The following is a 46536-nucleotide window of genomic DNA, read 5'->3' as shown; positions in this document are numbered from 1 at the left end:
CCTCGTCACGGCATCAAGTGTCGTCATCACGGCACCTTCCCGCTGAACATCGCTCAGCGAATCAGGCCGGAAACACCCTTAAATCCACAGTCCCCACTTCTTCTTCTGTCCGTTCCGGACGATCCTTGCGGTACTCGAATCGCTGACCTGCGGCCCGAAATCTATTCAGTGTCTGCGCTTCTCCGTTTCGTCCGGACCTAGGTTGCGGATTGTTGGGGGGTTCATGGCTATATCCAGTGGATCCCGCTGGATGGGAGGAAACGAGATAGGACGCCGGCCTCGCCTTACTTCGAACGGTTCTGAGCCGGTGGCCCTCCGGTCGTCGAGGTGAGGTCTGGATTCACCGAGGCGATGGCCGGTCGCCTTTCACGCCTGTTCATCGAAATCAGAACTGCCGTCGCCGTCGAAGCCGGCGTGGCCTGGGTGTGAAGTAGGGCTTTTCGCTTACTGACCATGGCCGCGGTTTGGGATCTTGTCGTGGCTGTGCCGCTGGCCAAGGTGCAGGTTCGGTGGCGTCGGCGAGATAATCCGTCGGTGCGGGTTCAGGCCGGATGAATGCGAATCTTGCTGCTGTGCTTTGGTTCTCGCGTGTGGCGGATTGCGCCCGGGTGATTGGCGCTGTTGCCGTGGCTTTGACCGCGCTTTCGAACAGGGTGTTCTGCTCGGCCCACTCGCGGGTGATGACTGGTGCGAGGCTGCGGTGGTGGAGCATGGCGTCGCCGCCGCAACGGTGCTGGGCGAACCACGCGGCGCTGGTGAAGCGGGCTTCCTCGTTGCGTGGCTGAGGTTTTCGGTAGCTGGGTCCTCCGAAGGTGCGTTGGGTCCGGTAGTCGTGGAGAGGTCGGCTCGGTGGCCGCCAGCAGTCCTGGTCGATCCAGTGCGCGATGGCGTCGCCTGTGATCTGTGGCTGGTAGTCGGGTTGGCCGAGACGCCGCCCGATCTCGGCGGCGAATCGTCGTTGCATGTCCGGGTCGCCCGCGGCCAGATGTCGCCAGTGCAGTGATCCGAGGACCTCGGCGAGGTCGACGGTTTCGGGGTAGGTGGCAGCGAACAACTTCGACGCGGTGAAGGTCGTCAGCTCGGTGCCGGTCGGAATCAGCTGCTGTGCCCGCCTGGCCCATTGACGCCGTGCGTCCCCGCGTGGAGGTTCTTCTCGTGCGCTCCATCGGTGGGCGCAGATGAGGAAGCCGGTGAGCACGGCATCGAAGGTCGCTGCCGGTCCCAGGCGACCTAACAGTCGTAGGTGTGCGCGTTGCGCGGCAACGACTTCCGGCAATTCACCCAGTCCGGGTTGCGGAAAGCCGGTCAGGTCGGGTGGTCCGATCCAGATCCGATGGCGCAGGCAGACGAATCGGTGGTGGCCCAGCAGCTGCAGGGGCTGGCCGCCGGGATGGGCGGCGGCGCAGCGTTGACAACCGTGTTGAGGTTCGTGGCGCAGCGCGAGCCAGTCCGGTTCCGGGTCGCGCAGTTCGATGATCGCGCGGGCCAGCCGTTCGCGGGGCTGGTCGACGACAGCGGCGAACCGGTCCGGGTCGAGTCGGCGGGTGCTGGTGCCGTTGCGGGGTCGGCTGACTTGGGTCCAGAGTTCGGTGAACGGCATCTCGTGCAGGCCAGCGAGCCGGGTGAGGTAGGAGACGGCGATCTCGTTGGTGGCTGGTCGGATTCGGATCGGCAGCCGCGATCCCATCAGGCGCTCACTTCCCCGCGGCCGGCACTCGGGCGTCGACGTGGTGGCTCGCTGCGTGTGGCGGCGTAGTCGACGGGGATCTCGTCGAGCAGAGCTCGGGTGATCTTCTCGCTGCCGTCGTCGATGGCGAGGATGGCCGCGCCGCGGATCAGTTGCGAGAGCGTGCCGATCATGCCGCCGGTGCGCTGGTAGAGATATTCGCTGAGATTGACCAGGGTGCCTGGTTTGTGGCGGTGCAGATGAAGCATGCCTTCGAGTGAGGCGACAAGGGCGCGCCATGCTTCGCGTTGTTCGCCTGTGCCGTAGGCAAATGCGGTCGAGCCGATGAGGGTGAACCGTCCGGCGATCTGGCGTCCTCGGACCCCGGCGAACAATCCTTGGGCTTCGACCTCGATCCCGGCGTAGGCGAAGGTCGCGGGCAGGCGTTCGGCGAAGTACTTCAGTTGGTCGGAGACCTCGGCTCCGGAGCGGGTGGCCAGGTTCAGGTTGTGTATCTCATCGACCAGCACCAGATCCACGCTCGTTCGCGCCGCGGTCGCGCAGACCGCGTTGACGATATCGGGCATGTTCGCGCGGCTGCCGAACTCGAGCCCGAAGAACCGAGCGAACTCGACCGCGAGCATTCGCGGCGTGGCCGCCGGTGGAACGGTGACATAGACCACCGGGATCCGGTTGTGTCCGGCCGGGCCGGGGTAGCGTTTGCCGATCGCGCGTTCATGGGTGCGGCCCAGCTGGGTCAGTGCTGTGGTTTTGCCCGTCCCGGAGGCTCCGGACAGGATCAACCCTCGCCGGGCCGAGACCTGCCCGCGGTTGAGCTGGACCAGCATCCGGCCGGTGCGCAGCACTTGCCGGATGGTCGGGGTATTCACCAGCGGCAGCTGCCCGTGATAGTCACGGCGAGCTTCCTCGACACCGAGGCGGTGGGCTCTCGACAACCCCTTCACCGCAACGGGATCCAGGGGTGTGGGTGGTTCGGGCTGGTAGTCGACGAACCGCCGCCAGCCCTCCTTGGTGGTCAACGGTTCGTCTGCGGGCAGCGCGTCGGCATCGTCGCCGGTCTGACCGGTCATATCCATCTTTCTGCTTCGGCGTCGGCGTCGAAGACCCCGAACGCGATCACCTCGGCTGTCTCGGACTTCGGTTGTCGTTGTGGTGCAGGCTGTTCGGTCTCGGTGGCAGATTCCGGGGTGGGTTTGCGGTGTGTCGATGTCGTGGCGCGGGTGCGGGCAGCGACCTTGTGGCTGGTGGTGTCGGGGCCGTGCTCGGCTCGGGTCAACAGGTCATCGAGGGCGCGGGCGATCTCGGTTTCGGTGACGTCGCGGCCGGATTCGGTGACAAGGCGCCGCGCGTGGCGCCAGGTGAAGTCGGCGAACGGGGCAGCGACCATCGGCAGATGCGTCCACGCGACGGTGATCCAGCCGCCGTCGTGGTGGTTGCGGACGAACACCCGAGACAGGTCGTAGGGGTCGTAGTGCACTTCCCACAACCCTCGCTTGACCGCCAGCCCGGACGGCTGGCGCCGGTAGCGACCCAACTCCGGGCTGTCATAGACGCGGTTGTCGATGCGGATGCCGTAGTCGTTGATCTGTCGCCATTTCACCGGCAACAATTCCAGATAGTCGGTGCCCGACAATGTGATCGGCAGATAACCCGCCGCCGCGACGAGCGCAGCGTATTTCTCGTTCGGTGACAACTTCCGTCGCGGCGCCGCCGGATCCCGCAAGGCGTCGTGGCCGCGGTGCTGCCAGTAGATGACCCACTCATCGAACAGGTCCTGCAGCTCGCCGATCGTCCAGACCGCCTCGACACCGCGCCCGCGCAGGGTCGGGTTCGCGCCCTTGAACCCGGCGACATGTTGGGCGAACAGGGTTTTGATCGCGGTGAAGGTTGCCTCGACGACGGCCTTGTCGGTCGGGGTGCCCTTGCGGGCGGGCTGGATGGAGATGCCCAGCCGCTCGCAGGCCCGCTCGAAGACCTCCGAGACGAACACCTTGCCGTGATCGATAACGACCTGATCCGGGACGATCACCGGCCGCGCCGCCGCCTCCCGCATCCGTGCGTCGATCGACAGCAGCCGCTCGTGCGGCAGCACCGACGACGCCATCTGCATCGAAGCGGCCCAGCCGGGTCGCATCGGCTCGGGCACCATCATTTTCGCCAGCAGTAGCGACGCGTCGACCGCTTTCGTGCCGACCGGCCGCAACACTCCCGCGCAGAGGCTGCGGGTGGCGACGTCGACCGCGATCGTGAGATCGGCGCGGACCGGGACGCCGTCTTCGGCCAGCACCATCACATCGATTGGGGTGGAGTCGATCTGGACCTGTTCGCCCGGCCGCATCGCGAAGGTGGGTGTGAACATCCCATCCGGGCGGTTGGCCATCTGCCGTCGCGTCACCGCCGACCCGAACGTGTGCCGCCCAACCGAGAGCCGATCGATCAGGACATAGAACGCGCTGCGGCCCGGCAACGGCACCACCCCCGGACCGTGGATCTCCTCCACCCTCTTGATCACGCGGCGGATCAGCCGCGAGCGGGTGCCGGTGGATTGCGTGGTCTCGGCGTCGAGCATCTCCTCGATCACCTCGACCAGCCGAGGATCGCTCTGACCAGTCAGCTCGAACGTCCGCGTCACGCGCTGGTCGACCAGCCCCCACAACCCCTGCGCGGCATAGCGGGCCCGCTTGCCTTCGATCGTGCGCAGCGACACCCCCAACTCAGCGGCCTTGGCCCGCTGCCGCTGCGCCAGCGACGTCACCGCCGGGTCGTAGCCGTCCCGCGGTCGAGCTCCCGGCGCTGGATTCGGCGGCAACCCGGTATCGACCTCGACGACATGCTCGCGCCACCGTTGCGCCGCGGCAACCACATCCGCAGGCAACATATCCAGCAGCCCGAACGGCTCGACCGCAGGCAGCGACGCAGCGTCGAGCACCGTGAAGTCCATGGCGGCCATCAAGTGCGCGGCCAGCACCACCTGGTGGGCACCCGAGTCCGCCCGCAAACGCACCGAGGTGCCCGCCAGGCCCACCACCACATGCTCGTCACCATCGAAGACAACCCGATCGCCCACCCGCAACACCGAACGCCTCACCCCCATCAGATCACCCGCCCCTCCGAGACGACCTCGGTTTCCGGCGACAGCGGTATCGACACATCCACGTGCAACCGGTGATGCCACAGAAGGTGAAACAACACCGGCAGCACCGCAATCGGGTCACCAACCGACCCGGCACCTGCCATCAACCCGCCCGGCACCTCGAACACCGCAAGCAAGGCAGCAGTGATCTCAGGTAAGTCATGACGAGGGTGCCGATAGCCCGCCAACCAGCGAAGGTTCGCCGACACAACCGGATCCGCCGCTCCGGCAACCTCATACCGCCAGCCCAGCACCTCACACGCGACACCAGTCGCGGTGAACGCCTCAGCGTCCCGCGGCTTGATCCGGTCGACGGGCCGACAGTCCATCACCAACGCTCCGCCATCCGAACAGCGGGCGAAGTAGTCCGGCGCATGCGAGCGACGCTTACCCTCCGGCGTTGTCCAGAACAACCAGAACGGCTGCGCCGCAATACCGACCACATCGGGATCGAAGTCCAGCAGCATCAACCGATCTCGTTCCAACCACGACTCGTACCCGATCAAGCCTCCGGTCGTGGCCGTCCACCAACGGCCCACATGATTGCGCTGCCCCTTGTAGGCGGGAAACCCCCGCACCGGCAAGCAATCCTCGAACAGCACTGCACACGCATCAGCCAACACGAACCGCTGCTCACCGGATTCAGCATCGACACAAGCGATCTCGAACTCCCCAACCGGCGGCGACGAACCGCCGCCGGTGACCACACTCAGGCTCGGCACGGCCACGCAGTCTGCCCGCTACAGCAGTCCTATGTCCTCAGAATCCGCAACCTATGTCCGAACTCCGCAACCACCACCGCAAACTACCCCCGGACACCGCAAACTATCTCCATACAGAACATCTTCTACTACCCCTCACCTACTCCCTCTCTTTATCTCTTTCTCACAAGCACACCTCTTTCATCGAGGGTAACGATTTGGTAACGACCTGGGGATTTGCTTGATTTGACTAAAAAATAGTCAAATCCAACCCGTTGCGGTAATCGCTTGATGCGTGCCTGATGGATATATGACCGCGACAATTCATAAAGTCGTGGCAGGCAATGGCTATCAGTATTACCTGCGTAATGTCGCCGCGAACGATGATCCCGCTCGCGGCCGCTCCAGTCTGGCCGACTACTACTCCGCCCACGGCGAGGCACCGGGGCGTTGGCGTGGCACCGGCCTGGGGTCGCTGGGCATCACCGTGGGTGCTGAAGTCACCGAAGAGCAGATGAAATCGCTGTTCGGTTTGGGGCGTCATCCCAACGCCGATGTGATCGAAACCGCGGTCTATGACGAGCAGATCCGCCTCGGCGCGAAGCATAAGGATGCCGCGCGCGCGGCCGATAAAGCCTCTCGTTTGGGTAACCCATTTCGTGTTTATGCCGAGGTTTCCGAGTTCCGGAAACGGTGCGCGCAGGCATTCGAGCAACACAATATTGCGCGCGGTTCAGACCCGCACGACGTCATTCCCGACACTGAACGGGCGCGGATTCGCACCACTGTCGCGACACAAATGTTCATCGAAACCTACGATCGCGCGCCATTGAATGAGCGTGAATTGTCGGGGTGGGTGGCACAGAACTCTCGCCCGAACACGACCGCGGTCGCCGGTTTCGACATCACGTTCTCGCCGGTGAAGTCGGTGTCGGTGCTGTGGGCTCTGGCGCCGCGCGCGGTCGCGGAGAAGATCGAGGCCGCACATCAGGCCGCGATCGGTGACGCACTGGCTTGGCTCGAGCAGCATGCGGTGTTCACCAGGTTGGGGCGCAACGGGATCCGGCAGGTCGATGTCGAGGGCATCGTGGCAGCACAGTTCACCCACCGCGACAGCCGCGCCGGAGACCCGGACCTGCACACCCACGTCCTGATCGCCAACCGGGTCCGCGCCCTGGACGGGCGTTGGCGCACCCTCTACGGTGGCGCGATCTACCAGGCGGTGGTCACGGTGTCGGAGATCTACAACACCCGCCTGGAGCATCATCTCGAAGATCTCGTCGGTGTGGAGTTCACTGAACGCGCTGGAACCGATCCCACCAAGCGGCCGATCCGCGAAATCGTCGGTATCCCGTCCCGGTTGATCGAGGCGTGGTCGCGGCGCGAAGCCGCGATCAAGGTGCGTTTGGGTGAGCTCGCCGCCGACTTCCAGCACCGGTTCGGGCGCGAACCCGTCCCCGGCGAAATCTATGACCTCGCCCAGCGCGCCACCCTGGAAACCCGCCCCGCCAAACACCAACTGCGCTCACTGGCCGAACAACGCACCAGCTGGCGGGCCGAAGCCGTCGCGCTGCTCGGCGGCCGGGAACCGCTGTCGCGGATGGTCGCGGCGGCGTTGGATCCGATTCGTGTACCGCGTGTTTCGGTGTCAGCGCAGTGGATCGCAGACACCGCCGAGCGCGTGCTGGAGGTGGTGGCGGAGCATCGAGCGACCTGGCGGCCCAACAATGTGCGCGCCGAAGTCGAGCGGCAGATCCGCGGCCGCATCCGAGGCCAGGATTGGGAACACGCCGCCGAAGCGGTACTGACCCAAGCGCTCTCGCCGACCCAGTCGATCGGACGCGGCGACCCCGATATCGCGGACGAACCCGAATTGCGTACGGTGCCCGAGTTGTTGCGTCGTCGCGATGGCTCCAGCGTCTACACCGCCGCAAGCTCGCAGCTGTTTACCTCGGCGCACACGTTGTCGGTGGAAAAGCAGCTGATCGAGCTGTCGGTGCAGTCCGGTGCCCGCCAACTCACCCCCGACACCGTGGCTGCGGCGGTGCGCAACTACAACACGTTGCACCCGGACAGACCGTTGAATGCCGGACAGGTGGGTGTCGTCGAAGGATTCGCGACCTCGGGATTACGGGTGCATACCGCCAACGCCCCCGCCGGATCAGGTAAGACCACCGCGATGGCTGTGCTCACCGACGCCTGGCACACCAGCGGCGGACAAGTCCTCGGCCTGGCACCCACCGCCTCCGCCGCCGCGGTGCTCGGGGAATCGATCGGCGCCCGGGTCGAGACCGCCGACAAGGTCCTCGACGTCCTCATCCGGCACACCCCGCGTCCTGACAACCCGGCTATGGATCGTGATGTCCCGCCGACGCTGCCGCAATGGGTGCTGCAAATCGACGCCGACACGTTGGTCATCGTCGACGAGCACGTCAAGCTCGGCAACCTCAAACGGCTTCGGCTGCTGCGGTTTCTGGCTTCTCGTGGTGCGACGGTCCGCTGTATCGGCGACGATCAGCAACTGCCCGCGATCGAAGCCGGCGGCGCGGACGCGGACATGAACGCCGCCGCCCCCGAGCACACCCTGACCCTGACCCACGTCGTGCGCTTCGCCTCGACGGCCGAAGCGACGGCCAGTTTGCAGCTACGCGAAGGCGATCCGGCCGCTTTGGGCTGGTACCTCGACAATGCTCGCGTGCACGCGGGCCATCACGGCGCGACCCACGATGACACCTACACCGCCTGGGCCGCTGACCATCTCGCGGGCCGCGACGCGATCATGCTGGCCGCAAACCACGACGTCGTCAAAGCGCTCAACGCCCGCGCCCGCACCGATCGCATCACCCGAACCAGCAGCGTCGTAGGCGCGGAATGCGTTCTCGCCGACGGTCTCGGGGCCTCGGTCGGTGACACGATCCGCACCCGCCGCAACAATCCACGCCTACGTTTGGGCGCACACGACTGGGTGCGCAACGGCTACGCCTGGACCGTCACCACCGTCCACGACGACGGCAGCCTCACCGCGACGCACCTGCATTCCGGGGGAAAACGCGGTGCGAGTGTACGGCTTCCCGCCGACTACGTGACCGCGCATGTGCGCCTCGGGTACGCCACGACGATCGATTCCGCGCAGGGAATCACCGCCGACACCTGTCATGTCGCGCTCACCGGAGGCGAATCCCGGCAGCAGCTTTACGTCGCACTCACCCGCGGTGTGTACGCCAACCACGCCTACATCCCGACCGCGTTGGACGGCAGTGAAGGCTCGTTCTGGAGTGAACCAGCGGTGTTTCCGCGCACCGCCGTCGAAGTGTTGCTGCGCATCCTCGGCCGCGACGGCGCACAAAAATCGGCACACACCCAACTACGCGACGCACTCGACCCACGCACTCGCATCGGGCGCGCACTCGATATCTACCTCGACGCCCTCGGTGTCGCCGCCGAACACGCGCTCGGCGCTGATGGTCTGGAAAGTCTCGACGCCGCCGCGGAAGCATTGCGCCCCAACCTCACCGACAGCCCCGCCTACCCCGTGTTGCGTCAGCACCTGGCGATGATCGCGCTGTCCGGGCACGACCCCATCGCTGCCCTGCTAGCCGCAGCCGGAGCGCGGGAACTCGACACCGCCGACGATGTTGCCGCGGTACTGGACTGGCGTCTGGACCCCACCGGTGCGCACTCCACCGGCACCGGACCACTGCCGTGGGCACAAGCAATCCCGCCCGGTCTGCGCGAAGACCTCGACTCCACACAAGTCACTCCGCGTGCCCGCATCGTCGGCGACCTCGCGAACCAGATCCGCCGCGACAGCCACCAGTGGACTCCGGTCACAGCGCCGCACTGGGCCCGACCTCTCGTCGGCACCGATCCAAGGCTGCTCGGCGATCTCGCGGTCTGGCGCGCCAGCCTGCACATCGACGACCGCGACATGCGCCCCACCGGAGCACCCCGCTACAGCGCGCTCGAACGCGAGCACCAACAAGCCCTCGACGAACGAGTCACCCACGCGCTCGGCGACACCCATCTACCAGTGAACAAGTGGGCCGCCACCGTGCAGCGGTTGGAGGCCCGCGTCGTGAAAGACCCGTATTGGCCCGTCCTCGCCGACAAGATCGAAGTCGCCTCCCGCGCGGGAATCGACATCCACACCCGGCTCACCGACGCCGCCGCGTCCCGGCCGCTTCCCGATCAGATGCCCGCCGCCGCGCTGTGGTCGCGCCTGGAATTGGAACCCTCCGCACTCGACACCGGTCTCGGCCAACCCAACCTGCGCCCGGACTGGATCACCGATCTGCGCACCGTCCTCGGTGACGAAGCCGCCGACCGCGTCACCGCCGACCCGGCCTGGCCGCGTGTAGTCGCCGCGATCGACCGCGCAACCGGCACCACATGGACACCCCAGCAACTACTCACCACCGCGCACGAACTGCTCCTCGCCGCCCAACCCGACGACACCCGCGGCCTGCGCCCCGACCAACTCGCCAGCGCCTTGGCCTGGCGCATCGACGCACTCCTGCACCACACACCCACCCCACGCACCGACACCCCCACCGCCGATCCGCCTCATCACGCGGATTCGCCCGAATCCACCACACCCTCCGCTGCACCATCGCAACCCGAATACAACCAGGAAGGCCACCAGACAATGACTCCCGAACCTGCGTCACCACCAGCCTCCGATGTAGACATCGGAACTGAAACCGTCGCCGCGGAATTCCCTGACCGTATTCGTGAGGTGACCGAACTGTTCCGCACCGGCCAGATCGCTGCCGCCGTAGAGGCGTTCAGCGACTTCGCCGATACCGCTACCGATGAACAACACACCGTCCTCGCCGACATCGCCGAAACCCTTTACCGCAATGCCTTTCCCGTCGCCCGCGCACGGTTGCGGTGGGCCAGCCAGCGCCTGCCCGAGCATCGCGCACTCATCGAAGCATGCACACCAGCCAACGACCCACACGTCTACCAACCCCATACCACCCCAATCGAACCCGGCTACCGCCGCGACCGCCACCGCGAAGTCGCCCGTGACCACCCCAGCCACATCGACCCCGATGCACGCCGCAACCAGCTCACCGACGCACAGATCGATGCCCTCCGAACCGAGCAGGGCTACCACGACACCCGCGCCGACGTCGACGACCAGCCCTACGACAACGTGATTCCGGACGGAGTTCCGAATCACTACTACCGTCCAGTGCTGCCCGATGCGCGCCCGAAGCACCGCCCGCTCGACTACGACCGCGCCGCCCTGCCCGACACCCGAACGCTGAGCTGCGTCGCCTGCAGTCTCGAACGCACCCGCACCGACGCCTCCCCCATATCACCGCGCCGCGCCGACGACGGGCTATGCGGTGAATGCCGCGACAGCGGCCAGCAAGGCATCCCCGACCACGACCCCGCCGACCACATCACCGCACGCTGCACCCACATCACCGCCACCAAACCCCCCGCCGCCGCACGCGCAATACTCCGTCGCGACTGGCGCGCCACACACAACCCGGCACACCGGGCCGCGATCGAAGCATGGATCCACAACCACCCGCTACCCGACACCACACCTGAAACACCCACCGCCGCAACCGTCACCGACCCAGCGATCGACAATCCGCTCTTCGCTCTCACCGACACCCAACTCGACCACCACATCGACGAACTGCACCAAGCCCTCGCCCTCGCCAACACCGACACCGTCCTGTTCAACCCGCCCCAACACACCCCAGATCATGAATCAGACACCGACGACCACATCCGCCGCCACACCGCAGCACAACAGGCGATCCGCGACGCCCGCACCGCCGACCAACAACTCCACACCGCCGCAAAAGCCTTCCACGCCACCGCCACCGAACTCGCCGATGCCCGCGCCGCACTCAACACCACCCCCAGCTATCGCCGCAGCCACCGCCGCGCCCTCCAAAACCGCATCGACACCCTCATCACCGAACAAACCACCCGCAGCCGAAACCACAACACCGCACGCGCCACCGCACGCCAAGCCAACCGCGCCGCCACCCTCCTCGCCGGCACCCCCGACAACTGGGACCACCTGCTAGACACCGACGCCGCGACCATCCCCAACCACCGCCACGACAGCACCGACCTACAAGCAAACACCGACAACGAAGTCCGGACACGCATCGCCGACATCCACCAACAGCTCGACCAATACCGCGCAGAACAACAGCGCCGCCGCACACTCAGCCCAACTCAACTCGCGCACGAACAACAACTCCGTCACACCGAAACGGCCGACGATATCGCCCCAGAGTTCATCGACTACCGCGCCGAGACATCTGATCGGCAGCCAGAGGATGACCTCGGACTGTAGGGCGCAGAGCCATCAATCGCGCCAAACCAGAACAGTATTCGGTGGTCGTCCGCCGATCCCACCCTCGGCTACCCCGACGGAGCGCGTTGGGAATTCGCTTGTATGGAACCGGTCAATGACCACTGTGCCGATGATGGCGAAGCTGTGAAATCGTAGGCGCCCTGAGGTTCACCCCGGGTAGTGGACACCGAGTTGGCAGGATCACCGGTCCTGCTGAAAGGATGTCCTCATGCCTCCTCGCAAGCGTCGGTCGTTCACGGCCGAGTACAAAGTCGAGGCTGCCCATCGTGTGATCGATACCGGGCGTGGAATCGCCGAAGTCGCCCGGGAACTCGGAATCCACGAGACCGTGTTGAGCACGTGGGTGAAAGACGAACGCCGCCGGATCGCGGCGGCCGAGGTCCACGGGGAGAAACCCTTGGACGCGGCGGAGCGGGCCGAGTTGCTGCGTTTGCGAAGGCAAGTCGGTGAGCTGGAGAAAGACAACGCTTTCTTGGTAAAAGCTTCGGCGTACTTTGCCGCGATGCAGAAGAACCGGCCCGGTTCGATCTGATGGTGAAGTACGCCGGCCCCGACGACATCGCCGAGACCGCCGGCACCACCGCCCCCGAGGGGCAACGATTCTCGATCCGGCGTATGGCGCGGCTGCTGAAGGTCTCCACGTCGGGGTACTACTCGCATGTAAAACGTTGCGCTGCAACGATTGTGACGCCAAGGCAGCAACGCCGCGCCGATCTGACGGTCAAAATCCTGGACGTGCATGCTGAATCCGACGGCACCTATGGGTCCCCACGGATCACCACCGAGCTGCGCGAACGCGGTGAGACGGTGAGCGTCAAGACCGTCGCGGCGATCATGGCCGAGATCGGGATCGAGGGCATCAGCCCGCGTACCTTCAAAGTCCGCACCACAGTGACCGATCCGGCGGCGTCGTTCCCGCCGGATCTGGTCCGGCGGAACTTCGATCAGGGCCGCCTGGATGCGGTTTGGCTGACCGATATCACCTATCTGACCTGCGGGCAGGGCGAGATGTATCTGTGCGCGATCCGCGATGGGCATTCCCGCCGTGTGCTCGCCCATGTCGTCGCCGACCACATCGGCGCCGACATGGTCTGCCAGGGCATCGACCAAGCGGTGGCGACTCGTGACCACAGCATCGCGGGCACCGTGCTGCATTCCGATCGTGGCGGTGAGTTCACCGCGGGGTTGACGGTGAAAGCCTGCCATAGGCGCAAGCTGAAACGGTCGATGGGCGGGACCGGCAGACGAAGTTATCTTTTGCGAGCAACTAGGGCTTAGCTCAGAAGCGCGTAAATCGGCCGAAGACAGGCTGGTCCGCTTTCACGGTGACTGTGGTTGCACAGTAGGGGGATTCGCCCTCACAGGAACGTTGGTGACGCTTGTGGTCGTATTCGCCGTCAGCGACATCACTCCTTCGATCCATTCCTTACTCATCGCTGTCGGCATCGCCTTCGCTGCAGCGTCGGTCGGGAAGATAGCCGGATTGGTTTCCGCCCGGTGGCGGCTCGCCAGAGAGATTCAACACATCGGCAAGTTGCTCGAACAACCTCAACATGGGTAGTCACTCCATCATGCCGGCACCGGGGCTCCACTACCCGCCGACTCACGCGAATTGTCGTCAACGGCAATCCTTCGGTCCGCGTTGACTTGGCCGCCGACGGTGGCGGGCGTCCCAGAGCAGATGCAACTGATCCGATCGGTCAACGGTCATGCATGAAACCCCATCTAAAAATTCGCCCACATTCCAGTGCCAACCCACTGATTGTCGTTCAGATGGCGCTGGCCCAGACATTGCCCCATGACTGAGCGACCAGCAATCGCCGGCGGTGCGGGTCGAGCTTCGTGTTCGAGCCGCAACTGGCCGAAGTGCGTCGATTCGTGAGCTGAATTTGTCTGAATCTGCCGCGACCATCGCGGCAGGCATCATCGAACGTCACCCGCACGCGTCACTGGCGACCTCACGTACGGCAGCGCCGAAATGGCGGTTGACCGTCCATGAGATCGACAATGCCGTCACGAGCTACCCCGACGGAGAGTCCCTCGCCCGCATCGTGCTGCGAATCATCGGATCGCTGCGGCCGTCACAGGCACGGCCCAGCGGGCGCCTTGTCGACGCCGGACACCTCAAGGGCGGCGCTGGCCTCGAGCGCGTGGCTGATCTGCTGCGCGGTCGGCCCGCTAGCGGCGATGCTGGGAGTCCCGTGCTGATCGGCGTACGGTGCGGTGGCGTCGGCGCGACGGGCGTCGGCGAAGGGACCTGTTTCGGTGATCAGTTCGGGGGAAACATCGCCGGGGTCACCGGTCATTTTCCACCGCACCTGAGCGCCGGCGGCTTCAGCGAGGTCCTGGGCATCCATAGTGGGGTTCGCCCGCGTCAGCCGCTGCTCCTCCGCGGGGATGAGATACCGATCGGCAAACTTGTGTTCGGTGGTGTGGGTCTTAGTCGCCGGTGAGAGCTCTCCATTCGCGTCGGCTCGTTCGTGCACGGTGTAGGTGGTGCCGCGATCATTGGTTCCCTCAGTGGTGAGCAGTGTGGTGGCATGCTCGTCGGAGCGCGACTGCAAGGGTGAGAGGTTGCGGTTCATGCGCTCGGTCACCATGCCGGTCCGGGCCGCCGAACGTACTTTCGTCCAGTGTTGGACCTCGGTGCCTTCGGGCATGTCGTGCTCGCGGCGGTATGCGGCCGTCTCGCGGTCGGCGGCGGCTTGGTGCGATGTTCGCGGGGTGCTTCTTCTGCTCATGGTGTCTTTCGGGTTGGTGGGTGTTGGGTTCGTGTCGGTCAGGGCAGGAAGTGCAAGGCCACCACGGCGAGGCAGACCGCCACGATCAGACTCGACACCAACTGCTGGCTCCAGCGCGTTGTACCGGTGCGCTGGTTGATGATCCGGATGACGTGGAAATCGCCGTGCACGCCGCGGCGGCCCTCTACCCGGACCAGGTCACCCATCAGCAGGTCTGTGCCGCTGGCGGACAGGAACCGCACTGTCCATGTCCGTTCGGCGGCCGTGATGCGTATTTGTTGGCCGGGGCGTCGGGTGATGATGCCGTGGCCTCGTCCTGCGCGGCGTGAGGCGTTGCTGATTACTCGCGTCCCGATCAGCTCAGTGGGTAGATGACCCGTGCCGCGTCGCCGCCCGGAGATCATGTGCACCAGCAGCGTCAGCACAAGCAACAACAGCAGAGCCGGCATCACCACCTGGTGCAGCAGCACGGACCCGAACAGCACCATGACCGTGACCACGATGAACCAAAACGGTTGCACGACAATCATGTCGACGGTTTGCGGTGCCGACGCCACGACGCCGGTGATCGTGTTGGTGTGGTCCGGCGGAGCGGAGGCGCCGCGAGCGGGGTCGGGGCCGGCGCCGTGGCAGTGGCTGACCCGCAGAAGCGGTTGACCGCAACCACGGCAGTTGCGTTCGGCGGCGGGGTTGGTCCAGCTGCAGCGGGTGCAGGTGACGCTGGCGGGGATGGTCATGAGATTCCTTTCCGGAGCGTGGTTTTCGGGTGCACCGTGGGGTGCTGTCAATCGGACAAGTGCATAGGGACGAGTGCTGATCACATCCGGCGTTGCCACCAGGGACGCAGTTCAATAACGGAAGGGCGGGCGCCTTCGAATGCCAGCGCTCGCCCGGCCGGAAGGCACGCAATCGTGCCGGCCGGGTAGCGGGGACGCCACTGCATTTGCCAGCTTTGCGAGCGCGCTTCGCCGTGTGCGGTGCGATTGCTTGTGGCCGTTTGTGTTTCGTCCTGGATGTCTCCGGCAGCGGTGGACAGCGCGTACAGCGTTTGTTGGTCCATGACTCCGGGGAGGATGAGCTTGATCCCGAACAAGGTGAGGAAGCCGTGGGCGATTTCGGCCCCCCAACGCCCGCGGACCTGGCTGAGGTCCTGAACACAGGCAAGCACCTGCAAGCCCTGACCGCCGGCTTCAGATACCAACCCAGGAAGGTCGTGGATGGGCGCGATGTTGGCGACCTCGTCTAGCGCGAAAAGGACCTGGGGCCGACGCCCCAGCCGATGCGCGGCGAAGGTCGCCAGGCGGATTTCGTGCAGCAATCCCACCACCAAAGGGGCGACTAGCTGTTGCTGGTGAGCAGCGGCGGTGATGAACACGGAGTCACCGGCCGAGGTGACGAATCCGCGGGCATCGAAGTTGGGGTTGAGTGCGGCCGCAGACGCGGCGTCGCTGTGATAAGCGGACAGTACGCCGTCGACGAAGGAGAACACCGACGCGCGCTCGCGGGGGTCGCTGTTGGCCAGGCTAAGCAATGCTTGACGGGCTTTGGCAGTGCGGTCGTCACAGTCGAGAAGCTGCGACGGTGCTTTCAGATCACCGCCCGCCCACTTGACGACCTCGTCGATACCCAGCCCGTCCCGGGCTGCGGCGAACAGCAATGGGGCAAGCAAGGTCTGGGCGCGTTGGCGCCAGAAACCTTCGTTGGTGGCGCCTTGCGTGGAGCGACTGCCCTCCACCATCGCCTGTGCCATCAGCAGCGCGCCGTCCCAAGTGGCGGCCCCAGTGATGGGTGACCACCGCAGCTGATCCACACCAGGCGGGCACCGCTCGGTTCCGGCGGGGTCGAACAGCCACACCCGGCCACCCTGTCGCCGCGCGTCGATGGTGGCTTGAAGAACATCGGCTTTCGTCGACGTGGACACCACCGGCCCGCGAGCGTCGGCGACGGCGGGCACCACGACGCAAGACGTTTTGCCTGAGCGGGGCGGCCCGATGACCAGGACCGCCAGCTCGGTGGCGACTCGGAAAGGATGACTGTCGTCGCGGTAGCCCAAGACCATTTCCGCCCCGGCTCTCGCGCTGGTCATGGCCGCCTCCCGACGATGTGTGCGGCGGCATCGAATGCCGCCGTGCGACTGCTTTGCGGCAAGAGGTGGGCGGCCACCGTGCAGCTCGCTGCGGCGATCATCGTGCACAGCAATGCCAGCAGTGCGTGCCGTCGCTTTCCGCGGCGTGAGCTCGCCGGTGTGGTTGCAGCGGCGTGGATTGCGGGTTGCCGGCTTGGGCCACGGACCGGGGTGGGTCGTGTCCCCTCCGTGGTAAGCCGGTACAGGTCATCGACGATGGCCGCTCCTTGCTCGGCGGTCATCGGAGCCTGGCGGTGTTCGCCGCACACCGGGCAGCCGGGGGTGGTGGGTACCACTGGCCACACGCTTTGGGGAGAGTGCTGGTGGGCCATGCCCGCGAATAGGGTGGGGAAGAAGTCCCAGCCCGGGGTGGTGGCGATGATGCCCAGCGTGCGGCCTTCGGTGAGTAGGGCGTGCAGCGGTTGACCTGCTGGCGACTCGGGGCCTGCCAGCAGGCCCAGCGCGATTTGGGCGGCCACTGACGTGACGATGGTGATCGGAGGGCCCAGCGCTGATTCGCCGACGAGTCGGCCACCGGTGCCGTAGTCGGTTTCGGGTCGTCGGCTTGCCGCGGCACTGCCTACACCGACCGCGCAAGACCAGCAGGCGGTGTTGGCCTGCGGGACCTGCAGAACCACTTCTCCGGCCGCGGCCTTGCGGTACAGGGCGCACGCCACCAGCGGAATGTCGGATTCGTAGGCGTGGTGTGCGAGAAGGGCCTGCTGCGCCATGTCGTCGGTGGCGGCGATGACCAGGTCGACGCCGTCCAGCTCGGCTGGCAGGTCGAGGTCGCTGATCCCCACCGGCCGAGCGGCGACGCGAACGGCGGGATTGATTGCGCCCAGGTGCCGTGTGATCGCGGCCGTTTTCGATGCGCCGAGATCGGCCGCGCGGTAGACGCTGCGGGCAAGGTTGGGTGCGGTGACGATGTCGGGGTCCACGACGGTGACCGCCGCTACCCCGGCGCGCACCAGGTCGTCGGCGATTCGGCTGCCGACCGAGCCAAGACCGGCGATGAGCACCGACTTGGCGGCAAGGGAGCCGACCAACTCTCGCACGCGATCAGTGAAGCCTTCGGCTGTTGCGGAAGGTCGGGTGCCCACGAGTTGGGCCAATTGTCTGGCGGCCGACGCGGCCGGATCCCACGCGATGTCGCTGGTCCTGACCTCGTCGTCGTCGACTTGCAGGGCCATCGGTCCAACCAGTGGGTAGCGGCCATCGAAGATCAGCGCCTGGGTCTGGTCAGCCGGCAAGGGCACGATGAGGCGGTGATTTCCGCCGACGCGGACGGTGTGAGCCAGCGCCACGTCGTTGGGCGTGCGCGCGGTATTCGCCACCACATCGACCCAGTCGTCGACGATGGTCAGCGAGCATAACTCCAGTCCGGCGGCCGCCAAGTCGGCGCGCAAGGATACGATTTCGATACAGGCCCGCGAACAGGTCGGTGCGGTCGGTCCCGACGATTTGGCCAGGACGTGCACCGACATCCGGTGGCTGGATCCGATCGCGACATCGAACTCGCGGGCAACGCCCTCGGTGACGACCGCGATGAGCAGCCGGTCCAGGTGTGGATTCATCTGCAGGGCTAGGGCGGTGGTGCGCAGATCGGTGCTGGATGGGTCGGGAATGCCGCGGGGGTGGCTGTGTACGGTTCCGGTCAGAATGCCGTGCCCGGCCGATTCCAGCGCTCCGATGGCGGTGGTCAATTCTTCGGAGATGTCCCAGCTCACCGGACTGTAGCTGCCCTGAGTGTCGGACAGGAGCAGATGGGTCATTCCTTCGATGCCCAGCAGTGCGCCGCCCCGCTCGGGTGCCACGGTGGTCAGACTGGCGGCGATCGCCGCCAGCGCGCCGTCGGTGAGCCGCACCGTTGGGACGGTGTCGCTGTGGGCGGTCGGCCCGGCGGCCATGCGTTCGGCGGGTAGCCGGCTCAGCTGGGTGGCCTGCCCGTAGGGGTCGATCAGTTCGGGTTGGCCGCCGGGGCGCAGCATTACATCGGTGCCGGGTGCGCCTACTTCGGCCTGGCGCAGTTGTCGGGTGATCTGGGCCCAGTCCGGGCCGGCCATGCGCGCTGGCGGCAGCTGTGAGGTGGGGTTAGTGGTCACGAAGGTCCTACTTTCGGTGGGTCGGTAACTTGTGGGCCGCGGTTCCACCATGTGATGGAGCGGGCGCGGCGATCACCGCCTGCGCCACAGATAGATAAGGAAGAGGCCGGCGCACACAAGCAAGATGTGGTGTGTGGCTGCACCTGCCAGCAGCGCCGCGCCCACCCAAATCCAGCGGTTGCGCCGATGCGACGAGGCCAGTGCGGTCGTGCCCGCCGAAGTCGACGCTTCGCCGACCTCGTTGCGAAACTGATTGAGCGGGTGGGAGTGTTCGGACATGGACTTGGTCCTATCGTTGGGTAGTTCGGGGTGGCTCTGTGGCTCTGTGGCTCTGTGGCTCTGAAAAGCAAAAGCGGCGGGCCAGCCGCGTTGATCACAGATTCAGCCCGGCCGCTGAGGTAAGCCGGCAGCGGGATCAGCTCGACGGCGACGGTGGATGCGAACACGACGGCCATCGCCGCGAATTCGGCGTCTCCTTCGGGAGCGTCGACGCTATCGACCCTGAAAGTAGGCGGGCAGCAAGGTCCGTACAGTGTCGTGTCGGCCGGTACGGCCCGCCTTACGGGGCGGTTCGCGTTTCGGCGATCAAAACCAGGCGCCGCGCGCGCGGTCGATGGTCATAGAGGGATTCTTGATCTCGACGACGAGCCAGTCGAGGTCGCCTCCGCTGGCGGCGTCTGCCACCAGCAGATCATCCAAATGTGCCAGGAGGCACCAATCCGATTCCCCGACCGCGCTGCCCGGGGAGCGACGAACAGCAGGTATTCGACGAGGCCGCGTCGGGCCCGGCGAGGTAGTCGCAGACGGCGCGCCGGCATTGGTATTGCCGTCCGGAGCGACGATGTGGCATCTGGTCGCGCCATGCCCTGCGGTTCCGCGCGGCCCACGGACTCCGTGTTGAGTCGTCGCGTTCGTCGGGGTCGCGGAACCCCGGGACGAACAAGTGGTGGGAGAAGCCCGTGAGTAGGGCACGGTCGCCGCGCCGCGCCCAGCTCGCGAAGTCGATCGCGGCGTCTAGGGCCGTCACAGGCTGAACCCTGGGTTATGGCCGTGGGCACGCATGTAGTGGTGATACATCCACTTTGCGGCGTGTAGGCGGGCCTCCTCAAGTGTCGCGGCGGCTCGCCCGGTGGGCCCGCAGATGACCGGGATCCGGTCGACGCCCACCACGGTGGCGATCATATGGGGCCCGTGGCCGAACTGGTCGTCCATGTTCGGTTCGATAACGAAGACGCGGAAGTTGTTGCTGTCCTGGGGGTTTCGGAAGGCGAAGAACACGTACTCGGGTGCGCCGGATTCTGGGCGAAGCCGAAATTTCCAGCCGTTGAGCAGCCCGGCGGTCGTCGGCGTCCACTGTTCGACGTTGTCGGGGTCTAGCCGGCTCAAATCGCCGATGTCGCTGCTGTGCGGGGCCTGGTTGATGGCGGCCATGCGTTCGGCGGGTAGCCGGCTCAGCTGGGTGGCCTGCCCGTAGGGGTCGATCAGTTCGGGTTGGCCGCCGGGGCGCAGCATTACATCGGTGCCGGGTGCGCCTACTTCGGCCTGGCGCAGTTGTCGGGTGATCTGGGCCCAGTCCGGGCCGGCCATGCGCGCTGGCGGCAGCTGTGAGGTGGGGTTAGTGGTCACGAAGGTCCTACTTTCGGTGGGTCGGTAACTTGTGGGCCGCGGTTCCACCATGTGATGAAGCGGGCGCGGCGGCGCGGCGATCACCGCAGCCGCGCATGCGGCTCGGGCGGACTGATTACCGACCAGTCGGGCCTTCTCGATGTGGCTGCTAGGCGGCGTAACTGATGTCGCCGTCGCCGACCGGGTGGAACCAGTCGCCGTTGTCGGGCAGGGCGGTCAGCTTCATCCGTGGTGGGGCCTGTTCGAACAGTGCGGGTATGTCGTCGATGTCGATGAACGTGATGCCGTCGATGTTCGGCAGGCAGCCGGCCCATTCGGTCATTCCGATTGCGATCACTTCGGTGCCCTGCGCGGCAAGCTCGGTGAGCGGGCGCGCGAAGCACTGGGCATCGTGGCTGACCACCACCACCGTGGTCCACGGGTGGGCCGACAGGTGGGCGAGCATGTCGGCGTCGATGTCACCATCACCGTTGTTCGCTTTCGGCTTGGCAAAGACATGCCAGCCGTCTTGGACCAGGGCTCGAACCCATCCCAGCAGCTGCGGCGGCGGATTGGCCGGGGTGTTGGTGAAAACGCACGAGTAGGCGGCGGCGCTGCGCTGTGCGGCCAGATCGTGCAGCCAGCGCTTCAGAGCGGGCCACTGGATCCGTTCATTCCGTGTGGGTTTGCGGTCCCAGCAGCGGGCCACACTTTGCTCGATGTTCGGACCGTCGACGATCAGGGTGCACTGGCGATACGAAGATTCGATGCGCGAGAAATCGGTCATGTGTCGTTCCTAAGGTTGGTGTTGGGTACAAGTGACAAGTTGTGGTGGATTTCGGGCAGCCGGGTGATCGTTTTTCGCGTGTGCCAGCCGCGGCTGATCACAGCTGCGCGGGAAGCCGATATCACACCCGTGGCTGCGAGGGGTGGTTCTGGGAGGTCTGTTCCTACCAAACCCATAGTGTCAGACATTCGATGCGAATGTCACGTGCGTTTCACAACTGTAATGCGATTTCAAACTGTTATGCTATTCTCAACTAGTTTTATAATCACATGGCGCATTGGGGCAGAATCCCTGGTGGATGAAGGGAAGGCGAGGCAGGTGGGCCACGAACAGTTTCAGTCCCTGCTCGACAAGCTCGTGGAGGTGCAAAGGTCCGCAGTGGGCCAAGAGGTCTTCGGCGAGTTGCTCGCGCGGACGTCGCTACGGGCGCCTAATGAGACTTCACGAGTCGATCTCGCCGCCCCCAACCCCACGGCTCGCCGTCCGGTCGACCAGCGAGCCATTCCGCAAGGCACCGTGAGCAAGGCAGTCAAGGCGCTTCTTCAGGTGGGCCTGCTCGATGACGGCGTGAACCTACTCAGGAACAAGGAGGGCCGGGTTCTCTCGCCGCTGCGCCTGGGACAGGGCTTTGTGATCGCTGGCGTGCACGTCGAACAGCGGCAGTGGCGGCCCACCGAGATTACTGTCGCTCTCGTCGGCCTGGATACGTCACACGAGTTCACCGCCCGCCCCAGGTGTGAAGTTCTTGGTCATGGACACGACGAGTGGGAGGAAGTAGCCGAGGTCGTCTATCGCGCGATCACTGAGCTCAAACGAGGAGTCGATCCAAGTGGAGACGCGCTGCAGCTGTTTGGAATCGGAATAGAGGTTGGCACTCCCGTGCATAACGGCAAAATCATGCCAGCGCCGACCGCATACCCTCATCGATCTGTCGACCTCGCCGGAATGGTGCGGAAGCTGTTTGCAGCCGATGATGACTTCGACCAACCGGTCTCTGTCGTGATCGAAAACGACGTCAACGCGCTCGCGGTACTGGCGTTACACGAGGCGAAAAACAGCGAACCCGACCTTGTAGTAGTCAGCGTGTTCGACGAAGGGGTAGGGGGCGGCCTGGTGATGAATGGTCGTCTACGTCGCGGAAGCAAGGGAAAGGCAATGGAGATAGGCCATCTGGAGGTGGGTTATGCCCCCGGGGAGGTGCCTCCACCCTCTCAAGCCCATTACGGAGTGGAAGCCGACTGGCCGCAGCCTGAGCGTCGGGGGGACGCTGCGCTGCCCCCCGATTTTCTGCAGCCCTGTCACTGTGGCGAATACGGTCACGTCGACACACTGGCAACTCCGAGTCGTATCGAGGGCCAGCTCCGCGCCAACACAGCAGCAGGTCACGCAGGCGCTGAAGCCACCCCAGAGCGCGCAGTATTTGCACAGGCCGGATCGGCGCTCGGCCGCGCGGTGGCACATGTGTGCAACATTGCTAATCCGAACAGGTTAATCATTTATCTGCCCGAAGCCCTGGCAGCCCCGGCCGCCGACTCCGCCGCCACCGCGTACCTCCAATCAGCAGTGTCGGAAATTAGAAGCGCGTTCGCAACGGCCGGCGACCCAGATGGCTTCCTCACAGTCAGCAGCCTTCCCGCCGATCGGGACCATCGCGCAAAGCTGGGGGCCAAAGCGGCCGCTGTGTGTGTGCTCGAAAGCTTTATCGAACATGCCTTACGGCTAGACGAATGCAACCAGGTATCGAACGACAGACCAGCGACCGACCATTCGAGCGCTGCGTGACAACGGCTTCCGCGGACGAATGATGATCGCGCGAAGACGGGCCTTGGGATCTGCGCGGTCGGGGCCGAGGGGCAGACCAGGTCGCGGCGCAGGTTGGCAGCGCCGCGGGCCGCTGTGCTGGTGACCGGTGATGGCGCCAGCGGCGAGCAGCAGGTTATGCGCGATCTGGGCACAACCTCCACGCCGCCGGTTCCGGACGCGGACAATACGTTTCGCGGACGGTGGGCAGCGCGCAATGCGACGTTCTGCGATCTGATCGCGCGCACGGGACTGCGACTGTCCGAGCAGGCGGCTCTGACGAGGTTCCTGCCGCTGGAAGTACAGGCGGGGCGGGTTCCAGTGATTCTGGCTGCCACAGAGCATCACCAAGGGCGGGTCTGCTCGGCGGGTCTATGTTCCCGCGCCCGTGCGCGGCGATCTCTGCGCTCCTATGCGGACATCGATCGGGCCGAGGTCGTGCAGGACGCTCGAACCGCAGGCGGTTATCGGAAGATGCACGCGCCCTTGGTCATCGAGGACGCGCAGCGACCGTTCGTACTCCAGCACCACACCGGGGGCCTTCGCAGACTGAGGGTCGACCAATTCGATGCGGAGCAACGACGCCACCTGCTCGTCGATGGACCGGACGGGTTGGAACCGGCGGCGTTCTGGCTGTCGGAGTACGGAATGCCGGAGATCGCGGCCGCCGCCTCCATTGTCGGTCTCGCACCGGACACCTGCTACAGAATCGGCACCACCGGCCTGCTCGACAACAAGCTGGCACCATCGCGTGCCTCTCCGGTATGAGGGACTCCGAGAAACGCGCGGAATTGCATTTGCTTCAGTTCGACCGGTTGCGATATTGGTCGAAACCGCAGTTCAGAGGGTATCAGACGGCGACTTAAGATCGATTTTCACTGAATCTGCCTGGGGCTCTTGCAAACAACGTAACCGGTACTTGCAGGCCAGATGCAGTTTGGTGGTCCACCCGGGCCAGTGAACGCCCGAGCACATGGTCGTCAGGCTCGTCGCGTAGTCAGTGTGCCCACATGCCGATGCAACCGAGCAGTCAACGGTCAGTCCTGAAACCCCATCTACAAATTCGCTTGTATACCCAACGTCAGTGACCAGTCGCAGAATTGAGATCGGGCCGCGAAGGCACAAGTCGTCGGTCTGAGTAGCTGATCGCCGTCGAGGCAGGAAGTGAGGCGGACGCGGAATCCGGATGTCCAGCATCAGCAAAGGTTGCATTGTGCAGGTCTGTGACATCGAATCCAGACGAAGGCCAACACCACCACGATCGAGCGGCAGTCCGTACAGACGAATTTCGACACACGCGCTCGGCCAGCCGACCACCGGTTCACCGCAGGTCTTCTACGTGCGGGGGGTAAGGAGCAGTAGCGAGAAGAGTCACGGGGTTGGGTGCGGTGTAGAGCGGTTCACGCCGTAGCGCAACGCATCCCGGCCCCTCGCGTGTGGCCAGCCGGAAGGGGCTACGGCTCAAACGTCACGCTCCCGGCTGAATCTCGTTCAGCGCGTTGGGCCGGAAACATCCTTGAAACCCACAGTGCGTGCGTGGATGCAGGGGTACAGTCGAATTTCCTTGCGTAACAGCCGATCTTAGGTGCGTGTTCATGCGGACGTGGCGACGTTGTCTGGATGCGGCAGGGGTACAGGGCGACACGGCGCGCGCTGATTTTTCGGCTGCGGCACGGTATACGCTGCGCAAGCATTTCGAGGGCTGGGGTCCGATGCAGGTCTTGGCTCCGCCGGAGAGCCTGCCGCACATAGCCGCCGCAGTGGCGTTGGCGCGCTACACCGATGACCTCTGCGACAGCGGCCCTGTCGAGGGGCGGACACAGCGGTTCGAGGAATGGGCCGACCATGTGGGTACGGCGCTGCAGACGGGCAGTTCGGAGCATCGGCTGGTACGTGCGTATCTGTACTCCGCCGATCTGCTGAACCTGTCCCGCACGTGGATCGACGCGTATATAGCGGGTACTCGCGCCGACCTGGAGTTCCCCGGATTCGCTCAGGACGCGGACTACCAGCGTTACGTCGATACGGTTTCGCTGCCGTCGTTCATGCTCGGTATCGAGGTTGTGCCGCGCCTGGTCCCGGAGCAATCCTTCGTATCCTCGGTCCGCTTGCTCTCGGAAGGGTCGCAGCGGGCAGACCACCTCACCGACGTGTTCGAGGACCTGCGCGGCGGGCGGTTGTACCTTCCGGTTTCCGACCTCGACCGGCACAGTGTGACGCGTGCGGACCTGGAGCAGGGCCTGGACACCGCTGAGGTGCGGGCGTTGCTATCGGCCGCGGCGTGTTCCGCGCGTGCCTCACTCGTGGAGGGTGAACGAATCCTCGGTGAAGTCGCCCCTGAATACCGCCCGGTGTTTCGTTTTGTGATCGGCGTGTTCCACAAGCGTCTGGACGACGTCGAGACTCGTGGGGTCGCCATCATCCGCCGCCCCTACCACGACGGGAAGGTGACGGGCCTGCGCCTGCTCGCCCGTTCTCGTCGTATGGGTGCCTCGACAAAAGCTCTGCCTGGTTATGCGGGATCGGGCACCCCAGCAGCGCGGCCGTCGTGAGCTACCGGTAACCGCGGCTGCTGCATCACTTGGGTTGAAGAGAAGAGGCCGCTACGGCCGGAGCTGTAATTCGGTGGACCTCAGAAACAGTTCAGCGATGTGCATTTGGGCAGGGGGAAACGTAAAGAACCAACTGTTGCGGTGTCGCTGCAGTTGCACATCGCCGGAGATTATACCCCGGGCCTGCCCGGCCAACGCCTAACGCCGCTGCCGTTCGTTCAAGTGCGGCAGCACCACCGCGAGTAACCAACCAAGTGGGTCACCATACTGCCCCGAGCTTCCGCGCTGCGGCAACGCCGGATTCGCAGCCGCTCTCATGGAAGCCGTCACCGTGATAGGAACCAGCGAAGGCAAGTCGATCGTCGCCCAGTTCGGCCAGCAGCGATCGCGCTTCCACGGCGCGACGATCGAATACCGGATGCTGAAAGGATGATCGACCAAGAACGGCATCGGGATCGACGTCGTCGTCGTTGAAGGTACACACGACGGGCGTGGGTGTGTCGATATTCTCCAGCATATTCAAGTCGATACTCAAACCTTTGATTTCGGACTCATGGTCCTTGCAGGACAGCGTCATCCGGATCGCACTGTGATCGTCTCTGCCAGCGGAGCGGAGCACAGAAAGGTCCGTGTGCCAGGCAAGATCCGGCTGTGTATAGCGGAACGCGCCCAGAATCGCGCGCTCTCGTATCGAAGCGTCCGCGAGGATTGTCAATGCGGTAGCCGCCTCGGTGGCGACGACCGCCTTGTCGAAGCGGTACGTCGCGCCGGATCCGTCGCGCAAGCTGATCGTGTCCGGTTGTCTTCGTATTTCGGTGATCGGACAATCCGTGTTCACGGCATGGCACCGGCTGGCGATCTTGTCGACGTACACACGACTTCCACCGATAACGCAGAACCAATTCGCAAACCCGTCAGGCCCGACCGCCTGGTAGCGACTCAGGGTCTGCACCATGAACTCCAACGGCGTCCGGCGGAGATCGTCACTGTTCATCAGGAAGAACGGAACGGACCGTGGATAGAGAAAATGTTGAAAGAAGTATTCGGTATACCCCATCGTCTCGATAAATTCCCCGACGGTGGGGCGGTTCCGATCGGAGTCCATCGCAGCCAACACGTCGGTAGGAAATCGTGCCAAATCAGCGTCGAACCTGCTCCACAGACCAGGTTCGATCGCATCCGGCCGCACCAGCGCACTCCGGCCGAACGGGTCGCGCGAGTTCAAGTCGTGGAATCCGCAGTCCGAACAAACAACGTCGATGGAGATCGACGCCGGTCGACGCTCGACCCCAAGTTCATCGAACAGCCGATTCAGGTTGCGGTATTCGTCGTTGAACAGGATGAACCCCACATCGACCGGGACTGTTCCACCGTCTGCCATCAGAGCGAAGTCGCGTGTATCAGCGTTGCCGCCCAGCCGATTCCGAGCCTCGAAGATCGTTACGTCATGGGTGCCCTGCAGAATATACGCTGCCGTCAGACCTGAGACCCCTGCACCAACTACCGCGACCGTCGGACGAGCCATTGCGTATCTCCGTTCTGAATGTGCAGGGTGACAAGTTGTTTTCCGCAACCGATGTAGGCCCACCGGTCAGGTTTGGCGGTGTTTCTGCCGGATGTAGCGTTCGCACGTAAGACCGTACGAGAGCATGCCCCGCGTCAGATCCACCAATGCCGGACCGAACAAGTCCGCTGAGCTCCCGTCCGAGTCACCATCGGGAAGGCATTGCGATTCCAGACTGCTGAGTAGTACTTCACATTCGTCGGCAACAAGTTGAACTGCAATGTCGACAGAGACCTCACGATCCGCCGCCACGACCGCGACCAGGTTTATCGGGTCTCCAGCGGCTGCTTCCTTGGGATAGGAATGCAGATCGTGGATGCATGTGTTGATCCAGATGGCCAGGTCCCGCAGAGATTTCGACTGGTCGCGCACACGAACGCCGCACTCGAGCTCGAGCATGTCGAGCACAAGGTCGCCGGCAATGGACCACGGTCGGATGCGTTCGTAGGCCAGCAGCGTCGGTGGTATACCGGCCAGCCGATAAGGTATTTCGAAGACCAGACCGCTTTGATACTTCTGCATGCTGTCGGCCACGGTGACGACAAACTGGGCGCCGCCAAGATCAAGAAACCGACATCTTATATCGTGCAGCGCCAGCTGGAATTCATTCGGACGTTCGGACAGCTCACCGGTATCCAGGAGCCTATTGATTGTGGATGCGCTCTCGAACATAGCGGTAGGACCGTGTCGTTCACAGTTGTCGTCATAGGTGAACAGCCACCCGATGAAATCCGCCGCTACCTGGGTCATGGATGCCGATGCGTTCGGAAACGCATACGCCGCGCACCATCCGCTTCGAGTCCGTTCATATTCCTCGCTGGGCAGTCCGAAGTGTGCGGCCCATTTCTCGGACTCATACTGCGCCTGCGTCAGGTATTGACTCGCACGCCCTGGGTGACGTCGTTCGAGATCGGTCAGAACCTTGCGAAGCACAGCCATGCCCGGCACCAACTTGCTCAATCAGACCACCTCCGTAGCGAATTCACCATCTCCAACGCCATCTGCCATTTAGGGCGGTACCGCTCATCGTCGGAGATCGCGCTGTGCTCGCGACGGGCGGCGATCGCCGCGGCCTCACCCTTGTCGTCGACGGCTTCGCCGTCCCTGGTCGGGTCGATTCGGCCCTGTTGTGCTCGTCTCCATAGACGGTGTGGTCGGGCGACCGGGACGCTGGTGACGCCGTTCCGTACGTACCCGGTGCCGTTGTAGCCGGGGTGTGGAAATGCCTGCGGGTATTGCCGCCGATGACATGGCCCATGCCCTCGAGATAGGAGCCCACGTGCGGGCCTCGGCCGAGCGGGCCACAGAGCAGGTGCTCGCGCGCGGCGAGGAACCAGATTCTGTCGTCTTGCGGTTTTCGGCCCGGGTCGTGGGATTCTGCGTCGGGTTGTTCATCGGCTTCTTTCGGTTGCCAGCCGGGCTAGGGCGCGTAGTGCGGCGTCGGTGCCGTAGTGGGGTGGCAGAGCGTCGATCGCCGCGTGCCGGTGCCGGTCGGCATGGCAGCGTGCCGCGGCGCGTCCACCGGCCCGATCGAGAAGGTCGCGTGTGTGGGCGATGTCGGTGTCGGTCATCTCCCCGCCGCGGGCGTACAGTTCGCACAGTTCAGCGGCGGCGGCGCCGGTCGATTCCAGCGCAGCCACCACCGGAAAAGTGCGTTTGCGGCGGGCCAGATCGTTGCCGGCGGATTTGCCGGTCACCGATGGGTCGCCCCAGATGCCCAGCAGGTCGTCGGTGATCTGGAAGGCCAGCCCGAGTTCGCGACCGAAGATGTCGAACGCAGCCACGGTGTCGGTGTCCGCGCCCGCCGACAACGCCCCCAGGGCGCAGGCGCACCCCATCAGGGCGCCGGTCTTACCTGCCGCCATGTCCAGATAGTCGGCCACCGTCACCTGCGGGCGCGTATCGAACGCGATGTCGTCATATTGCCCACCACACAGTTGCACCGCTGCGGACTCGAGCCGGTCGACCGCCTCCCCGACCACGCCGCCCGGCAGACCGGTGAGGGTTCGGATCGCCAAGGCGTGCAGCGCGTCTCCGAGCAGGACAGCCTCATCGACACCCCAGCGACGCCACACCGTCACCCGGCCGCGGCGGATGGTGTCGCCGTCCATGAGATCGTCGTGAACGAGGGTGAAATTGTGGAGCAACTCGACCGCCGCCGCAGCCTGCACCCCCGTGGTCGACACGCCGCACCCTGCCGCGACGGCCAGCGTCAACGCGCCCCGCACCATCTTGCCCGACGACGCGCCATCGAGGTCCGACCACCCGAAATGATGAAATGCCATGCGCTGCAACGGTTCCGGCAGCTCCATCACCGCCGCCCGGACCGCGGGCTCAACCCGGAGACGCGCATCGGCAAGCACCCGGGCCGCGTCGACGCTCTTAGGCTGCTCGGTATCCGATACCGCGTTCACGCGCCGTACCCCCTGTCCGCGAACCTCGGTCCCCCAACCCGTGACACCGACGACCAGGCAACGGATTACAAAAGATCAGTATCCCCGATCGACCTCGGTATCCCAAGAGAGAAGCCCACCCGAGCGACTCTCAGACTACGCCACATGCCAGGCGGCAGTTGACGTTTCGGACCAACCCCACCGTTGCTGCCCAGCTTCGAGTGTCCGCAAACGGCCGTCGGCCGACAACTTTCGGAACAGATTTCGGCTCCATCGTCCCAACGCACGCAACACCAGCGGCGCGAACCTGTTCTCCAGCTGGTCGTCGGAATGGATCGCTAGGTGCGCGTCGCGGGTTCCCACACCCACCAGCGGGATGCGCGGCTCGTTGCCGAGGAACCGGATCACGTTCAGAAACTCCCACCGCCCGTTGGGTTCCGGGGAATAGTGCACGGTCGGAATATCTCCCCTCCACCAGTATTGCCCGCCGCGCTGGAGTTCTTCGCATCGCCGTGACGCGCCAGTGGTGTGGTCCAGTACATGTCGGGTGTGACCACCGCGACCTGACTTTCCAGACCTTGCCAGGCCCGTGGTTGAAAGTCCCTTCGCCACACGCCAACCGGCCGGTGGAGAATTCGGCGTGGGCCGCTATTCGATTTCCCCATCAAGCTCACGCCCTGACCGACACAATCGATTTCCGCCGTCCAGCGGGAGGAGCTTTCCGATGCCGAGCACCGTGCTGCTCATGATCGACCTGCAGAACAGCTATCTGCTCCAGGATGTACGCGACGCGCTGGGGTGGCGACCAATCTGGCGGCTACACGAAGTAGTCACCGAGTGCGCGGCCCTCCTCACCGCAGCCAGATCCGCCGGAATACCTGTGATCTACTCACGCCAAATCCTCAGCCCGGCAGGGCAGCTGGCCTTCAACCCACGGGCTGCGCGACATCGCCGGTATCGGGCATCACAGGTACCGCAGCTCTCACCCGCGGAAAAGGTGTGGCGCTCGCAGCTGATGGATGCGGTAGCACCCGAATGCGGCGATGTGGTGCTGGAAAGGACCAGGCATAACTTCTTCGCCTACACCGAACTGGGACCGATATTGCACAGCCTCACCGCTCAACGACTCATCGTCGCCGGTCTGCAAACCAACGTGTGCGTCGAAGCCACCGTGCGGGCGGGCCTCGAGCACAACTTTGAGGTCGCCGTCGCCGAGGACGCCGTCAGCACCGACGGGCCAGCACTGCACTACGGTGCACTGAACTCAATGCGTGTCCTCTACGTTGAGGTCGCCCCGTGGAGGGAACTAATAGAACCCGGCGCTGCATGGGACACGGCGTTCACCACACCGAGCTACGGGCGCGATACCGCCTACTGGACCGACCCGGTCATCGTTCCCCCATCAGCTACGCATACCAATGAGGGCGACTGACCACGCCCGCAGAAACCCTCACCCGCGCAGCCGAACTCGCCGCCAACTGCCGCAGCCCGACGTTCACCTCCGAGATCCGCACCACGCCCGACTGTCCGACTGTCTGAGGGCTCGCTCAAAGTCGTACCACCAGTTCAGATGAAACTTGGATCTCGACGATTCAACCGCGATACTGAGGGGGTCGACACTGCCTCAGGCCAGCAGCACATCCGCCCTGCCCTCTTCCCCGAGACTCATCAACTAGTCCCGGATCTCCCCTCGCGCCGCGGATCAGGGGGTTGGCTAAACCTTCACTGTGAGCGGCCTAGTGCCCCACTGACTTTCGTGCAACATGTCGGTCCCCGCCCTGGTCGTAGTTATTCGTAGAACTTCTGCTTCTGCCCCAACAGGATTCGGCTTTCAGCGATCATCTTCGCGGACTCCGGTCTCGTCGCTGGCGATGCTCGCCCTCGGCGGCCTGGCGGCTGGGCGGCTGGGCGGTCACTGTGCTCACCGATCCCGCCGTCGCGATCAACCTGATCGCCGCGCTGATCACAGCTGTGTCCACCGGCCGAGGTAGCCGAATAGTCGGTGTATACCCGGCGTGGATAAGTACCAGTCGCACCGGGAGCGGTGTCAAAGGCGTTGAGATCCCCGGAGATCGGAAATGCTGCCAAGGATGCGAGCATAGCCAGCTGAATCACCGCTGCGGACGGTACTCTGAGCGGTCCACTCCAGAATCCGCCCAGGAGAGGGAGTTCCATGATGCCCGCCTTCAGCGCTGATCGCAGTCCATGGCCCACGGCGGTTGGGACTGTCGCCTACGCCGAGCTACCGCGGGCATTGACCACGTTGTCGCAGGCCCACGCCTACCGGGCACTATCAGGCATCGGCGCAACCGAGCCGTTGGAGTTGATCGATCAGGCGTTCTCTGCGGGTGCAGCCATAGAACTCCTGCTCAAAGCGACGCTGGCAACGGTCGATATCCACTTGATCAGGGAAAGCGGAAGCAATCACATTGCGGCATTGAGTTTGTCGGGTAAACACACGAAACCAGCGGTGCCGCCGCTTCCCGATATCAGAACGCTGGCACCACCAGGTGCGGTCACCATTCTCGAACTGCTCGCCAATCAGAAGTTCTCGGGATCGAGTGACCTCAAAACGGTGTTGGCTGTTCGCGACTCGGCGGTGCATATGGGTTTCGTTGACGCCCGCGCGAACGAGAGAGCCGTCGGTGGTCTGGTCAAGCTCGTCGGCTGGGTACTCGCCGTCCGACGTGGTCTTGGCCAGGACGGCGACTGGGACACCTTTTGGAGCAAACACGCCCAACAGGCGCGCGAGATCCTCGATGCCCGCAACGAGGAGATCTTCACCGAGTTCCAACGCAAGATCTCAGCGGCGAAAGCACGCTATGCGAAGCTGGCTGGCACTGAGTCGGGCCGGGATGCGATTCCGTATCTCGAAGAGGGCGAGGAACCGCTCGCGGTGAACGAAATCTCCAGGGAGACTGTCTGTCCCGCATGTGGCTGTCGGGGCCGGACTCGATTCGAGGTGGTTCTTCGCCCTTTGGTTGTCGACTCCGAATTCCCTCCTGGCCAGCCTGCCAACTATGGCCAGGTGATCGGTCGCCCAGACCAGTTCCATTGCTCGGTCTGCAAGCTGGCACTGGTGGGCGACGATCTCACGGCCGCCGGGATCGTCGAGGAAGTCGCGCTCAGCGCCGAGGAGATGTCTCGGGACGGATTCTTCGATTGGCTGCTGATGAACTCGATTGATGAACAGCCCTAACAAGCAGGCAGCAACAGCCGAATTCGTGAACATTGAGGTCCCCCGCTTTCTCGGAAGGCTCAGACTGTGGTCCGATAGGGCCGGAAGGAGTCATTCGTGGCAGCACCGAAGAAGTGCCCCCAACGAGTTCGGTCGGGTTGTATCGGGAGTCGGATCCCAAGCCGACCATCCGGAAGCTGGCCCAGCAGCTCGGGGTGCATCACGAGGCATTGCTGAACTAGATCTGTCAGGCCGAGGCCGCCGCTGACGTGGCCGCCGAAAACCGTCCGTTGAAGAATCGGGTGGCGGAGCTGGAGCGAGTCAACGAGATATTGCGTTCTGCGAGTGCATATTTCGCCACGGAGCTCGGCGCGACCCGGCGGGTGATCATGCGGTTCATCGAACAGAACAGCCAGCAACCGGTCGAGCTCCTACTACGGGTCTTGAGCATTGCGTCCTCGACCTAATACGAGTGGAAGAAACGCGCGCGACAGCCCTCGGATCGACAGATTGCCGACGAGCAGTTACTGGCTGAGATCGCCGACATTCATGCCAGCTCGGGCGGCACCTACGGGTCTCCGCTGGTGCACACGATCAGTAGCCGCACGAAGGAATGACTGGCGGTGGCCGCGGACTACCGTGGCGAGTCCGCCACGGCCCGCCCGCCCGCTAAGCGCAGAATGCCTGCACAGAGCTGCTGATGAACTCGCGGTCCACTGCCAGAGTGTTGATATCGGCGCGGGTGAACCGGCCCACCATATTGGATCGGATCTATAAGATTCAGGGGTGTCGATAGGGCCGGGGGCTGGCCTAGATCCCAGTCAGATTCGTACCCGTGAGGAATTCGCGAGGGCGCTCACCCAACTCCGCGCAGATGCCGGATTGACGATCAGGCAGGCGGCCGAGCGGTCGGGTGGTTTGCAAGGAACGGTTAGCGGTTGGTTCGCGGGCAAACATGTGCCGACCGATACGAACGAGCAGATGCTGCGTGACTTACTAGAGGTCTGTGGAGTTGCCAGATCGCAGCAGGGCCTGTGGTTGGATGCCGTGCGTCGTGTCCGTCAGACGACGACTCGGCGTGGCGATGATTCCCCACGCGTTAGTGAACACGTGGCAGATCGGCTCATGCTCATCATCGGCTCGGAGTGCGACGCACTACCCCGCCTCGGGTTTGTTGATCAGACCGCCGCAGAGTTGGCGTCTTCACTAGCAGAGTTTGGCGAGTGGGTTTCGGTTGGCCCCTCGGTGTTGAGCAATCCCACAATTGCTGAGCTGAGACGCGCTGTGGCAGAGGCATTCACAGCTGCGGCCGATTCAGGTGCCACGTTGCTGATCAGTTTCATCGGACACGGTGTCGCAACAAGCGGCGGGAACTTCTTTCTGCTGGCTCGTGATTCACCGGCGCAGCCAGCCTCCGATACCGCGTTGCATCTGATGCAGGTGGTCAATGAGCAACTCGACCGCCATCGAGTCGGTGGGCTGATCTTTTTACTCGACGCCTCCGAGGTACCACGAGACCTAACCAAGCAGGTCGGTGTCCCTGCGGGAGGACCGTTCGAGTTGCTGACCGCGTCGGATCGCGGCGCAGCGTACAGCGGCCTGTTCAGTCGCGCCCTTACGGAGATCTTTCACAAGGGCATCCCCACCGCTGGTGAACGATTGCGGTGCAGCGATGTCCTCACAGAACTCGCGCGGTTGACGGTTGACCGCCAAACACCTTCACATGCGTCGTACTCCGCAGCGCACCAACCAGAGCTGTGGTTGGTGAACAACCTTGCGCGAGTATCCGCCACCGGAGAATCGGTGGTTCCCGTCGTCCAACAAACCACACTGATGTTTCCATCGTTCACGAATGATGATGCCGTCGGTCCGGACCGGTTGGGGATCGATGAGGATGCTCGTGCGTTGGCAGCGCTCATAGCATCTAAGCAGCTCGAACCGCCGTTGGCCATTGCGGTCTATGGCGAGTGGGGCAGTGGAAAAACCTTCTTCATGCGGCGCGTCGAGTACTACATCGACCGGCTCGCCCGCGGCGGCACCGCGACAACGATGTTCGAAACCGGAGTGCGGCACATCCGTTTCGGGGCATGGCACTACGCCCGCGGTCACATCTGGGCCAGCCTCCTCGAACACATCTTCGGCACCTTGTGCCCACCGGACACGACGACCGAACAAAAGTTCGCCGAAGTCACCGCGCAAATCCCGATCATCCAAGAAACCGTCGCGGCTGCCGAGCAGAAGATCGACGCCACCAAACAGCGAATCAAAGACCTCGACGCCGAACTCGCCGCAGCGCGCCAGCGACACCACGAAGCCATCCAATCCCTGGGATCGGTTCGCGGGCGCGACATCCTGCAGGCAGTCACCGCGGACGACGCATTGCGCAAACGATTCGACACCGCGATGAACGAGATGGGAATCGAAGCCGCCACCGACAGCGCCAGAAACCTGCTCGACTCCGCACGCACCGCAATCACCTTGGCGAACAGGACAACATTCCTGGCAACGTCGGGAAAGCATTGGTACAGCTCGCCATTGGCGGTCGCGGTCGCGGTCGCACTGCTCGCCGGCGGCACCACCGCGATCACCGCGGCACTGGCACCGGATGTGTTCCGCAACATCGGCACGATGATCGCACCGCTGGCCACCATCGGAGCGACTGCTGCCGCATGGATCGGGCGCCAGTCCGTTCTGGCGCGTAAGCTGCTCGAACCCGCCGAACACGTGCAGCGACAGATCGAAGGACGAATCGAGCAGGCCCGCCTCGCGCAGGCGACCGAACTGGCCGAGTTAGAAGCCGACGCCGACACAGCACAGGCCGAACTAGCGGCAGCCAACGACGAAAAAGCAACCGCCGTGGCCGATCTCGAAGCAGCCCGCCAAGCACGCAAGGAACTCACACCCGCGCGATTGCTGGACAACTACATCGCCGAGATGGCCGCCAACGGCGAATACACCGAACACCTCGGAGTCGTCGGGATGGCACACCGCCATCTGCGCGGACTCAGCGACCGCCTCCACGCCGCAGCAACCGATCCAGCGGTGTCGATCAAACGAATCGTGCTCCACATCGACGACCTCGACCGCTGCTCTCCCGACACCGTGGTCACGGTACTCGAAGCCGTGCACCTCCTTCTGGCCATGCCGTTGTTCGTCGTCATCGTCGGAGTCGACACCCGCAGCCTCGACCGATCACTTCGATCAGCACACCCCGAGATGCTCGAACTCACCGAGCCCGCATCAACACCATCGGACTATCTCGAGAAAATCTTCCAACTCAGCTACGCCATCCCCTCGATGACACCCAAAGGCTGTCAGGCAGTCCTACGACAAGTCGCCACCACCTCGAAGATCTCCAGCCGCCCCGTCTACCCTGGCGACACGCTCCATCCCAGCGAAACCACATTTCCCAGCGGCGATGAACAGCCGCAGACCGAGCCAGCGACCGATGCCTCCGCGACAAACACCCCATTCACGCAGCAACCAATATCCGATCACCAACTCGGACAAGCGCTCACCCTGACCGACGACGACCTCGTCACCCTCGACCTCGTCGCGCCGCTGGTCGCCGCCACACCCCGGCGCGCCAAGAGGTTCCTCAACACCTACCTCGTCATTCGCGCCCGACTCTCCACGACCCCGCACGACCCCGCAGCCTTGGCCTTGCTCATTGCCGTCCTCATCGGCGTACCGCACACCCTCGGACGCCAACTACTCCAAGCCGATCCGCGGAACACCGACACATCCTTCCGAGACTGGCTGCGCAGCACCAACATCGACAATTCAGCCGACCTGACGCGAATCCGCAACTTCCTCCAAATCGCCGACAACCTCACGAACACACCGATGCCCACAATCCTCGCCCAGCTGCCGCATGCACGCCCCTACGCCGTCCCTGCGCCGGACGCGCCACAACACGTAAATGGCGAGGGCACTACACCTTGACTTCAACTCTCTGACATGCGTCGGAGTCGAAACCCGGTACACGCCGAACACCACTGACTCCCGAATGAAATGAGTCAAGCCGGGATCGGTCCGCCTTGACGCTGGTTTCTTACCCCGCAATTCAACTCTCGTTCAGACCGTAATCGTCTGAACGAGAGGGGCAACACTACCTGCCTCCAGTCGCCTGGAGTTGTCGATCCCGTCGTCGATGAGAGCACATCGGTGAACTGACATTCCGGCTTCGGCCATCGATGGGAGGAATAGTCAAGACCTGTAGATGCATGGGCGTGCCACGCTCTCGTCCCGCCCGCTGGGTTGCCGACCACCCTTGGCCGGGTCAAACCCTGGACCGCATGCGAGGCTGGCGGACTCGAGAAGTCGAACAGCGATGCGTTTCGCCGTGACTTGCCGTCTATTTCCACATGCCCGATCAACCACACCCGGTGAGACCATCATGACCGCCACTTGCACCTTCGACGTCTTTTCCACCCTCGACGGCTACGGCGGCATCAGCGGCGGAGACTGGGGCAAGCAAGGCCCCGAACTCCTCGACCATCGCTTCGCCTTGTACGAGGCGAAGCAGCGAATGTTTTTCGGGGCCAACACCTATCGGGCGTTCACGCAGATACTGGCCGAGCGCACTGAGGAGTCGGTGCGTGACCCATGGGTCACTCGGATGAGGAGCCTGCCGCCGACGGGGGTGTCGACCCCCCTGGAAGGACCGCTCGACTGGCCGGGACGCCACGGTCGTGAGCGGTGACGCCGTCGACGTCGTCGCCCGGCTCAAGCAGGAGTCCGAGGTGCCGTTGCGCTCGCACGGCAGCCTGTCAGTGAACCGGGCGCTGATTGCCGCTGGCCTGGTCGACCGCGTCCAAGTGACGCTCTTCCCGGTCATCACTGGTCAGACCGGTGATGACCCGATCTTCGAAGGTACGGCCGACTTCGACCTCGAACTGCTCGAGAGCCAGACACTCGACAGCAACATCCAAGAACTCATCTACCGGCCCACCCTGCATGCCTGAAGCCGTCCACACACCCCACCCCCTCGAGCAACGTGTCACCGGGGTGGGTGAAGAAAGACTGTAGGTCTTCGGATTTCAGTACGCCGGTTGCTGGACGGGAGGATACAGGCGCAGGATTGACGCCACGGTCGCGAGCCGACCTACCGCTTCGCGTCTGCGTGAGTAATCAGCGCGAAGTATTCACCGAAGGACTTCGTAAGGGCGTCCAGCGCCGCCTTCCCTTTGACTTCGGTCGCTGCTGAGGGGCGTCCGATGATTCCGCTGGAGGTGTATGCCGACATGCCGAGCAGCTGGAGATGCGAACGGTCGGACGCCTCGTGATCGGCCAGCCGGAACGATGGCCGCACCAGGTCAGGTTTGGCGTGCAGCAGGATCGACGTCTCGAGTTCGCCACCGTGCATGTCATCATGGGAGTCGGTGTCCATTCCGGCCGCCTCCCTGGCCCGGTTCCAGTCATCCCGGCCCGGATAGACCATGACGTTGCGGCCGGTGGCGTTGGCCTCTTGGGCAATGTTGCCCAGGACGTAGTTTCCGCCGTGGGCGTTGACGAGCACCAGAGTGGTGATTCCGGATCGGGCGAGTGAGCGACGGATATCGCTGATGACGGCGATCACGGTAGCCGGACTGAGGCTGACAGTTCCGGCGAACGTCTCGTGCTCATGCGAGCAGGAGATCGTCAAGGGCGGCAGGAGCAGTAGCGGGTAGTTTTCGGCGAGCTGCCGCGCGATCAGGCAGGCAATGACGGTGTCAGTGATGAGCGGTAGATGGTCACCGTGTTGCTCGAAACTGCCGACCGGCAGCACCGCGATACGGGCGCCATTGTCGGCGACGTCGGTCGAACTGGCGGTGGTCATCAACTCCACTCGAGGCTCCTACCGTGACTGGCTCGTGCGTTGTGCGATGCGTAGCTGCTGGGTCAACTCTCGCGCGGCACCGGTCTGGCCCGCCGCATGCAATACGGTCGCTGTAGTGCGTAGCTGGTTGAGCGTGCGGTGAGATCCGGTGTCGGCCACGATGGTAGCCGCATACCCTGCGACCTCCACCGCCTCCGACCACGAACCTACTCCTGCGTGCGCTGTGGACAGCCGGGCAAGTCCCATCCCGAGATCACGGCGGCTGTCGGCATTCCAGTCGCTGAGCCGCTGTTCCAGGATGGTCAGCGCTTTCTCGGGGTGCCCGAGTTCGATCCAGCAGTGCGCGGCCTCCATCGCCACATATGCCGGTGAGCAATAGCCGGCGAGATCATCCTGGCCGTCGGGTGGCTCGGACGCTGCTTCCGCGGCCCGCGTCAGCGCGTCCACACACGCCATGACGTCGGCGCGCGCGCCTGATCGCGCGCGTACCGCATTGACGTTTGCCTGTTGGCGCAGCAAGACAGCCCGCTGTTGTGGAGTGAGGGCACCAGCGTGTGACAGCGCTTCGTCGATGAAATCTTCTGCGGTGGACAGCTTCCCGGCGTCGGTGGCAATGTTGGAACTGCGCATCAGCACGTAGGCGTGGAACTGAGCATCGTCCCTGTCTTTGGCGTGCGCAAGGGCGATCCTGGACCAGGATTCAGCGGCATCGAGGTCTCCAGAGTCCTGGTGTAGCCAGCCCAGCAGTTCGGCATAGCGACCCGCCACGTATTGCAGTCGGCTACGACCTCTGCTGCCGTCGCGGCTGGCGGCTAGGCGCTGGTCGATAAATGCAATGTCTTGCCGCACAACTCCAATCAAGTCATGTGGCCCGGCGAGCTGGTCGCGGACCGAGTGCCCGGCCAACGTGGACAGCAGCGCGTCGGCCAGTTGAACTCCCGTCGGCGTAGAGATTGCCGCCGCCAGCCGCTCTGGAAGCACGATGCTCGATCGCGGCGGCGCAGGCGCCGGATCTTGTCGGTCAGGCGGGAGTTCGAACCACAGCAGTGGCGGCGGGATTTCCAATATGCGCGCGTACGTCGACAGCGTGTCCAGGTTGGTCACCCGTACGCGGCCTTGCTCGATCCGAGAAAGGTGTCCCTGGGTGATCGACAGCCACCGCGCCATGTCCTCTTGGTTTATCCGATGGCGCCCGTGGTGGGGATGATGTCGGTAGGTCCGGATCGCCTTTCCGATGTCGCGGGCAGCGAGGGCTTGGCGAAGGTCCCCTGACCACCATGCGTGATCAGGTAGCGGTGGCAGCCGATCGTCAGCGCCTCGGCATCGCCCGCAAAGAAGCCCCGCCGGTGCCGGTCCTGCACACCGCGGACACAGATCAGGTGGCGTATCGAAATCGACCATTACACAAGCCCTTCCCCCTCGGTCAGCATGAGTATTGCTCGCGTGCATAAAAAATATGCATATTCAGCGCTTCTGCATCACTGGTCAGCTCCCCAGAATCGTAGCCACCAGATAGACGATGGTTCGCTTCATATGAAGGGGCGTTTTCATGAGCACTTCCCAAGTTCCGATCAGTGTGCCGCTAGAAGTTCGAGCGACCACCCGAAGGCCGTTGCCCATCCTGACCCCAGATCAGCAGACTGAGCTCGATCCGGGCTTGCAACGGGTGATCGACTACCGCAAGAGCGGGCTGTCGGCGAACTGGATCATCGGTTGCCCGCTGGATTGCACCTACTGCGTGCGCCACACCTTCGACAACTTCGAGATGAAGGTGCCCCGGCGGCTGATGGACGAAGAGTCTGCGGCGCGGATGCTGCTGCGCAACAAGCACTTCCGACCCCACGTGACCCCGATTCAGCTGCTGAACAGGGCGACCGACCCGATGCTGCCCGCGGTCAAGCCACACACCCTCGAAATGTTGCGGCTGCTCGACGAGCAGGGCATCACCAACCACGTCCTAGTGATCACGCGGTGGCGGATCGAACCCGAAGACTGCGCGGTCCTCAACAGCTTCCACAACATCCGCCTGACCGTCCTGGTCACACACAGTGGAATTGATGACGAGCGCATCGAACCGGTCGACTCCAATATCGCGGCGGCGTCGCTGCGGACCGCGTTCGAAAACGCCGAGTCCTATCGTGTGATCCTGTATTGGCGGCCGATCGTGCCGGGCCTCAACGATTCCGACGCGCACCTGGACCGGGCGCGTGAACTGAGTCATTTCGCCCACGCCACCGTGTTCACCGGTCTCTTTTTCAAAGACCAGATCCGCGACTACTACCGGGACAACGGTCTTCCCGAGCTGTACGACGGGGGCCCGTCCCGCAAGATTTTCCCCGAACTGCTCGAGCAGCGGATCCTGGCCAACCGGGCCGGGTTCGGATCGCCGTTGTTCCGTAAGACCAGTTGCGGGGTGACCTTCGCACATTCCGTCGCCGACTACAACGGGCACTACGGCGTGCGGGAGTTGTGCGATATCTGCCCGGTCGCGCAGATCAAACGCTGTACTGAGGATTGGCGTCGCCCCGGCGAGGCATCGACCGCTGCGTGGGTTCAGCGCCTCGGCGGCAACATGCTCGAGATCACCGAGCGGGCCGTGATCGTGGACGGCCTACCCGAAGGGCGACGCAACTTCCTCCAGCACAATCTCGGGTACCAGGTCAACGACATCAAGCGCCCGCACCATATCGGTCGCCACGGTCGCGCGGACATCGGATGGACTCACACTCAGGAGGCAGCACGATGATCGTTCCAAACGCACTGCACGGCAAAGACTTCGCCGTTGTCGACGTCGAAGGCAACGGACAAACACCGCCCGAAATCATCGAGATCGCGATCCTGGCGGTATCGGGCGAGACGGTGGAGGCCGATGAGATGCGGTCGTGGCTGATCCGCCCCGCCCGCCCGATCACCCCCATCGTGACCCGAAAGGTCCACGGCATCACCAACGCCGACGTCGCCGAATGCCCGACCTGGCCGGAGGTGTCGAACAAGATCGAGGCGACACTGACCGATCGGATCCTGGTCGCGCACAACGCCAATCTGGAACGGCGGGTTATCTCCGAACACCTGCCGGGCTGGACGCCACCGATGGTGCTCGACACGCTGAAACTCGCCAAGACGGTATGGCCCGGCATCGGTGGCTACGCGTTGGAGAAGCTGGTCACCCACGCCGACTTGGACACCACCGCGATATCCGATCAAGGCCATCACCGCGCCGGGTGGGACACCTGGGCGGCCTGGCAGCTGCTGGTTCGACTGGTCGACGACAGCGGATTCGGCTGGGACGAACTCGTGCAAGCCGCGGCGCCAGCGGAGTTCATTCAGCCGAGAGAACCGGAAGGGCGACTGTGGTGAGCACCGATTTCGTGCGCCCCGTGACGATCGCGGTCACGGGGACGCACTCGACCGGCAAGAGCACGTTTCTCCAGCGGATCGTCGAACGGCTGCATCGCGAACGCGTCGAGGTGGCAGTCGTCGCAGACCTCGGCGCGCAGGCCGCCGAGCACGGGTTGCCGATCCTGCACGAACACACCTGGGCATCAACACTGTGGATCATCACGCGTGGAATGTCGCTGGAGGCACGTGCGTGGACACAGGCCGACGTGGTCCTGGTCGACCGGCCGGTGTCGGATGCACTCGGGTATTACGAAGCCGCACTGGAATACTGTGGCGCTCAACCACATTCAGCGAATATCGACCAGCTCGAGCAGTTGGTCGCCCGGCACGTCCGCCACTATGACCTGGTTGTGCGTACGGTGCTCGACCCGACGATCCCGTTGGACCTGAGCAAACCGCGGGGTACCGATCTGGAGTTCCGGGCGCTCGCTGACCGGCACGTCGCGAAGGTTCTCGAACGACTCGGCATAGGACATGACCTGCTGCCGTCGGATGGGCACGATCGCGCCCTCGTCGAAGTGACGGCGTTCATCAAAGGCCGCCTCGACGGTGTCGATGAGAACGACGATCACTGACCCCGATATCCCCAATCGCAACGGAAGGCCAGCGATGTCCATCCAAACATTGCCTGCAGCAGCAAGCGGCACCTTCTCGCTAGGCGGCGACTTGCCGGTCAACCGAATCGGCTACGGCACAATGCAGCTCACCGGTGCCGGTCACTGGGGCGGCCCTGCCGATGCCGAGAAAGCCAGGCAACTCCTGCGCCACGCCGTAGACCTGGGCTGCAACCACATCGACACCGCCGACGCCTACGGCCCGACCACCGCCGAACACTTGATCCGCGAGGCTTTGCACCCATACCCAGACGAGCTGGTCATCGCCACCAAAGGCGGCATGACCAGGCAAGGGCCGAACCAATGGGCGCCGGTCGGGCGGCCCGAATACCTGCGCCAATGCGTCGAAATGAGTCTGCGACGTCTCCAACTCGACCGGATCGACCTCTACTACCTGCACCGCATCGACCCCCGAGTTCCGTTCGAGGACCAGATCGGTGCCCTCGACGACCTGCGCAACCAGGGCAAAATCTGCCATGTCGGCCTGTCCAAAGTCACCGTCTCCCAGATCGAAGCAGCACAGAAGATCACCCCTATCGCCGCTGTGCAGAACCGCTTCAACCTCCTCGACAAGGGCGACGACACCGTGCTCGACTACTGCACCCAAACCCGCACTGCGTTCGTTGCCTATGCACCGCTCGCCGTCGGAGCCCTGGTGATCGAGCGGCGTAATTCAGACGCCGCGACTAACTCGATCCAGTGGCTGCTGGACAAATCGCCTGTCGTACTGCCGATCCCCGGCACCGCCTCGCTCGCACATCTGACGCAGAACGCCGCCGCGGCCAGCAAGTAAGGCCGCCTGGCAGCTGGGTGTCGATGACAGAGGCTGGGATTGGCGAAATCGATCAGGAGTGCAATGACCACGCCCGCCGTCCTCATCAGTGAGAGGTGAAGGAGATGCCCAGCGAACTCCAGACCGTCCTAATCGTTGTCGCGGCCGCCGCCGCGACGCTGGGACTGCTCTTCGGAGTCATACCCAAACTCGTCGACCGCGACAGCCCTGCCGAAACTGAGTCCTGGGGCATCGAGCCCGACAGCCCCAGGCCGTTGCCCCACTCGCATGCCGCACCTTTCCGCCCCTACACGGTGCCGGAGGCACACAAGATCACCCAGGGCCATGCTCGCTGTGCCCAAGGAAATTGCGGAGCAAAGGCGTCTGCTATCAGCACCCTCGTCGCCGCTGGCCGCATGCGACCTCCTGAACCCGGACGGCAACGGTGGGCGGCGCGCAGATGAAGACGAGACACATCGACGAAGATCGGAGTGAATTAGCTTGCCTGGCAATGCAATCGGAGTGATAAATACGAGCCTTACCGAATCAGCCCTCGACGACGAACAACTCATCCGCGACCTCGCCCACAAACGCGGCTACATCCTCGCCCAGATATTGACCATCAATGCCGACACCTACATGCCCACCGCGCTGATCGTCGCCACCGCCCATCGGTATCACGCCGTCGCGATGATCGCCCCCAACCTGCGACACTTCGGGCCCAGCCCCAAGGCCATCACTCACACCTACACGCTCGTCATCCCCAACCTCGCCATCCCCCGCACTGGCGGTTGGACGCCGAACCCTTGACCGACGTGCTTCATTCCCACGCCGAACAGGTTCACCTGCACGGTGACCGCCTGACCGGTCAGGATCGGCGTCCTCAAAGCGCAGCGTGAATACAACCACCTTGAGCACCTGCTGCTATTGCATGCGCGCACCCGATGAAGCCGGTAGTGGGTCCGGATCGGCCGAGGATATGCCCTGACCGCCAGATGCCGACTACGCACTGTCACAACGCTTGTGCAGCCTGACCTTCGACAGAGACGACAACGCCCGTCTCCGTCCGCCCGCCCCGTCGCCGCATTCCGCTGACACGCCTGCGCCTCGACCAGAACGGCCGCGACATCCGGGCTTCCAGCCGCATTGCCGGACCCTTTCGCCCGAGAATCAGCGCTGCCTCCACTCACCGCGGCGGGCACCTGACCCGAGATCCGCAGTCCGACAACATCATCCGATTCAATCGACAGAAGGGACAGTTCATCTGCCATGCCCACTATCCGTCCAGCAAATACACCCGATCGTGACGTGCGTGAAGCACCCACATCCGGCAAGTCCGCCCAGCCGCGCATCAATGCCGAACGGATGCGGCAACGACTCGCACACGCCGCGACCGAACTGTTTCTGGCCAACGGGTTTACCGCGACATCGATCGAACGGATTACCGAACGTGCGGGATGCGGACGGAACACGTTTTTCACCCACTTCAGCCGCAAAGCGGTCATCGGCCACGACGTCGCCGACACCTTGCATCACCGAGCACTCCAGCGAATCAACCGGTTCCACCCGACTGATACCGATCAGCTCATCACCACGCTGGCAATGTGGACGACGATTCTGGCGACGCGACCGGGGTGGGCGCGGCTGGAACTCGACCTCGCGGATCTGGGCATCGACAGCCATGCCCAGACCAGCCGACGCCTGACTCATCTACGTGCCGCTGTTACCGAATTGCTAACCACCACAATGAAATCCGCCACATCCAGCGTCGATGTCGAGACCACGGTGACGCTCCTTGCATCGGTCGCCGTCGGGATGGCCGATCAACGCGCCCACGGACTCACCGTCCCCTCGGCGATACGACCACACATCGAACGCATCCTTCACGCGGTACTGGCATGAATCCCACACCCGCACCCGACGGTGGCGACAGCGATCCGACCACTCCCACCACAGCCGACGCACCTCGAGTACTCGCAGCACCGGTCGTCACCGACATAGCGGTCCTCGAGAAATTCCTGACCGGCCTACAAACCCTCGACATCCATAACCGGCCCACGCCAACTGCTGACGCCGAAGACACCGACGAGGTTTCCCATGCTCCCAACTGACCGAACGCCTGCGACCATGCCGGTGCCCGTGCTAGCCGATCCAGCTACCGGATCACCAACGGGCACAATCACTCTGTCGTTGCGTCGAACGATCCAGCACTGCCAGATCCATGGGGCGCAGCGAGTTCGTCGACGCGGACGGCAAGTTGGCAGAGCGCTGATGCCATGTCCAGCTCATGGAGCTGACCGCCCCGCAGGCACTCGGGCTTCAGCGCATCCATAGAACGCACCGGCCGGGTGGCTGCTTCGTACACCTCCAGGTCGCGATGTTCGCGCGGGGAAACAGACACCCGAACTTCGCGCCGCCACCATCTCGCGTCTCCATCACCAGCGCATTACTGGTTGTCCCCGCATGGCGCGCCCCATCGTCTCACTCACATCTTCCCTTCACCTCGGAGCCCGTCCCACCCTCATGCCAGAGACACGCCGACGCCTCAGCCGCACCGCGCAACGACGACAGACACATCAGCGTCTGCTCGCCGCCGCGACCACCCTCTTCCTCGAAAACGGTTACAGGGCGACCTCCGTCGACGACATCGCCGAAGCCGCCGGATACACCCGAGGGGCAGCCCAACGCCACTTCGGAACCAAAGCCGAACTGGCAGACGCAGTCCTGGACCGGCTGAGCCGTCACGGCATCGCCCAGGTAGCCACGCAGCTGGCACAGCTGCGGTCAGCCGAGCACGTCCCCGAAGGGGAGCAGCTGATCGAACTTGTCACTGAGTGGTGTGAAACGGCAATAATCGAGCGCCCGGCATGGATACAGCTTGAACTCGACGTGATCGCCAAACGACCCCACGACTGCGAGGCGGAGCTCCGGCGAGCTGCACGCCTGGCGCTTATCCGCACCACCGCCCACGACTACCTCGCCACCACGAGTACCGCCACAAGCACCGACCTGACCGTCCACCTGGACACGATCAGGACCGGACTGGTATCGGTGGTCTTCGGGCTGGTCATCCAAAACAAAGAACCGGCCACGGTCTCCGTCACCGTTCGGCGGGACTGTGGATTTAAGGGTGTTTCCGGCCTGATTCGCTGAGCGATGTTCAGCGGGAAGGTGCCGTGATGACGACACTTGATGCCGTGACGAGGA

35 protein-coding genes and 3 pseudogenes are annotated in these 46536 nt (G+C 64.1%); 21 read left to right on the top strand and 17 right to left on the bottom strand.

Annotated elements, in window-relative coordinates; all coding sequences use genetic code 11:
• Nucleotides 1–385 precede the first annotated feature (385 nt).
• Genes ACIBI6_RS40390 through ACIBI6_RS40375 form a run of 4 tightly spaced genes read right to left on the bottom strand, consistent with a single transcriptional unit; the run spans nucleotide 386 to nucleotide 5542 of the window.
• Nucleotides 386–1687 carry a hypothetical protein gene (locus ACIBI6_RS40390; RefSeq protein ID WP_396960443.1) on the bottom strand — a complete coding sequence of 434 codons (1302 nt, stop codon included), beginning with the start codon at nucleotides 1685–1687 and terminating at the stop codon, nucleotides 386–388.
• Nucleotides 1687–2757, bottom strand: a complete 1071-nt coding sequence (locus ACIBI6_RS40385; protein WP_396960441.1) for an AAA family ATPase — start codon at nucleotides 2755–2757, stop codon at nucleotides 1687–1689. Before ACIBI6_RS40385 ends, ACIBI6_RS40390 begins: the two co-directional genes overlap by 1 nt.
• Nucleotides 2754–4781: a Mu transposase C-terminal domain-containing protein gene (locus tag ACIBI6_RS40380; RefSeq protein WP_396960439.1), complete on the bottom strand. Its 2028-nt coding sequence runs from the start codon at nucleotides 4779–4781 to the stop codon at nucleotides 2754–2756. Before ACIBI6_RS40380 ends, ACIBI6_RS40385 begins: the two co-directional genes overlap by 4 nt.
• Nucleotides 4781–5542 carry a TnsA-like heteromeric transposase endonuclease subunit gene (locus ACIBI6_RS40375; RefSeq protein WP_396960437.1) on the bottom strand — a complete coding sequence of 254 codons (762 nt, stop codon included), beginning with the start codon at nucleotides 5540–5542 and terminating at the stop codon, nucleotides 4781–4783. The genes ACIBI6_RS40380 and ACIBI6_RS40375 overlap by 1 nt, the downstream gene beginning before the upstream one ends.
• Nucleotides 5543–5831: 289 nt before the next feature.
• Here ACIBI6_RS40375 and mobF point away from each other — a divergent pair, with 289 nt between their 5' ends.
• From mobF to ACIBI6_RS40355, 4 genes are all read left to right on the top strand, one after another.
• Entirely contained in the window at nucleotides 5832–11852 is a 6021-nt protein-coding gene (gene mobF, locus ACIBI6_RS40370) for a MobF family relaxase (protein ID WP_396960435.1), read from the top strand.
• A gap of 229 nt (nucleotides 11853–12081) precedes the next feature.
• A complete protein-coding gene (locus ACIBI6_RS40365) occupies nucleotides 12082–12405 on the top strand; it encodes a transposase (protein WP_396960433.1) in 324 nt (107 codons plus the stop codon).
• Nucleotides 12405–13151 (top strand): IS3 family transposase, encoded by a 747-nt coding sequence (locus tag ACIBI6_RS40360; protein ID WP_396960431.1) that lies wholly within the window; start codon nucleotides 12405–12407, stop codon nucleotides 13149–13151. The genes ACIBI6_RS40365 and ACIBI6_RS40360 overlap by 1 nt, the downstream gene beginning before the upstream one ends.
• A 94-nt stretch (nucleotides 13152–13245) precedes the next feature.
• Nucleotides 13246–13434: a hypothetical protein gene (locus ACIBI6_RS40355; protein ID WP_396960429.1), complete on the top strand. Its 189-nt coding sequence runs from the start codon at nucleotides 13246–13248 to the stop codon at nucleotides 13432–13434.
• A gap of 520 nt (nucleotides 13435–13954) precedes the next feature.
• Here ACIBI6_RS40355 and ACIBI6_RS40350 read toward each other — a convergent pair.
• The 7 genes from ACIBI6_RS40350 to ACIBI6_RS40320 form a co-directional block, all read right to left on the bottom strand.
• The gene (locus ACIBI6_RS40350; RefSeq protein WP_396960427.1) at nucleotides 13955–14614 is read right to left on the bottom strand and encodes a hypothetical protein; all 660 of its coding nucleotides are present in this window, start codon (nucleotides 14612–14614) and stop codon (nucleotides 13955–13957) included.
• Nucleotides 14615–14652: 38 nt separating this feature from the next.
• Nucleotides 14653–15351 carry a hypothetical protein gene (locus tag ACIBI6_RS40345; protein ID WP_396960425.1) on the bottom strand — a complete coding sequence of 233 codons (699 nt, stop codon included), beginning with the start codon at nucleotides 15349–15351 and terminating at the stop codon, nucleotides 14653–14655.
• A gap of 80 nt (nucleotides 15352–15431) precedes the next feature.
• Nucleotides 15432–16700 carry a type IV secretory system conjugative DNA transfer family protein gene (locus ACIBI6_RS40340; RefSeq protein WP_396960423.1) on the bottom strand — a complete coding sequence of 423 codons (1269 nt, stop codon included), beginning with the start codon at nucleotides 16698–16700 and terminating at the stop codon, nucleotides 15432–15434.
• Nucleotides 16697–18844, bottom strand: coding sequence for a ThiF family adenylyltransferase (locus ACIBI6_RS40335; RefSeq protein ID WP_396960421.1), 2148 nt, complete (start codon nucleotides 18842–18844; stop codon nucleotides 16697–16699). Before ACIBI6_RS40335 ends, ACIBI6_RS40340 begins: the two co-directional genes overlap by 4 nt.
• 72 nt (nucleotides 18845–18916) lie before the next feature.
• A complete protein-coding gene (locus ACIBI6_RS40330; RefSeq protein WP_396960419.1) occupies nucleotides 18917–19123 on the bottom strand; it encodes a hypothetical protein in 207 nt (68 codons plus the stop codon).
• Between the two features lie 744 nt (nucleotides 19124–19867).
• Entirely contained in the window at nucleotides 19868–20470 is a 603-nt protein-coding gene (locus tag ACIBI6_RS40325; protein WP_396960417.1) for a hypothetical protein, read from the bottom strand.
• Nucleotides 20471–20618: 148 nt separating this feature from the next.
• Nucleotides 20619–21236, bottom strand: coding sequence for an NYN domain-containing protein (locus tag ACIBI6_RS40320; protein WP_396960415.1), 618 nt, complete (start codon nucleotides 21234–21236; stop codon nucleotides 20619–20621).
• 294 nt (nucleotides 21237–21530) lie between these two features.
• Here ACIBI6_RS40320 and ACIBI6_RS40315 point away from each other — a divergent pair, with 294 nt between their 5' ends.
• From ACIBI6_RS40315 to ACIBI6_RS40305, 3 genes are all read left to right on the top strand, one after another.
• Nucleotides 21531–23018: an ROK family protein gene (locus ACIBI6_RS40315; RefSeq protein ID WP_396960413.1), complete on the top strand. Its 1488-nt coding sequence runs from the start codon at nucleotides 21531–21533 to the stop codon at nucleotides 23016–23018.
• Nucleotides 23019–23138: 120 nt separating this feature from the next.
• Nucleotides 23139–23804, top strand: coding sequence for a hypothetical protein (locus ACIBI6_RS40310; protein ID WP_396960411.1), 666 nt, complete (start codon nucleotides 23139–23141; stop codon nucleotides 23802–23804).
• Nucleotides 23805–24631: 827 nt separating this feature from the next.
• Nucleotides 24632–25588, top strand: coding sequence for a squalene/phytoene synthase family protein (locus ACIBI6_RS40305; protein ID WP_396960409.1), 957 nt, complete (start codon nucleotides 24632–24634; stop codon nucleotides 25586–25588).
• Between the two features lie 259 nt (nucleotides 25589–25847).
• Here ACIBI6_RS40305 and ACIBI6_RS40300 read toward each other — a convergent pair whose 3' ends face one another.
• The 4 genes and pseudogenes from ACIBI6_RS40300 to ACIBI6_RS40285 form a co-directional block, all read right to left on the bottom strand.
• Entirely contained in the window at nucleotides 25848–27113 is a 1266-nt protein-coding gene (locus ACIBI6_RS40300) for an FAD-dependent oxidoreductase (RefSeq protein ID WP_396960407.1), read from the bottom strand.
• Between the two features lie 66 nt (nucleotides 27114–27179).
• Entirely contained in the window at nucleotides 27180–28112 is a 933-nt protein-coding gene (locus ACIBI6_RS40295; RefSeq protein ID WP_396960405.1) for a terpene synthase family protein, read from the bottom strand.
• 431 nt (nucleotides 28113–28543) lie between these two features.
• A complete protein-coding gene (locus ACIBI6_RS40290; protein ID WP_396960403.1) occupies nucleotides 28544–29566 on the bottom strand; it encodes a polyprenyl synthetase family protein in 1023 nt (340 codons plus the stop codon).
• A 267-nt stretch (nucleotides 29567–29833) separates the two neighbouring features.
• Nucleotides 29834–29971, bottom strand: a pseudogene (locus tag ACIBI6_RS40285) (TniB family NTP-binding protein); the annotation flags it as partial.
• 298 nt (nucleotides 29972–30269) lie between these two features.
• Here ACIBI6_RS40285 and ACIBI6_RS40280 point away from each other — a divergent pair.
• The 5 genes and pseudogenes from ACIBI6_RS40280 (at nucleotide 30270) to ACIBI6_RS40260 (ending at nucleotide 37690) form a co-directional block, all read left to right on the top strand.
• The gene (locus tag ACIBI6_RS40280; protein ID WP_396960401.1) at nucleotides 30270–30977 is read left to right on the top strand and encodes a cysteine hydrolase family protein; all 708 of its coding nucleotides are present in this window, start codon (nucleotides 30270–30272) and stop codon (nucleotides 30975–30977) included.
• 891 nt (nucleotides 30978–31868) lie between these two features.
• Nucleotides 31869–32744 carry a hypothetical protein gene (locus ACIBI6_RS40275; RefSeq protein ID WP_396960399.1) on the top strand — a complete coding sequence of 292 codons (876 nt, stop codon included), beginning with the start codon at nucleotides 31869–31871 and terminating at the stop codon, nucleotides 32742–32744.
• A gap of 765 nt (nucleotides 32745–33509) precedes the next feature.
• Nucleotides 33510–33734, top strand: a pseudogene (locus ACIBI6_RS40270) (helix-turn-helix domain-containing protein); the annotation flags it as partial.
• A 315-nt stretch (nucleotides 33735–34049) separates the two neighbouring features.
• The gene (locus tag ACIBI6_RS40265; RefSeq protein ID WP_396960447.1) at nucleotides 34050–36668 is read left to right on the top strand and encodes a P-loop NTPase fold protein; all 2619 of its coding nucleotides are present in this window, start codon (nucleotides 34050–34052) and stop codon (nucleotides 36666–36668) included.
• Between the two features lie 454 nt (nucleotides 36669–37122).
• A pseudogene (locus ACIBI6_RS40260) lies at nucleotides 37123–37690 on the top strand (dihydrofolate reductase family protein).
• Between the two features lie 140 nt (nucleotides 37691–37830).
• On the opposite strand, the gene ACIBI6_RS40255 reads toward ACIBI6_RS40260, so the two are convergent.
• Together ACIBI6_RS40255 and ACIBI6_RS40250 are read right to left on the bottom strand one after the other, a co-directional pair.
• On the bottom strand, nucleotides 37831–38544 hold the full coding sequence (locus ACIBI6_RS40255) for a creatininase family protein (RefSeq protein ID WP_396960445.1): 714 nt from the start codon (nucleotides 38542–38544) through the stop codon (nucleotides 37831–37833).
• A gap of 18 nt (nucleotides 38545–38562) precedes the next feature.
• The gene (locus ACIBI6_RS40250) at nucleotides 38563–39711 is read right to left on the bottom strand and encodes an XRE family transcriptional regulator (protein WP_396960397.1); all 1149 of its coding nucleotides are present in this window, start codon (nucleotides 39709–39711) and stop codon (nucleotides 38563–38565) included.
• Between the two features lie 382 nt (nucleotides 39712–40093).
• Here ACIBI6_RS40250 and ACIBI6_RS40245 point away from each other — a divergent pair, with 382 nt between their 5' ends.
• The 9 genes from ACIBI6_RS40245 to ACIBI6_RS40205 all read left to right on the top strand — a co-directional run bounded on the left by ACIBI6_RS40245 (nucleotide 40094) and on the right by ACIBI6_RS40205 (nucleotide 46482).
• The gene (locus tag ACIBI6_RS40245; RefSeq protein WP_396960395.1) at nucleotides 40094–41290 is read left to right on the top strand and encodes a radical SAM protein; all 1197 of its coding nucleotides are present in this window, start codon (nucleotides 40094–40096) and stop codon (nucleotides 41288–41290) included.
• Nucleotides 41287–41901: an exonuclease domain-containing protein gene (locus ACIBI6_RS40240; protein ID WP_396960393.1), complete on the top strand. Its 615-nt coding sequence runs from the start codon at nucleotides 41287–41289 to the stop codon at nucleotides 41899–41901. Before ACIBI6_RS40245 ends, ACIBI6_RS40240 begins: the two co-directional genes overlap by 4 nt.
• Nucleotides 41898–42518, top strand: a complete 621-nt coding sequence (locus ACIBI6_RS40235) for an AAA family ATPase (RefSeq protein ID WP_396960391.1) — start codon at nucleotides 41898–41900, stop codon at nucleotides 42516–42518. The genes ACIBI6_RS40240 and ACIBI6_RS40235 overlap by 4 nt, the downstream gene beginning before the upstream one ends.
• A 34-nt stretch (nucleotides 42519–42552) precedes the next feature.
• The gene (locus ACIBI6_RS40230; RefSeq protein ID WP_396960389.1) at nucleotides 42553–43350 is read left to right on the top strand and encodes an aldo/keto reductase; all 798 of its coding nucleotides are present in this window, start codon (nucleotides 42553–42555) and stop codon (nucleotides 43348–43350) included.
• A gap of 104 nt (nucleotides 43351–43454) precedes the next feature.
• Nucleotides 43455–43793, top strand: a complete 339-nt coding sequence (locus ACIBI6_RS40225) for a hypothetical protein (protein ID WP_396960387.1) — start codon at nucleotides 43455–43457, stop codon at nucleotides 43791–43793.
• A 37-nt stretch (nucleotides 43794–43830) separates the two neighbouring features.
• Complete coding sequence (locus ACIBI6_RS40220) at nucleotides 43831–44139, top strand: hypothetical protein (RefSeq protein ID WP_396960385.1); 309 nt, start codon at nucleotides 43831–43833, stop codon at nucleotides 44137–44139.
• Nucleotides 44140–44637: 498 nt separating this feature from the next.
• Complete coding sequence (locus ACIBI6_RS40215; RefSeq protein ID WP_396960383.1) at nucleotides 44638–45231, top strand: TetR/AcrR family transcriptional regulator; 594 nt, start codon at nucleotides 44638–44640, stop codon at nucleotides 45229–45231.
• Nucleotides 45228–45440: a hypothetical protein gene (locus ACIBI6_RS40210; RefSeq protein WP_396960381.1), complete on the top strand. Its 213-nt coding sequence runs from the start codon at nucleotides 45228–45230 to the stop codon at nucleotides 45438–45440. The genes ACIBI6_RS40215 and ACIBI6_RS40210 overlap by 4 nt, the downstream gene beginning before the upstream one ends.
• A 352-nt stretch (nucleotides 45441–45792) precedes the next feature.
• On the top strand, nucleotides 45793–46482 hold the full coding sequence (locus ACIBI6_RS40205; protein WP_396960379.1) for a TetR/AcrR family transcriptional regulator: 690 nt from the start codon (nucleotides 45793–45795) through the stop codon (nucleotides 46480–46482).
• Nucleotides 46483–46536 lie beyond the last annotated feature (54 nt).

The sequence above is a fragment of the Nocardia sp. NPDC050412 genome (assembly GCF_044458825.1).
In the GTDB taxonomy this organism is placed as follows: domain Bacteria; phylum Actinomycetota; class Actinomycetes; order Mycobacteriales; family Mycobacteriaceae; genus Nocardia.
The sequence above is the reverse complement of the archived record's forward strand: the minus strand, read 5'-3'. Positions and strand labels throughout refer to the sequence as shown.

Bases quoted from the DNA above. Each gene is read 5' to 3' on its own strand.
- ACIBI6_RS40230 (WP_396960389.1), top strand. From the start codon at position 42,553: ATGTCCATCCAAACATTGCCTGCAGCAGCAAGCGGCACCTTCTCGCTA.
- ACIBI6_RS40255 (WP_396960445.1), bottom strand. From the start codon at position 38,544: ATGACCACCGCCAGTTCGACCGACGTCGCCGACAATGGCGCCCGTATC.
- ACIBI6_RS40390 (WP_396960443.1), bottom strand. From the start codon at position 1,687: ATGGGATCGCGGCTGCCGATCCGAATCCGACCAGCCACCAACGAGATC.
- ACIBI6_RS40340 (WP_396960423.1), bottom strand. From the start codon at position 16,700: ATGACCAGCGCGAGAGCCGGGGCGGAAATGGTCTTGGGCTACCGCGAC.
- ACIBI6_RS40385 (WP_396960441.1), bottom strand. From the start codon at position 2,757: ATGACCGGTCAGACCGGCGACGATGCCGACGCGCTGCCCGCAGACGAA.
- ACIBI6_RS40360 (WP_396960431.1), top strand. From the start codon at position 12,405: ATGGTGAAGTACGCCGGCCCCGACGACATCGCCGAGACCGCCGGCACC.
- ACIBI6_RS40225 (WP_396960387.1), top strand. From the start codon at position 43,455: ATGCCCAGCGAACTCCAGACCGTCCTAATCGTTGTCGCGGCCGCCGCC.
- ACIBI6_RS40250 (WP_396960397.1), bottom strand. From the start codon at position 39,711: ATGGCGCGGTGGCTGTCGATCACCCAGGGACACCTTTCTCGGATCGAG.
- ACIBI6_RS40240 (WP_396960393.1), top strand. From the start codon at position 41,287: ATGATCGTTCCAAACGCACTGCACGGCAAAGACTTCGCCGTTGTCGAC.
- mobF (WP_396960435.1), top strand. From the start codon at position 5,832: ATGACCGCGACAATTCATAAAGTCGTGGCAGGCAATGGCTATCAGTAT.
- ACIBI6_RS40320 (WP_396960415.1), bottom strand. From the start codon at position 21,236: ATGACCGATTTCTCGCGCATCGAATCTTCGTATCGCCAGTGCACCCTG.
- ACIBI6_RS40300 (WP_396960407.1), bottom strand. From the start codon at position 27,113: ATGGCTCGTCCGACGGTCGCGGTAGTTGGTGCAGGGGTCTCAGGTCTG.
- ACIBI6_RS40330 (WP_396960419.1), bottom strand. From the start codon at position 19,123: ATGTCCGAACACTCCCACCCGCTCAATCAGTTTCGCAACGAGGTCGGC.
- ACIBI6_RS40280 (WP_396960401.1), top strand. From the start codon at position 30,270: ATGCCGAGCACCGTGCTGCTCATGATCGACCTGCAGAACAGCTATCTG.
- ACIBI6_RS40350 (WP_396960427.1), bottom strand. From the start codon at position 14,614: ATGAGCAGAAGAAGCACCCCGCGAACATCGCACCAAGCCGCCGCCGAC.
- ACIBI6_RS40210 (WP_396960381.1), top strand. From the start codon at position 45,228: ATGAATCCCACACCCGCACCCGACGGTGGCGACAGCGATCCGACCACT.
- ACIBI6_RS40380 (WP_396960439.1), bottom strand. From the start codon at position 4,781: ATGGGGGTGAGGCGTTCGGTGTTGCGGGTGGGCGATCGGGTTGTCTTC.
- ACIBI6_RS40365 (WP_396960433.1), top strand. From the start codon at position 12,082: ATGCCTCCTCGCAAGCGTCGGTCGTTCACGGCCGAGTACAAAGTCGAG.
- ACIBI6_RS40245 (WP_396960395.1), top strand. From the start codon at position 40,094: ATGAGCACTTCCCAAGTTCCGATCAGTGTGCCGCTAGAAGTTCGAGCG.
- ACIBI6_RS40345 (WP_396960425.1), bottom strand. From the start codon at position 15,351: ATGACCATCCCCGCCAGCGTCACCTGCACCCGCTGCAGCTGGACCAAC.
- ACIBI6_RS40205 (WP_396960379.1), top strand. From the start codon at position 45,793: ATGGCGCGCCCCATCGTCTCACTCACATCTTCCCTTCACCTCGGAGCC.
- ACIBI6_RS40305 (WP_396960409.1), top strand. From the start codon at position 24,632: ATGCGGACGTGGCGACGTTGTCTGGATGCGGCAGGGGTACAGGGCGAC.